Consider the following 52827-nt stretch of genomic DNA (forward strand, 5'->3'; position numbering starts at 1 on the left):
AGGGATGGGTCCTCGCCACCGGAATATCTGGCGCCCCACCCCAGCCAGTGGCAGGAGCTTTGATCGCCGCGGCTGTTGCGGGTGGGCTGGAACAATGGCCTCTAGCTGCCCACTCCGGCACCCTCCTGTGACCGAAACCCAGACCTTCACAATCACCGCCGAGTTTCAAGGCACCCAACACACTTTTTCCTGCCGCAGCGACCAAACCGTGCTGTCTGCAGCCGAGGCCGCTGGGGTCCCCTTGCCCAGTTCATGCTGTTCGGGGGTCTGCACCACTTGCGCGGCTCTGATCAGTGAGGGCAGCGTGCACCAGCCCGATGCCATGGGGGTCAAGGCGGACCTGCAACTAAAGGGCTATGCCCTGCTCTGCGTTTCCTTCCCCCTGGCTGATCTCAAGCTCCAAGCGGGGATGGAGGACGCCCTCTACGAAGCCCAGTTCGGTAAATACCAGAAATGAGTGCTGCGGCGGTGCGCCTGCAGCCCATAACTCTGCAGTTACGCCGTGCTCCAGGGCCGTTGTTGGCCCAGATCGAGGCCGCGTTGGCCCCGCACGGCCAACCGCTGCGCTGGGCGATCACCGCGGTGGAGCCTGGTCTGGCTGGATCGTGCCCATTGCTGACGCTTGAAGCGGTGGTGCTGGCATGACGGCGAGCCGGCCCCTGCCCACCTTGCTGGTGATTCCCACCGGGATTGGATGTGAGCTCGGTGGTTATGCGGGCGATGGCCTGCCCGCCGCCCGCCTGCTGGCGGCCGCTAGTGGCTGCCTGATCACCCATCCCAACGTGATGAACGCGGCCTCCCTCTACTGGAGCGACCGCCGCATCCATTACGTGGAGGGCTGGGCCCTCGATCGCTTCGCAGCCGGCGAGATGGCCCTGGCGCCGCGGGCGTCGCAGCGGGTGGGCGTTTTGCTCGATGCCGGCATCGAGCCGGAGCTGGTCCTACGCCACCGCCAGGTGATCGACGCCTGCCGGGCCAGCCTCGGCCTCCCGATCGGGCCGGTGCTGACCAGTGAGCTGCCCCTAGGGGTGAGTCTGCAGAAGGGGGCCAGCGGCAGCAGCTGGGGCACGATCGCCCGCCCCGATGTCCTGCTGCGCGCCGGCGAGCAGCTGGTGGCGGCCGGCGCCACCGCCATCGCCGTGGTGGCCCGCTTCCCTGAGGATCCCGAAAGCGAAGCCCTAGCGGCCTACCGGGCTGGATCGGGCGTCGATGCCCTGGCGGGCGCCGAAGCGGTGATCAGCCACCTGCTGGTGCGCCATCTGGGGATTCCCTGTGCCCATGCCCCGGCGCTGCTGCCCCTGCCTCTCGATCCCGCGCTAGATCCCCGCGCCGCGGCTGAAGAGCTGGGCCACACCTTTCTGCCTTGCGTGTTGGTGGGATTGAGCCGGGCGCCGGATCTGGTGCCCCTGGTGGACTCAGCAACGCGCGGAACGGCTCCGCTGCTGCACGTCGCGCAGCTGGGTGCGGTGGTGGCCCCCGCCGGTGCCCTGGGCGGAGCGGCGGTGCTGGCCTGTGCCGAGCGGGGCATCCCCCTGATCAGCGTCGCCAATCCCTGCCTGCTGGAGGTGACCGCCGAGGCGCTGGGGCTGGCGGCGATCCCGGCCAGCTCCTACGCCGAAGCCGCCGGGTTGCTGGTGGCCCTGCGCGAGGGGATCGATCCGGCGGCTCTGAACCGCCCGCTGGCTGGGTCAGCCTGAGCCATGCAGGACCCTTGCCCCTGTGGTGGAGATCGCTATGGCAGCTGCTGCGCGCCGCTGCACCGCGGCGAACGCCAGGCGGCCACGGCCGAGCAGCTGATGCGCTCGCGCTACAGCGCCTATGCCCTGGGGGAGGTGGAGTACCTGCTGCAGACCCAGCCCTCCCCGGTGCCCCTGGCGCGCCGGCGTCGGGAGCTGCTGGCCAGCCTTGGTCAGCTCCATTGGCAGCGGCTACAGATCCTCGCCGTGACGGCCGGAGCCCCGCACGACCTCAGCGGCACGGTGACCTTTGAGGCCCACTACTTCGCTGCCGGCCAGCGGGGTGTGATGCGGGAATGCTCGCTGTTCGGCCGCGAGGGCCACAGCCTCGACGGCGGCTGGCTCTACCTGGAGGCGCTGGAACTGGCCTGACCCTGGTTCATCGGCGCAAGCCGGGTCAGTGCGAGCCGGTTCAGTGCAAGCCGTGTCAGCGCAGACAGGCCATCGGGTGGCGGGGCGTCACATCCAGGGCCCGGGCAACGCCGGGATGGCACACCGCCCCATGCACCGTGTTGAGGCCGGAGAGTAGTTCGGGCCGGTCGGTGACGGCTTCGACTAGGCCCCGCCCCGCCATTACGAGGATGTAGGGCAGGGTGACACTCACCAGCGCTTCGGTGGAGGTGAAGGGCACAGCCCCTGGCATGTTGCCGACGGCATAGTGCTGCACGCCGTGGAGCGTGTGCACCGGATCGGTGTGGCTGGTTTCGCGGCTGGTGGCAATGCAGCCCCCCTGGTCGATCGCCACATCCACCACCACGGAGCCGGGTTGCATTTGCTGAACCAGCGCCTCCTCCACCAGGGTGGGGGCCCGGCCACCGGCGGTGAGCACGGCACCAATCAGTAGATCGGCACCCGGCACTAGGCGCTCGATCAGGCTGCTGTTGCTCACCAGGCTCACCAGCCGACCGCGGCGGTGGGCCTCGAGGCTGCGCAGTCGCTCGGGTGAGCGATCCAGCAGGAATACCTCCGCATCCATGGCGGCGGCGATCCGGGCCGCATTCCAGCCCACACTGCCTGCTCCCAGCACCACCACCCGCGCCGGCCGCACCCCGGTGCAGCCCCCCATCAGGATGCCGCGACCGCCGTGGGGGCGCTCCAGCAGATGGGCCCCCACCTGGGCTGCCAGCCGACCGGCGATTTCGCTCATCGGCGCTAGCAGGGGCAGGCTGCCGTCTTCGAGCTGCACGGTTTCGTAGGCCACGGCAGTGGTGCCAGCCTCCAGCAGGGCCCGGCCCACCTCCGGGTAGGCGGCCAGGTGCAGGTAGGTGAACAGCACCAGATCGGAGCGCAGAAAGCCGAATTCCTCGGGCTGGGGCTCCTTGACCTTCACCACCAAATGGGCGCCCCAGGCTTCTGCGGCGCTCACCAGCCGGGCCCCGGCGGCGGCGAAGGCGGCATCGCTGAAGCCAGCCCCTAACCCCGCTCCCGCCTGGATGCGGACCTCCATGCCCTGGTTCACCAGATCGGCCACCCCGTCAGGGGTGAGGGCCACGCGCTGTTCATCGCGCTTGATCTCTGCGGGCACGCCGATGCTTGCCATCGGGGCCGTCAGGCTGGCGCCGCTGGAGCTGGGGGGTGCCATGGATGTGCTGCTGTTTGTGGTTCCAGATTGGCTGCGGCTGGCGATCGGCGCCATGCAGGATTTAGCGGGCGGCGATCGGCATGCGCCAGCCGCTGCCGAAGGCCCGGTCGCCGATCTTGAGCAGGGGCGGTGCCTGGCGCCGCTTGAACTCGGCCCGGCGCAGCAGCTGCATCACCCGTTCGGCCAGCTCCGCTGGGGTGCCGCTGGCGATCAGCTGCTCCGGACTAGCCAACTCCTCGATGTAGGCCTTCAAGATCGGGTCGAGCACGGCGTAGTCGGGCAGGGAATCGCTATCGAGCTGGTCGGGGCGCAGCTCGGCGCTGGGGGGTTTATCGCGGATCGCCCGCCCCACCAGCTCACCGTCGCCTGGCAGCCCCAGCTCACGCCGGCAGGGGCCGGCGGCGGTCGAATCGAGCCAGGCGCAGAGCTCGAACACGCTGGTTTTGTAGAGGTCACCGATCACGGCCAGGCCGCCGTTCATGTCGCCGTAGAGGGTGCAATAACCGACGGCCAGCTCGCTTTTGTTGCCGGTGGAGAGCAGCAGCTGGCCCTGCTGGTTGGCCACAGCCATCAGCAGGGTGCCGCGGATGCGCGACTGCAGGTTTTCGGCGCTCAGACCGCTGGGTGGGCCAGCCAGCACCGGTGTTAGGGCGGTGTCGAAGCTGGCCATCAGCGCCGCGATCTCAGCGGTGCGGCAGCCCAGGCCCAGGCGCCCAGCTAGGGCCTGGGCATCGCGTAGGGAGCCATCCGAGCTCCAGGGGGAGGGCATCATCAGTGCCTGCACCCGCTCACCCCCCAGGGCAGCGGCGGCGATCACGGCCACCAGGGCTGAATCGATACCGCCGCTCAGTCCCAGCAGGGCGCTGCTGAAGCCGCATTTGCGGGCGTAGTCGGCCACGCCTAGCACCAGGACCCGAAACAACTGCTCGTTTTCAGTAGGCAAAGGTGCCACTGGCAAAGATGCCGCTGGCCCTGCGTCGTTGACTTCCCAGCAGCTCACCTGCTCCTTGCAACTGGCCAGCTGGCTCACCACTGCGCTGCTGGCGTCTACTCCGCCGCTGGCATCCACCACGAAGCTGGCACCGTCGAATACCAGCTCGTCGTTGCCGCCCACCTGATTGACGTAGACCACCGGGCAAGCGAGCCGGCTGGCGGCCCGGCGGGCCAGGCTCTGACGCAGGGCCACTTTGGCCTGGCCAAACGGTGATGCCGAGAGGTTGAGCAGCAGGTCGATGCGGCTTGAGAGCAGCTCGGCGACGGGATCGGCACCAGCCAGGCGGTGGCCCTGCAGCTCCTCCTCAACCCAGAGGTCTTCGCAGATCGTTAGCCCTAGGCGCCAGGTCCGGCCGCCCCGCTCAAGCTCCAGCACACTTGGCTCTGTGGCGGCGCAGAAGTAGCGCTGCTCGTCGAAGACGTCGTAGGTGGGTAGCAGCCGCTTACGGGCCACCACGCGCCAGCTGCCGGCCTCCACTAAGGCCACAGCGTTGAACAGGTTGGGCAACGGCGCGGCGCCTGATGGTTCGGCCATGCCCACCAGCACGGCCAGCTGGGGCAGCTCTTGGGCTAGGGACGCGGCCAGCTGGTTGAGCACGGCGCCTTGCTTCGCGATCAGGCTGGGGCGCAGCAGCAGGTCGCGCGGTGGGTAGCCCCAAAGGGACAGCTCGGGGGTGAGCACCAGATCAGCCCCCTGGGCGGCGGCCTGACGGCTGGCCGCCAGAATCAGCTCACCGTTGCCCGCCAGGTCGCCAACTAGCGGATTTAGTTGGGCCAGGGCGAGGCGCATTAGGGGCGTTTGAGGGGCTGGCTGAGGTTCGGTTCGCCCAATCCGTAGAGATTGTGCTTGAGCAGTAGCGGCAACAGGGCCGCAGGTAGCTGGGCGGGGTCGGGGGTTTGGCGCAGCGCCGAGCTGGCGGTGGCGGGAACCTGCAGGGGCAGGATCACCACCCGGCCCCCCAGCTGGGTGAGCTGCTCCAGTTGTTTGGGCTGCAGGGGCCAGCCGGCCCGGGGGGCGATTGCCAGCACGCAGGCCTTCAGCACGGCTTCGGCCTGTTTCCAGCTGGGGATCTGGGCAGCCAGATCACTGCCCACCACAAACACCAGCTCGCTACCAGGCCACTGGGCCGCTGCCTGCTCCAGGGTGGTGATTGCCCAGGGGCTGCTGAGCTCCTGCCGGTGGCTCAGCCTTGGATCGCCGATGGCTGCCACCAGCTCGCCCAGCAGGGTGGATCGTTGTTCCAGGGGGGCGCCGTGGAGTTTTTGGGGGTTGTCGCTTGCCCAAGTGGCGACCTGGGGATAGAGCTGCACCAAGCCCTCCAGCAGGGCCTGGTGGCCGCGGGTCGGCGGGTCGGCGCTGGTGCCAAACAGGGCTACCGGCCCCTCTGCGGCTTTGACGACCCCGTTGCTCATGGCAGCAGGGCCTGCAGGTTGGCGGCCGGCTCGCTTCGCTCGCCCAGCCAGAGGCGCACCTGGGGATCGGTGATAGCCAGGCGCCGCAGCAGGGCGCCGGGTTGGCCGCCCCGCTGGGCGCTCCGCAGTAGTTCGGCGGCGGCGAGCCGGCCGGTGAGCCTGGTGGTGTGCACGGCCAGGGCTGCCTGGGCCAGGGCTACCGGGGCGGCTGGAGCGAGGCTGAGTCCGCCGGTGAGCGGTGCCGCCAGCAGCAGCAGTTGGCGTAGGGCGCCCAGGGCTAGCTGGATGCCGATCTGGGCGCCGCCCAGCAGGGCGTTGTGGCCGGAGAGCCGCCGCAGCAGCTGGCGGGCGCCGGCGCCATGCATCTGCAGGCCGTAGAGCTGGCAGAGCTGCAGCACCAGGGCGGTGTCGCAGGCCAGGCCGCCGGCTAGATCCAGCAGCACCAGGGGGTTGGCGGCCACGCCGGTGGCCTTGAGGGCGGCGAAGCGGCCGATCAGGCTTTGGGCGGCCTGGCGGCTGGTACCCAGGCGCCAGCGTTGCAGGGACTGGTGAAAGCGCTCCGCGCTGCCCAGGGCATTAAGGGCGAGCAACAGGCAGCCGTGCTGCTCCAGCAACAGCTGCAGCGACTGCCGCAGCGGCTCCACCTGCGGAGCTTGAACAACGCTGCGCACCCGGCCATCGGCCAGCAGCTGGGGTTGGCGTGGCGCGGCGGCCACCGGGATCAGCTCCAGGTGCCGGGCCGCTGCCGGCAGCCGCCGCTTGATGCTGGCGATCAGCTCGGCCTGCTCGGCCTCGCTCCAGCAGTCGCAGCGGTTTAGCACCAGCAGTACCGGCTTGCCGCTGGCCAGCAGTGGCGCCAGGGCGTCGTGCTCGACGCTGGTGAGGTCGCCGTCGAGCACCAGCAGCACCAGATCTGAGCCGAGGGCTACTCGGGCCGCCAGTCGGGCCCTGGCGGCGGCGGCGATCTCATCGATGCCAGGGGTGTCCACCAGCTCCACCCGGTTTAGCCCCGCCATGGGTTGCGCCCACGCTTGGGCCTGCTGGTGTCGGGTGCAGCCGTGGGCCACGTCGGTGGCGAAAGCCGCCTCCCCCAGCAAGGCGTTGAGCAGGCTCGACTTGCCCACCCCCACACGGCCGAACACGGCCACCCGCAGACTGCGCTGCTGCAGGCGCCCTAGCTGGCGATCTAGGGCCAGCAGCTGGCCGGCCAGCTGGCTTTGCTCGCGGCCGCTGAGCTGGAGCTGGCGGCGCCACTGGTCGAGCAGGGATTGGCAGCGCTCCGGGATGGCGGGCGCCTGATCGGGGAACGGTTTGGCGCACGGTTCGGGCCTCATGGCCGCATCCCTTCGCCCGCCGGTTGGGGACGGCGCCACCAGCCGGCCAGCACCGCCAGCACCGCTTCAGCGCCAATCACGCCCACGAAGCCGCCGAATTCGTCAACAACGACGCGAACGCCGCTGCTGTTGCGGCGGAAGCCCGTGAGCAACCGGTCGGCCCGGATCATTTCCGGCACGTAATCGACCGGCTCGCTTAGGGAGGCGGCAGTGCGATTGCCTTCGCCTTGGAGCAGGGCTGCCAAAAGTCGCTCCCGGCCGGCCACGCCCAGCACCTCATCCACCTCTTCGCCGAGCACCACCCACCATTCGGCGTTGTTCGCCAGTAGATCTTCGCGCAACTGCTCCAGGCTGGTCGCCCCATCGAGGGTGGGAGCCGCCACCCGTGGTGTCATCAGATCGCGGGCGGTGAGATCGTTTAGCTGGAACACCTTGGCGATCATGGCCGCCTCATCGGCCTCGATTTGGCCCTTCTGGGAGCCCAGCCGAGCCAGCAGACGAATCTCTTCTTCGTCGGTACTGATCTCGTTTTCGGCGGTGATCGCCGGCAGGAGCCGCTCCAGTAGCAGCACTAGGGGCAACATCAGGCCGGCCACGATCGCCAGGGCAGGGGCGCTGGCCAGGGCCACCGGCAGGGCCAGGCGGCTGCCGAGGGCCTTGGGCAGGATTTCCCCCAGCAGGATCACCAGCACGGTGAGCCCTACGGAAAACAGGGGCAGGGCGACCCCCTCGATGCCCTGGCGTTTGAAAACGATGGCGGCGTAGCCGCCCAGCATCAAGCTGCCAAAAATGTTGAAGCCGTTATTGGCGATCACCAGTACCGACAGGGTGCGGCCCAGGCGCTGGCGCAGCTGCTCCAGGCGCCGCGCTCCGCGCACGGGCTTGCTGCGGGAGGCAAGTTCGTGCACCCGCACCGGGTTCACGGTGAGCAGAGCTGCCTCAACTCCAGAGCACAGGGCCGAACCTGCGATCACCAGCACCACCAGCAGCGCCAGGATGAGCAGGTCGTTCATTCCGCCATTTCGCCGCTCACCATCTACCTATTAAATCGGCTCCGCCAGCGTCTGTCCCGCTGCCTGCTCCAAACTGGGCTTCTGCAGGGCCCGCTGGCCGCTTTTTCATGATCGATCCGTCGACCTTCGCCCAGCGGCGTCAGCGTTTCTTCGCTCAGCTCGGGGAAGCTGCTGCCGTGATTCCGGCGGCAACCCTGGTGACCCATCACGCCGACTGCGAGTGGCCCTTCCGCCAAAACAGCGACTTCTGGTATCTCACTGGTTTTGATGAACCCGAGGCGGTGGCCCTGTTCTTGCCCCACCGGCCCGAGGGTGAGCGCTACGTGCTGTTTGTGCAGCCCCGCGAGGCCAGCGCCGAGGTTTGGAATGGTTTCCGTTGGGGTACTGAAGGCGCCGTGGCCGAGTTTGGCGCTGACCTGGCCCACCCGCGCAGCGAGCTAGAGCAGCGCCTGCCCGACTACCTCAGGGGCGCTGAGGGCATCGCCTTTCGCGTTGGCAAGCACCCGAAGGTGGAGCCGCTGGTGCTGGCGGCTTGGGCCGCTCAGCTCGACCGAGCCCCCCGCAGCGGCCGGGCCGCCCTGGGGCTGGTGGCCCCCTGTCCGCTCCTGCATGAGCTGCGGCTGCGCAAGGGCCCCGAGGAGCTGGAGCGCATGCGCGAGGCGGCGCGAATCTCGGCCGAGGCCCATGAGCTGGCCCGCCAGGTGGTGCGGCCTGGCCTCAATGAGCGGCAGGTGCAGGCTGTGATTGAGCAGCACTTCCTGGAGCAGGGTGCCCGTGGCCCGGCCTACGGCACGATCGTTGCCGGCGGCGATAACGCCTGCGTGTTGCACTACATCGCCAACAACGCCCCGCTGAACGACGGCGATCTTCTGTTGATCGATGCCGGTTGCTCCTTGGCCGACTACTACAACGGCGATATCACCCGCAGCTTTCCGATCAACGGTCGCTTCAGTGCTGAGCAGCGCGCCCTCTACGAGCTGGTGCTGGCGGCCCAGGAGGCGGCGGTGGATTCGGTGGCCCCGGGCTTCAGCGCTGAAGGGGTGCACGAGACCGCCCTGCGGGTGCTGGTGGCGGGCCTGCTGGACCTAGGGCTGCTGGCAGGATCCCTTGACGGGGTGATCGAGCAGGGGGCCTACCGCCACCTCTACATGCACCGCACCGGCCACTGGCTTGGCCTTGATGTACACGATGTGGGGGCCTATCGCCTCGGTGAGCACCACGTGGAGCTGGAGCCGGGCATGGTGCTCACCGTGGAGCCGGGCCTCTACGTGAGCGATCGGCTGCCGGTGCCAGATGGCCAGCCGGAGATCGAAGCTCGCTGGAAGGGCATCGGCATTCGCATCGAAGACGATGTGGCGGTAACCGCCCACGGCCATGAAAATCTCACCGCCGCCGCCCTGAAGTCTCCGGCGGCGCTTGAGCGCTGAGGTTTAGGGCAGGGCATCAGCCCAGCTCTGGATGATCCGCAGCCCATCGATCTGCTGGAAATGCTCGTCGAAGCTGAACAGAACCGATCCCATCTCAACTGCACTGGCGGCGATCCAGATGTCATTGGTGGGAATGGGCCGACCCTTGCGGCGCAGGTCTCGGTAAATCAGTGCATAGGTGTCCGCTGTGGCCAAGCCGCAGGGGCAGTGCTGGACCCGTGGTGAGGCCAGAAACTGGCTGAGTTCCTCTCGGTTGCGGGCTTCGCGTGTGCCGCAGGCGAAGCCTGCCAGAAGTTCTCCAATCACGGTGCTGCTGATCAGCAGCCTGTCGGCACGTTGGACCAGCTCCATGCAGGGGAGGAGGCCCCTCTTAAACCCGGCATAGGCATTGGTATCCAGGGCAATGGGCCGCATGGCTCAGGCCCAGAGTTCCTGGTCGATCTGTTCGAGGGGGGCGATGGCCGAGCTGAAGGCATTGCTCTCTTCCTCAGACCACGTGCCAGCCAGGTCGTCCAGGTCGTGATGCTGGTTGTGCGGTGCGGATGACTCTCCTGTTAAGCGACGCAGTACGAGGCGATTCAGGCTGATGCCTTGCTGGCGGGCCTGCTCCTTCAATTGGTCCAGCTGGGACTCATCCAGGCCGCGAACACTGATGGCTGGCATCACTGATATCACTAGCTGATTGCAAGCTAGTGCAGGTCTATGGCATCCAGACCCTTGACGCTGCTCAAAAGTGCCGCCGTGCTGGGAATCACCACATCGGCGCCGGCCTCCCGCAGGCGCGCCTCGTAGGCGGCTCGCGCTTCGGGCTGGCTGTGCAGATGGGGTGGCGCTACCGCAAAGCTCAAGAAGCGCTGCCCGGGGCACTGGGCGCGGGCGCGCTGCACGGTGAGCACATCGGCCACCGTGTCGCCCAGGTAAATCACCGGCGCTGCGCCAGCCCCCAGGCTCTCGCCGGCCAACCGGCTGGCTAGCTGCAGCAGGCCGGTGGGATCGGGCTTATCTGGCGCATCGCCCATGGCAATCAAGGGCGGATTGGCCAGCTCCAGGCGGGTTTCCAGCACGTAGCGGCAGGAGGGGGGCTCGGAGCCACTCACGAAGCCGTAGGCCAGACCTGCAGCCTCCAGAGCGGCAAAAAAAGCTTGCTGCACCTGTAGAGGCTCGTCGCGGATGAAGCCCCGCCAATGGCCCGGATCGCCGGCGGGATCGCCGCCGAAATAGAAGCCTTCGAACACCGCCACCAGCTCCTCAAACGCCGGTAGCGGGTTATGGCCGGTGCGGCGCAGCAGCTCCATCGAGGCCTGCCAATCGTTGTTCCAGCTTCCTTCGCTTTTGAGGCGGTCGATGGCGGCGGGCTCGGGACGCTGGCCATGGAAGTGGTGCACCGTTTCGACGATTGCCCGGCGGTAGCTGGCGCTCACATCGCGGATTACGCCATCGATGTCGAACAGCACTACGGCCCGGGGCGAAGAGGCGAACATGGGCATCAAGATTGGCTTTCAGGAACGGGCATCGCTTTCAAACTGGACGCTGGCTGCAGCGGTGGCCTCACTGCCGAATAGTTCAGCTGCCAGTGCCGGGCTGATCGTGAAGGTGTTCAGCCCTTCAGCGGCCAGGTGGCTGAGTTCGCTGGGCTGGCGCAAGCTGGCCACCAGCAGCCGCACGCTGGAGCCGAGCCCCGCAAGGCATCGCTGCATGGTGACCACTTCAGCTACCCCATTGCGCCCCTGATCCTGGATGCGGCCCAGGTAGGGGGCGATGTATTCGACTCCCAGGGCCGCGGCGATCAGCACCTGGTGGGGCTCGTAGCAGGCGGTGAAGGTGACGGCAACGCCGGCGCCAACCAGCTCCCGGGCAACCGCTGCTCCCTGCTTGGTCACCGGCAGCTTCACGGCGATGCGGCCGGGGGCCAGGGCCGCTAGTTTCTGGCCGCAGCGCAGCATGTCTGCCGTGGTGGCGCCCCATGCCTGCAGGTGGAGTTCGGCGATGCCATGGGCCAGGGCCGTGCGGCTGAGGGCTGCCAGGCTGTCGAGGGTGCAGGGCTGGGCGGCCCGGCGCAGCAGGGTGGGGTTGGTGGTTACGCCGTGAAATAGGCCGCTGGCCAGCCACTGCTGCCAGGCTTTGGGATCTGCAGAATCGAGGAACAGGCGCAGGGCCATAGCCGCAGGCGGGGGCCGAGGGCGGCCAGGCGGCTGGTAGGTTAGTTCTTTGCTCTGTTGCCTTGAGCACTGACCCCATGACAGCCTTCGAGAGCGCTCCTGACGCAGCAGTAACCGAATTGGCCGAAGTGGCCGCGGCTGCCGAAGACACCACCACCCAGGGGCGTCCGGTGATGCGTGGCGGCAGTGCGGCTCTGGCGACCGCCATCATTGATGAGGATGGCGTTCCTTCTGGCTATACCCCCAAGGCTGACGAAGGTCGTTTCCTGCTCAAGATCCTGTGGCTGCCTGACAACGTCGCCCTAGCGGTGGATCAGATTGTTGGCGGTGGTCCGAGCCCTCTTACTTCTTACTTCTTCTGGCCCCGGGAAGATGCCTGGGAAACCCTCAAGACCGAGCTCGAAGGCAAGAGCTGGATCACCGATAACGAGCGCGTTGAGGTGCTCAACAAGGCTACCGAGGTGATCAACTACTGGCAGGAAGAAGGAAAAGGCAAGAGCCTGGACGACGCCAAACTCAAGTTTCCTGATGTCACTTTCTGCGGTACCGCCTGATCGTCGCTGAATTCTGAAGCTTAGTTTTTGCCCGGATAAAAATTTATATCTACCAGCGCTCCGCGAGGAGTGCTTTTTTGTGCATCTTTTTTGCTCATTAACGACATAACCATAAAAATTCCGGAAGTCAACCCTGGGTACGGGTTGACTTCCGGAATCAAAATCTTTGAATACTTAGATTCTTTGAAAATCTAGAATGTTTGGAAATCTAGATGGCTTTGCTTGCTTGGAATCGGGCGCGAGACGCAGCCAGTGCTTGCTGGGCTTTGACCTTGTCTGGGCTAGCTGGCTTGCCCTCGAATGCAGCTGCTGCCGATTGGGCAGCCTCAAAGGCAGCCTCTGCGGATGCAGCATTAATTGAGCTGCCGAGCTCAGCGGCATTCACCAAAACGGTGACCTCGTCGGCCTCCACTTCAGCGAAACCACCCATTAGGGCGATCGTTGACCAAGCGCCGCCGGAGCGCAGACGCATTACGCCTGTATCCAGTGCTGCCAGCATGGTGACGTGGCCAGGAAGGATACCTACCTGCCCAGTAGTGCTTGGCAGGATTACCTCTTCGGCGGTTCCATCAAAAACGCTCTGATCAGGGGCCAGAACGCGGAGGGTGAGACTCATGGGTAGGGGTCCTCAGGGAAAAGCAGGAATCAACCCTTGGCTTCGGCAAGAATCTTGGCGGCCTTGGCCCTCACCTGGTCGATGTTGCCCACTAGGTAGAAGGCAGCTTCAGGTAGGTCGTCAAGCTCGCCGGCCAGAATCATGTTGAAGCCCTTGATCGTGTCGTCCAGCTTGACGTACTCACCCTTTTGACCGGTGAAGATCTCGGCCACGAAGAATGGCTGGGAGAGAAACTTCTCGATCTTGCGGGCCCGGTCAACCGTGCGGCGGTCGTCCTCGGAGAGTTCGTCGAGACCAAGAATCGCAATGATGTCTTGGAGCTCTTTGTAGCGCTGCAGGGTGCTTTGCACGGAGCGTGCAGTGCGGTAGTGCTCATCACCTACCACCGCTGGCTGAAGCATGGTGCTGGTGGAATCCAGAGGATCCACAGCCGGGTAGATGCCCTTGGAAGCCAGGCCGCGGCTCAGCACGGTGGTGGCGTCTAGGTGGGCAAAGGTGGTGGCAGGTGCCGGGTCGGTCAGGTCGTCTGCAGGTACGTAGACGGCCTGGATCGAAGTGATCGAGCCTTCCAGGGTGGAGGTGATGCGCTCTTGCAGCATGCCCACGTCGGTGCCGAGGGTGGGCTGATAGCCCACAGCTGAAGGCATGCGGCCGAGCAGGGCCGATACCTCTGAACCGGCCTGCACGAAACGGAAGATGTTGTCGACGAACAGCAAGACGTCTTGCTTGTTCGTATCGCGGAAGTGCTCAGCCATGGTGAGTGCCGAGAGACCCACGCGCATGCGGGCACCAGGGGGCTCGTTCATCTGGCCATAGCAGAGCGCCACCTTCGACTTGGAAAGGTCGTCGGGGTTGATCACACCCGATTCCTTGAATTCCTCGTAAAGGTCGTTGCCTTCGCGGGTGCGCTCGCCAACGCCAGCGAACACGGAAACGCCGCCGTGCTCCTTGGCGATGTTGTTGATTAGCTCTTGGATCAGCACGGTCTTGCCAACGCCGGCACCGCCGAACAGGCCAACCTTGCCCCCTTGGCGGTAAGGAGCCAGCAGGTCGATCACCTTGATGCCGGTCTCAAAAACCTTGGGCTTGGTCTCCAGCTCAGTGAGGCTGGGGGCGGCGCGGTGGATCGAAGCGGTCACGCTGGTGGTTACTGGACCCTGCTCATCCACGGGCTCGCCGAGCACGTTGAAGATGCGACCGAGGGTGGCTTCGCCCACGGGTACGCAAATTGGGGCGCCAGTATCAACTGCCTCCATGCCACGGACCAAGCCGTCGGTGGTGCTCATGGCCACAGCACGGACTCGGTGATCGCCCAGCAACTGTTGGACTTCAGCAGTTAGGGCGACTAGCTGGCCGGCCGAATTTTTGGCTTCAATCCGAAGCGCGTTGTAAATCTTGGGCAGCTTGCCGGCCGGGAATTCAACGTCTAAAACCGGGCCAATCACCTGCCGGACGGTGCCTTTGGTGCCGGTGGCGGTAGCAGCTGCCATAGGTAAGGAAATCTTGGGGAAGCGCAGGGGGAATCAGCCCGCCTGAAGCGGCGCAACCTTACCACCGCGACAGGCGGTGAACCCTGTTCAGCAACTGTTCGCCCTGGTGGTTCGGTCACCCGCACGGTCTGGGCCTGGGCACTGGAACTTGATTGGGCATAAGTTGGCACTCGTAGAGCTCGAGTGCTAAATCGCCCCTCAGGCCCACTCAAGTTCACTGTTCTGTGGCGTCTCAGGCGTCATGTCATTGCTCCCGCAATCCATCCATGGCTGCTGTTTCTCTCAGCGTCTCCACGGTTAAGCCCCTCGGAGATCGCATTTTTATCAAGGTGTCCGAATCGGAGGAGAAAACCGCCGGCGGCATCCTTCTGCCTGACACCGCTAAGGAAAAGCCCCAGGTGGGCGAGGTGGTGCAGATCGGCCCAGGCAAGCGCAACGACGACGGCAGCCGCCAGGCTCCTGAGGTCAGCGTTGGCGACAAGGTGCTCTACAGCAAGTACGCCGGCACCGACATCAAGCTCGGCAGCGACGAGTTTGTGTTGCTTTCCGAGAAGGACATCCTCGCCATCGTCAACTGACGACTGGCCGATTACTGAATCCGAACTAACCCCATAAGGACATCGCCTTCCATGGCTAAGCGCATTATTTACAACGAGAACGCTCGCAGAGCTCTCGAAAGAGGTATCGACATTCTGGCTGAGGCCGTTGCTGTCACCCTTGGACCCAAGGGCCGCAACGTGGTCCTGGAGAAAAAGTTTGGTGCTCCCCAGATCATCAACGACGGCGTCACCATCGCCAAGGAAATTGAGCTCGAAGACCACATCGAGAACACCGGTGTTGCCCTGATCCGTCAGGCCGCCTCCAAAACCAACGATGCCGCCGGCGACGGCACCACCACCGCCACTGTTTTGGCCCATGCCATGGTCAAGGCAGGCTTGCGCAACGTGGCTGCAGGCGCCAATGCGATCACCCTCAAAAAGGGCATCGATAAGGCTTCCGATTTCCTCGTAGGCAAGATCAAGGAGCACGCCAAGCCCATCTCCGACTCCAGCGCCATCGCCCAAGTGGGCACCATCTCCGCCGGCAACGACGAAGAGGTAGGTCGCATGATCGCCGATGCGATGGACAAGGTCGGTAAGGAAGGTGTGATCTCCCTGGAAGAAGGGAAATCGATGACCACCGAGCTGGAGGTCACCGAAGGCATGCGCTTCGACAAGGGCTACATCTCGCCCTATTTCGCCACCGACACCGAGCGCATGGAAGCGGTGCTCGAAGAGCCCTACATCCTGCTCACCGATAAGAAGATCGGTTTGGTGCAGGACCTGGTGCCCGTGCTTGAGCAGATCGCCCGTACAGGCAAGCCCCTGCTGATCATTGCCGAGGACATCGAGAAGGAAGCCCTAGCCACCCTCGTTGTGAACCGCCTGCGCGGCGTGCTCAACGTGGCGGCAGTCAAGGCCCCTGGTTTCGGTGATCGCCGCAAGGCCATGCTCGAGGACATCGCCGTTCTCACCAACGGTCAGCTGATCACCGAGGACGCCGGTCTCAAGCTTGAGAACGCCAAATTGGAGATGCTGGGCACCGCCCGCCGCATCACCATCAACAAGGACACCACCACCATCGTGGCCGAAGGCAACGAAGTGGCCGTCAAGGCGCGCTGCGAGCAGATCCGCAAGCAGATGGACGAAACCGACTCCTCCTATGACAAGGAGAAGCTGCAGGAGCGTCTTGCCAAGCTGAGCGGCGGTGTGGCCGTGGTCAAGGTGGGTGCCGCCACCGAGACCGAGATGAAGGACAAGAAGCTGCGCCTGGAAGACGCCATCAACGCCACCAAGGCGGCTGTTGAAGAAGGCATCGTTCCTGGTGGTGGCACCACCTTGGCCCACCTGGCCCCCGCCCTCGAGGAGTGGGCTGCGGCCAACCTCTCTGGCGAGGAGCTGATCGGCGCCCACATCGTGGCCTCCGCGCTGACCGCACCCTTGATGCGCATCGCTCAAAACGCTGGCGTCAATGGCGCTGTCGTGGCTGAGAACGTGCGCAACAAGCCCTTCAACGAGGGCTACAACGCCGCCACCGGCGAGTACGTCGACATGCTGGCTGCCGGTATCGTCGACCCCGCCAAGGTGACCCGCTCCGGTCTGCAAAATGCCGCCTCCATCGCCGGCATGGTGCTGACCACCGAGTGCATCGTGGCTGATATGCCAGACAAGAAAGATGCTGCTCCCGCCGGTGGCGGCATGGGCGGCGGCGACTTCGACTATTGACAGCGAGATGGGTGCCTTCGAGGCCCCTCTCCGTCATCGTCAGCGAGGGCAGAAGGGTTTTCCTTCTGCCCTTTTTTTGTTCGTTTCCGTTCAGCCAAGCGGGCCCATCCATCCCGGCTGTATCGGTTGCCACCTTTAAAGGCTCTTTTGGTAGCGGTTGCTACTGGCTGCTGATCCGTTGGTCTTCAGGGTGGCGCCTGGTTTTGGCTCAGCTGTGCCGCTTCTGTTTGCAACCGATCTGGCCCTTCGCAGTGCCAACAATGGTTTTGTGTTGGTGAGTGCCGCCCTGGTGCTGATGATGACGCCAGCTCTGGCCCTCTTTTATGCGGGCTTTGTTCGCAGCCGCAACGTGCTTAACACCATGGTGATGAGCTTCACCGCCATGGCCCTGGTGAGTGTGCTCTGGGTGTTGTTCGGCTACAGCCTGGCCTTCTCTCCCGGCAGCGGTCCCCTAGCTCCTTTCATCGGCGGGTTGCAGTGGGCGGGGCTCAGCAATTGGTCGGCTCCCTATGGGGATGGGCAACTCAGTCACGGTGCCGTTGCCCTGTTCCAGGTCACCTTTGCGATCATCACTCCGGCGCTGATTTCCGGTGCGGTGGTGGAGCGGATGCATTTCCGCGCCTGGATGGTGTTTCTGCTGCTCTGGAGCACCTTCATCTACCTACCCCTGGCCCACATGGTGTGGGGCCCAGGTGGGTTCCTGGGCAGCTCCGGCCTCGGTGCCATCGACTTCGCCGGTGGCCTGGTGGTGGAACTGGCCTCGGGCGTGGCCGCCGCCGTTGCTGCCCTGGTGGTAGGCCGGCGTCGCAGTGGGGGCGTGGGCTATGCCGCCCCACCCCACAACGTGCCCTTCATCCTGTTTGGGGCGGGCCTGCTCTGGTTCGGCTGGTTTGGCTTCAATGGTGGTAGCGGCCTGGTGGCCGGCAATTTGGCCTCCCTTGCCTGCCTCACCACCAATACCGCTGCCGCTGCAGCTGCCCTGGGCTGGATGCTGCTGGAAACATGGCAGCGCGGCAAGCCCACTGCCGTGGGTGTGGCTACCGGCGCCGTGGCCGGCCTAGTGGCGATCACCCCAGCGGCTGGCTATGTGAGCCCTCTGGCGGCCGTTTTGATCGGCTTTGCGGCAGCACTGGTTTGCAGCTATGCCATGCAACTCAAGAACCGCTGGCGGCTCGATGACAGCCTCGATGTGCTGCCGGTGCATGGCGTGGCCGGGTTGCTCGGCACTCTGCTAACTGGCGTGTTCACGTTGAAAAGCCTCAATCCCGCTGGCGCAGATGGACTGCTAGTCGGTCAGCCAGGTCAGCTCTGGATTCAGCTCAAGGCCGCAGGATTCACAATTCTTTTTGTTGGAGTAGGCACGTATGTGATTCTTCTACTGATTCGCCTGGTGATGCCCCTGCGTGTTAACGACATTCAGGAACAGCAGGGCCTCGATATCAATGCTCACGGCGAAGAGGCCTACAACGGCGAATACACCGGTTAACCGGTGATGAAATTGAGGGCTGCGCCGTTGTTGCAGTAGCGCTTGCCACTGGGCTTAGGGCCGTCGTCAAACACGTGGCCCTGATGGCCGCCGCAGCGCCGGCAGTGGTATTCGGTGCGGGGCACGATCAACTTGAAGTCCACCTTGGTGGCGATCCCGTTGGGCAGCGGTTGCCAGAAGCTGGGCCAGCCGGTGCCGCTCTCGTATTTGGCCTTGGAGCTAAAGAGGGGCAGGGCGCAGCCAGCACAAACGAAAGTGCCTGGGCGTTTTTCGCTATTCAAGGGGCTGGAGAAGGGCCTTTCGGTGCCTTCCTGGCGGAGCACGTTATAAGCGGCAGGGTTGAGACGTTTCTTCCAGCTGGCTTCGCTGAGCTGCCAGGCGGGATCTTGGGCCTTGGAAGCTGCTTCGGCGCGGGAGACGCCAGTGAAGAAGGCACCCAGGCTTGATCCCAGGGCTACCAGCAGATTGCGTCGCGGCATTGGCGTCACAGACCTAACCGAGCCAGCCGGCGCTGAGCACAACGGCCAGGCCAAGAAAAATTGCTAGCAAGGTCCAGCTGATGCGGTTGAGGGTGGCTTCGGCGCTACGGGCACTGGTGAACATCGAACCGCCGCTAGCGGCCAGCCCGCCCATGCCATCGCCCTTGGGGCTATGTAGTAGCACGCTGATGATCAGCAGAACGCCACTGCCAATCCACACCCATGACAAAACTGAAGTGATCATGGGCCTCTTTGAATAGAGGCAGATTAAACGCCCAGGGTCTGGGGGATGGGACTGGATGCGGCTGCGGTCCCAGTTGCCAGGATCAGTGATTCACCGCTCATGGTTGCGGGCTTGGGCAGGTGCAAGATCTCGAGCAGGGTCGGGGCGATGTCGGCTAAGCCGCCATGGTCACGCAGCGACACGTTGGTGCCGTGGCCGGGCAGCTTGCGTTTCTCGCCCTCCACCAAAATCACGGGCACGGGGTTTGTGGTGTGAGCCGTCCAGGGGCGACCATCTGGACCCTCCATCACTTCGGCATTGCCGTGGTCTGCGGTGATCAGCAGCGTGCCTCCCATGCGGTTGGTGGCCTCCATCAGCTTTCCTACACAGGTGTCGACAGTGGTGATTGCTTCAGTGGTGGCTTTCATTTTGCCGGTGTGCCCCACCATGTCCGGATTGGCGTAATTGATTACCACCAACGAGTAAATGCCCTTTTTGATTGCGGCAATACAGCTTTCAGTGAGCTCGCCGGCGGACATTTCCGGGGATAGGTCGTAGGTAGCCACCCGGGGGGAGGGGACTAGGTGGCGATCTTCTCCAGGGAAAGCCTGCTCAATGCCCCCATTCATGAAATAGGTGACGTGAGGATATTTTTCGGTTTCAGCTGTGCGGAACTGGCGCAGCCCCGAGTTCGACACCACTTGGCCCAGTAAGCCATCGAGAGATTCGGGCGGAAAAGCCACCGCTACGGGCAAGCCCCTTTCGTATTGGGTGAAGGTGACCACATCCAGTTGGGCTTGGCGCTGCCGCGAGAAGTCGTCAAATTCCGGCAAAACCAGGGCGCGGATCAACTGGCGCACCCGGTCGGGCCGGAAGTTGAAACACACCAGAGCGTCTCCGCTCTTGATCAATCCCTCCGCCAATCGCAACGGCTCGAGGAATTCGTCGCCGATCTCTTGGGCGTAGGAGGCGTGGATGGCGTTGACCGGGCTGAGCTCGGATATCTCGCTTGGTTCGGTTAAGAGTCGATAGGCCTTTTCGGTGCGGTCCCAGCGGTTATCGCGATCCATGGCCCAGTAGCGGCCGCAGAGAGTGGCGATCCGCCCCACGCCGGCCCGACTGATCTGCTCTTGAACCTGGGTGACGAATCGGGGGGCACTGCTCGGGTCCGTGTCCCGGCCATCGGTGATCACGTGGATGCAGACATCCTTGAGACCGCGGCTCGCGGCCCATTGCAACAAACCCCCTAGGTGGGTGATGTGACTGTGAACGCCCCCATCGGAGCACAGGCCGATCAGGTGCAGGCAGCCGCCCTTGAGAAGTAGGCGGTCGGCTAAGGAATTGAGCGCAGGGTTGGCGGCCAAGCTGCCGTCCTTGACAGCTTGGCTGATCCGCACCAGCTCCTGGCGAATGATTCGACCGGAGCCGATTGTGAGATGGCCCACCTCAGAATTGCCCATCTGATGATCTGGCAGGCCGACAGCGGCGCCGCTGGCCTCAATCAGGGTGTGGGGGTAGGCGTGCCAGAGGGCATCCATCACCGGGGTGCTGGCAGCACGTATGGCGTTGTGATCGGCTTCGTGGCTGTAACCCCAGCCATCCAAAATGGCGAGTACGACCGGGGCCACAGAGGATGAAGCCCTAGAGGCCGATGCTGGGCCTGGCACCAGGGTGGATTGCTGCTGGGAGGGAATAGTCGTCACCCGTCTCGCCTAGCGACGTTGAACCAACGCCTTCCAAAACCAACTTACAGTGCAAATGTGCTGCGATCCCAACTGCTTCCCTCGGGGTCAGCCTTTGGTCACACAGCCAACCAGCCCTAGCCGACTTGCCTGATTCCCTAATGCATCGGCTCGAACTGCTCTCGGCCCTAGATTTGGGCCGCACCCTTGACCGGCTTGCCTCCCAGGTGTTGGAAGGAGTCGCCGACAGCCGCTCCTTGGTGCTCCTTGGCATACCCACCCGTGGAGTGGCGTTGGCTGAGGTTTTGGCCTCCCGCTTGGCAGTCTTAGCCGGCCATCCGATCGACCAAGGCAGTGTCGATCCCACCTTTCATCGAGATGACCTGGAGCGAGTCGGCACCCGTTTGGGCCAGCCCACCGATTTGCCCGTGGCTCTGGATGGGCGCCAGGTGGTGTTGGTGGATGACGTGATCTTTACGGGGCGCACTGTGCGGGCGGCACTTGAAGCCTTGCAAGCCTGGGGGCGGCCCAAGCGGGTCAGCTTGCTGGCCATGGTGGATCGCGGTCACCGGGAGCTGCCGATCCAGCCTGATTTCTGTGGAAAGCTAGTGCCCACCAGTCGCCAAGAATCAATCCAGCTGTGCCTGCAGGAGATCGATGGCGAGGAGGGGGTGTTCCTGCTGCGGCCGGAGCTCTAGCGAGAGTCAGGCAAGCGATCAGGCGGGAGCCAGCTCATCTGAGCGGAAATGGGCCCGAAATTTGCCGAAGGCAACCACCACCGGCAAGGTTGGGCTGATCACCCGGCCCTTCCACTCGTTGAGCACGGTGACCACCTCACCCTGTTGCCCTTTGAGATCGAAGGCGATCCCGCGGTGCTGGGGGTGGTGGTAGACGACCACGCTTTGGGAGACCTGAACCTGATCACCTGCCTGCATGGCTCCAGAGCTTCATCGCGGGGCCAATCTTGTCACGCGCCAATCACCGCTTGCTGGATCGGCGCTGACAGGCCGTCTCCGGCCCGGCCTCAACAACCTGTCCACCTAAGGCCCGACAGGCCTCCTGGAACGCAGACCACTCGTCCATACCCTGGGAGATCCGTTGGCGCACCTGGGCATCGAGTTGGGCGGCGGGCACGGTGTGGGGCAGCTGGCCATGGGCGTCGTGTTCGCGCTCCTGCACTGACAAGCCTTCGATGCCCTTCTGCACCTTGGCTTGTAGGCCGCGGCTCTGGGTTTTCCACCAGGGATGGTCGATGCGGGTGAGGGCTTCGAGGGCCTCCCACCAGCGTTTTTGCTCTGTGAGGCCCTTGGCCCGCTCCAGCTGCAGCCGGTTGCGAGTCCAGTTTTCACTGAGTTTGTCGCCCAGGCTGTCGCCGTCGGCCCGGTGGTCATCGCCCATCACAGCCAGGATCTTCAGGGCTGCAGGTAGGTCGCCCTCCTGGAAGCGGGTCATGGCGCGCTGCTGCAGGTTTTGCTGCCACACCAGCAGCCGCTGGCGGTCGGCTTCGCTGCCGGCAAAGGAGTTCACCAGTTGCAATTGCAACTGCAGAGCCTCGCCCCAGCGCTCCTGCTGCCAGAGCTGGGCCGCTTTGCGGCGCCGGCAGCTGCCTTGTTCGGCAGGGGCCTGCCCCCCCAGCCAGCGCAGGGCTTCGAGCTGTTCGCTGTAGCGCAGGCAGGCTTCTAAGTCGCCGCTCCTTGCCGCCTGCTCCAACCGTTGCGGCAGCTGCTGCTCCCACCAGTAGGTCGCCCCAATGCCGCAGGCCACAAGACCCAGGGTGAGACCCAGCCAGAAACGGGGCAGCCTGTGGCGGCGTAGGGCCAAGGCAAATACGGAAATATGAAACTTAGTTTTATGGACGCTGCGGCCGAGATGCCGTCAGCGGAGGGCAGCGCTTGCGGCGTCCACTTGACTTTGCCTCTAACTCTCAGCGCACCGGGCCCAGAAGTTGGGGGGCGCTGAGGCGACCACTGCGTAGGTCCGTGACCTCCAGCACCAGCTGGCCCTGGTCGTTGACAGAAAAAGACAACCGCAGACAGTCCTCGCCAGGCTGTCCCGGCACGTCCAGGGCAAGGTCTGGGGGTTGCTCGCTCCAGGGCATCACTCGGGCTTGCCCCGCTGGTCGCGGACGCAGCACCGGTAGCCCGGCCTCAAACACCACCTCGCTGCGTCTTTCGTTGTCTGGTTCTCCCAGCACCAGCTCCAGGCTTCGCTGGTTGGGGCTGCTGCAGGCGAGCACGATTTCCAGCGGCCGCTCACTCGGCCAGGTTTGTCCCGCCACAAACAGCGGTTGCCAGTGATGGCGGCTGGAGCGCTGATCCCAGCAGCGCAGGCAAATTCCGTAGCGCAAAACATCCCGCACCCGCACCCCGGGGGTGAGGGCCAGGGCCCCCAGGGCTACGGCTTCCACCGGCCGGCTTTCCTGCAGGGGAATGCCGCCGCAGCGCTCCTGCAGCCATTGGTGGATCAGGGGCATGCGGCTGCTGCCACCAACCGGCAGCAGGGCGGTGATCTGGTTTGGGGCCAGGCCATCGCGTCGGGCTCCCGCCAACACGACCTCCAGCAGATCATCGAGTTGGGCCAGCAAGCCCCGCTCCACCAACAAGGCGTTTAGGCCGCTGCGACTCAGCCGCAGAGGTTGGGGAGGCAGGCCTGCAGGACTCCAGAACACCAGGGCCTCTTCGGCGCTGCTGAGCTGGCATTTGAGCGATTCAGCTGCCTCCAGCAGGGCCCCATCAAGGGGGGCTCCGGGACAAAGGTGGGCTGCGATCCAGCGATCTATATCCCGGCCTCCCAGGGCCACCCCTGCCTTGCCTATCACCCGGGCACAGCGCAGGGCCTGGCGACTTGAACTCAGATCCCGGCCGGCGAAGCGCAGCAGCTGGGCCATGGGCGCCGGGCGTCCTTCGCCACCCTCTAGGGCCACCAGGGATAGGTCGATGGTGCCGCCTCCCAGGTCCACCACCAGCACCGTGCTGCCAGCAGGCAACCCCGCACCGATGGCTGCGGCGGTGGGTTCGTCCACCAGGGCCAGCTCAGGCACCTCTAGCTCGCTGCATACCTCCTGCAGCCATTGGCGGTAGCGGGGGTAGCTGTCAATAGGAGCGGTCAGCACCAGCCGCTCGGGCGCAAGCCCTGGCGGCAGGGCGGCCCAGAGCTGCCTCAGCAGCAAGGCTCCGGCCTGTTCTGGCCGCAGTGGCAAGGCTGGGGGTGGTTCGGGCGCCGGGCAGGGGAGCGCGCCGATTTGTCGTTTGAAGTCCCGATGCAACTGGGGGCAATCGCTGTGGGCCAGGCCCGCCTCCAATACCTGGCGACCGATCAGGGGCCGTGGCATTGCTGGATCGCTGAGCCATAGCAGGGTTGGCACCGCAACCGGCTCGCTGGTGCTGTACGGCGGCAGGGCCAGCAGCTTGGCCGCGGTGTCTGGCCCCTGGTAGGCCACCACCGTGGTGCTGCTGCCTAGATCAATCGCCAGCGTGCCCCGCATTACACCCTTCTAAACGGGGAGTTGCCGTTGTTGACCTAGGTTGAGGTGATTGCAAGGTTGCCCATGCAGAGCGGTATTGATGTCAACCACAAGGAACTGGCCCAGCGGGCCGAGAGCCTGATCCGCCACACCAGCAACCGTTACCTCACCACGGTGAAGATTGCTTTTAGGGCTAAGCAGCGTCGTTTCGATGATTTCGATGGCCTGCTTGACGATTCGATGATCAAACCCGTGCAGCGGGCCATCATCGAAATGAGCGATGAGCAGGACCAGCCCGATTTGCTGCCCGGCTGATTCGGCGGATGCGTGTTCAAGAAGGTGAGGGGTGGAGGTGGCTGGAGGATTCAGCCCGCCACCCCTTTTCTTTTTTGATTGGTGGCCAGGGCTGGGCCTCTGAGCTCACAGCGGAGGAGGCCCGGGGGCTGGGTCAGGCTCTGGTGCAGTTGGTGCAAGAGCACCATGATCTGGCCAGTCAGTTGATGGCTGAAGAGTCGATCAGCATTGAACTCGAGCGCGGCCCTTTGTGGATTGCCTTGGAAGGCGACCGCAACGCCTGGTCGCTGCGGTTTGTGCTCACGCCTGGGGCTGATTGCCGTGCCGTTGAGGGCAGCTGGCTACCCGGGCCTAGCGCGGCTTTGGTGGCGGCCCTGGCACAGGGGGCTGGCGGCTAGCTGGGGCATGTGGGCAAGCCAGCACGGTTGCAGCTGAGACCCAGCGGCAGTTGAAGCTGTTTAGCACTGCTGATCATTGCCGTATTCCCGCCCAGCCCCCAGATCACTCTTAGTTTTGCTCAGTTTTTCCCCAGGTCAGTTGTTCAGATGGGGCTTGCCCACTAGGGCCTGGGGAGAAGCTCGCTGCCAGAGCCTTTCCCCTTGACAGCGCTGGCTCCAGCCTCACCGCTTGGCCCAAAGGCGAGGGGGCCATGGCAAATGCTCTGGCAGAGCTGGGTTCTTAGCTTTGGAGGCTGGCCAGGGCAGCTTCGCCAGGCCATTTGACGGCCCCGCCCCGATGTGGAGAACTGGTGCCACACAAGGCCGTTATCTCTCATGGATCTGCAGACTCCCGTCCGAGCTCAAGCTCCCGTGGAGGGGGAAGGCTTAACGGTGAGCTTTCGCGCAGAGGTGCCTGAGGCCTTACTGGCCTCGATGCGTGGCTTTATCGAGCAGCACCCCAATTGGGATCAATACCGGTTGTTTCAAGCTGCCCTGGCTGGTTTCCTGGTGCAGAACGGCCTTGGCGACCGGGAAGTCACCCGCTGCTACCTGGCAAATCTCTTTCCCGCCCAGGCGAGCTTCAGGCAGCAGTGAGCTGGCCCCGGTCCTCCTGGCCGAAGAGTTGCTGGTAGGCGGCCGTGAGGGTGCAGGCCGCCACTGGTAACGCCACCACCAGCCCGATGAGCAGCACCAGGAAGCCGGCCAGCACCATGGCCAGCAGCACCAGGGTTAGGCCAAGGGCTTGGAGCCAGTGGGGATCGGTGGCGGCCCGACCGCTGCGAAAGGCTGCCAGGGGGGTAAGCCCTCCGATTAGGGCTAGCGGCAGGCTCAGAATTTGATCGGCGCTCAAATAAATAACGGCAGCCAAACCCGCCACCAGCGGTAGGGGGGCTAACAGAGGTTGAATCATCGTGAGCAGCCAGGAGCTCGCCTGGGCCAGGCGCACTATCAGTGCCAGCACCACCAGGATCAGCACCACGGTTCCAAAGCAGCGCAACATCGCTCTGCCATCGACCCGGATCAGTGCTCCCAGCCTGGGTCGCCTCTGATTGAGAGCTAGTTGGGCCCCCCGCATCAACCCCACCACCAGCCAAAGCCCGGTAAGGGCATAGATGATCCAGGCCGCCGCCGCCAGGGTTATAGCGACGGGGTCGGGCTTGCCCAGCAGCGACAGCACCAGGCTGCTTTCGTAGCGATAAAGCAGCTGGGCAGCCAAATTGGCGCCGCCGCTCAGCAGGGTGAACCCCATCAGCACCCAGGGGCAGTGGCTGAAGGCAGCCCAGCCCCGCTCGACGGCGCTGCGGATGGCTAGGGGGGGCTTGGGGCTGATCCGGGCCAGTTGGCTCATGGTGACTCAAGCAGCTCCAGCAGTCGCTTGGCACTGCTGGGCTCAACCGGCAGGATCGAAAGACGGTTGCCCCGCTTCACCACCCCCAGCTGCTCTGGGCTGAAGTTTTCCCGTAAGGCATCCAGGCTGAGCAGCTGGTGGAAGTGGCGTAAGTAGCGCAGCCGGCAACAGTCCCAGCGGGGCTTTTGCCGGCTTGCGGCGGGATCGAAATATTTGGAGTTGGGATCAAATTGGCTGGGGTCGACAATCTGGGTTTCAACCACCTCCATCAAGCCCACGATGCCTGGTGGTTTGGTGTTGGAGTGGTAGAAAAAAGCCCGATCGCCAATTTGCATGCTCCGCATAAAGTTGCGGGCCTGGTAGTTGCGAATGCCGTCCCATAGGGTGCTGCCCTCCCGCTGCAGATGGTCAATCCCATAGACATCGGGCTCGCTTTTCATCAACCAATAGGCCATGGCCCGTTGCGGTCGCCTGGTGCGCGAATGTTAGGAGCTAGATAGCTGAACGCCCTTACAGCGACATCACCAGCTCGCGGAAATGATCACCACGGGCCTCAAAATCGTTGTATTGGTCAAAGCTGGCGCAGGCAGGGGAAAGCAGTACCGCTAGGCAGCGATGGCTGCGGGCTAACTGGTCGGCTAGGGGCACGGCTTCAGCCAGATTGTCGCAGCAGTGCACAACTCCGCTAAAGCCTGCCTGGCTAAGTAGTTGATCAAACTCAGCCTGGGCAGCTCCGTAGAGCACCACCGCTGCGGCTTTCTGTTGCAAGGCTGCCAGCCAGCTATTGGGATTTCCCTGCTTTGATTCACCACCGGCTAGCACTACTAGCGGACCGTCCAGGGCATGCAGCGCCACCTCGGCGGCGTCGTAGTTGGTGGCCTTGCTGTCGTTGTAGAAGCTGATGCCTTGCTGCTCGCGGATGAGCTCAAGCCGGTGGGGCACGCCGGTAAAGGAGCGGAAGGCTTGCTCCATCTGGGCGCCGCTCAAGCCGGCTTCGAGCCCGGCCGCAGCGGCCAGCAGCATGTTTTGGCGGTTGTGGGCGCCGGGCATGGCTAGGCAATCCGCAGCCATTAAAAGTTTGCCGGGGCCGGTCTCGCCGGGCTGGGGGGCTTGCCATACCTGGCCAGCTTCGATCCAGAGACTGGGCTGGATCGTGGGTGGGAGGTCCTCCCGGCTGCCGGCGGTGACCCAGATGGCCCGCTGCAAGCCGGCGGCATGGGCGCGAAGGTCGGCGTCATCGGCATTGAGTATGGGCGACGTGGAACGCTCCAACAGGCTGTGTTTGATGGCCCTGTAGGCCTCGATAGTGCCGTGGCGCTCGAGATGGTCGGGGGTCAAGGTGGTCCAAATTCCCACCCGTGGAGCTACTTGAGGGGCCGATTCGATCTGATAGCTGCTGAGCTCCATCACCAGCCAGTTGGGTTGGGGATCGCCGCGCTCCAGTCGCTCCAGCACCAGCTCGGCCCCAGAGAAGCCAACGTTGCCGCCCATGGGGGCATCGAGCCCAGCGTGCTGAAGCAGGTGGCTCACCAGGTGGGTAACGGTGGTTTTGCCATTGGTGCCGGTGATGCCGATCCAGGGCACGTCGCCACTGGCTTGGAAAGCCAGCTCCATTTCGCCTTTGGTGCTTACTCCTGAGTTGCGCAGCTCCACCAGGGTGGGATGGTCCCAGCGGATTCCTGGACTCACCACCACGGTTGCGGTAGTAGGGCCAAGGGCGGCAAAGGCGTCGCCGTGGAGGGGCACGCCAAGCTGCACATCAATGCCTGCCTGGCGCAACTCGCTCGCTTTGGTTTCAAGTGCTGGGCTGGATTGGCTCTCAATCACCAGCACCGCATGGCCGAGATGGTTAAGCAGCCGAGCAGCACCAATCCCTGAACGAGCAAGTCCAACAACAACGGTCAATTCCCTTGTTGCATCTGCCATCTCGAAACTTAGGGCTAATACTGAACTTTTAAAATGGGCGATACTGGATTCGAACCAGTGACTCCTACCGTGTCAAGGTAGTGCTCTACCTCTGAGCTAATCGCCCCAGAAGCTTTGCCAGGTTACAGGTAGGCCTGATTCAGGTAATCACTCAGCAGCGCACCAGCTCGATTCGCCAGCGCTCCCGCTTGGTTGCTGTGACCGTCTCAAGCTGCAGTTCGCCCCGGCCCTCCAGCTGAACCCGGTCTCCCACCGTCAGCGGCCGGCTGGGACTGCTGACTGGCTGCCAGTTGAGTCTCACTCTGCCTTGGCGGATCAGCTCAGCCATGCGGTTGCGAGATAAGCCGAATCCGGCAGAGGCCACCGCATCGAGGCGCAGGGAGGCTTCCACGGTTTGAAAGCGGCGGGGCAGGCGCGGCGCCGGAAGTTGCAACTCATGCAGGGGGCGGGCTTCCAGGGCCACCTCCACCGTGCGCACCACAGCGGTGCGGCCATCAAGGGCAGCAGCTTGAGCAGCCGTGAGAATTGCCTGGGCACCCCGGTCGCCTCGCAGCCAGAGATCGCCCAGCTCTCCCTCCGCAGCGCCGAGGGCTAGCAGGCCCGAGCGGAAGTCTTGTCGCTCAGCCGGGTCAAATAGGAAATTGCCGCCCAGCTCCAGGCCCATCAGGCCGGCGGCAACTTCATCGGCATCAATGGCTGCGTCGTAGCGCTGCAAAAGCAGACGCTGGCGTTCAGCTCCTGGGTAGCCCCCCCGGCTGGCCATCTCCAGCTCGGCCAGCCCTGCCAGGTGCTCTTGGGCCTGCTCAAGCAACGCCCCATCAAGAAAGGGGGTCCATACCGGCTCCCAGGTCCGCAGGGCCAGTTCTGCGGCAGCGATCACGGCTTCAAGGTCCCTAGCCATCGCCCAGTCGCACCACCGCCAGGGGTTTGGCCTGCTGCAGGGAAATCCAGGGCATATCGACGCCGTTAGCTGTTTCGGCCAGCAGCAGCCAGTTGCCTTCTTCCACCCGGTTGCGCAGGCTGCGGATGCGGTCGTCCTCTTCGGAGCGCACGCTCGCGGCGGCTGCAAAGCTGCCCATCCAGCCTGAACCCATGCCGAGCAGGGCGCCGATCAGGTGCTGGCTCCAGGCACCCGCAAAGGCGAAGGTGTCCAGATCGGTGATGTAGGTGAAGGTGAGGCCAGCCAAAAAGCCAAAGGGAATTAGCCAGCGAGCCATGCCCTGCTGGCGGGCCCGCCGTGCCACCGCAGGGTTTAGCCGGGCCACCTCGGCCATGGCCTGCTCTCCCTCGCCGATGGCCTCCAACTGCAGCAGCGGCGGCTGCAGCTCGGCCAGTCGATCCCGAAGCTGATGCAACCTTTTGCGGTCGTTCAGAACTACCACCACACTTGTGCCCACGCTGCGCCCTGCTCAGTGTTGTTGGGGCGATTCTCGCCGCTCACTACACTGCACGGCCGGCTCTCCGCTTCGCACCGCCGGGCATGACAAAGGTTCTCGTTTCGGATCCCATCGACCAGGCGGGGATCGACATCCTGTCCCAGGTGGCTCAGGTTGATGTACGCACTGGCCTGCCCCCCGAGGAGCTCAAGGCGATCATCGGCGACTACGACGCCCTGATGATTCGCTCAGGCACCACGGTGACTGCCGAAATCATCGAAGCGGCCGACAAGCTGCGGATCATTGGCCGAGCCGGCGTCGGCGTCGACAACGTCGATGTGCCGGCGGCCACCAAGCGCGGTGTGCTTGTGGTGAACTCGCCGGAGGGCAACACCATCGCCGCCGCTGAGCAGGCCTTAGCCCTGATGCTGGCCCTGTCGCGCCACGTGCCCCACGCCCATGCCAGCACCATGGCCGGCGGCTGGGATCGCAAGAAATACGTTGGCAACGAGCTCTACAAGAAAAAGCTGGGCGTGGTGGGTCTCGGCAAGATCGGCTCCCACGTGGCCCGGGTGGCCAAGGCGATGGGCATGGACGTGATGGCCTACGACCCCTACGTATCTGCCGAGCGGGCCCAGCAAATGCAGGTCCGACTGCTGCCCCTGCCCGCCCTGTTTGCCGAAGCTGACTTCGTCAGCCTGCACCTGCCCCGCACCCCAGACACCGAGAACCTGGTGAACGCGGAGCTGCTCAAGACAATGAAATCGACGGCGCGGATCGTTAACTGCGCCCGCGGCGGCATCATTGACGAAGCGGCCCTCGCTGAGGCGGTTGAGAACGGCACCATCGGCGGCGCGGCCCTTGATGTTTACGCCAAAGAGCCCCTAGAGGCAGGTTCGCCCTTGCGGCAGGTGAAGGAGCGCCTAATCCTCACGCCCCATTTGGGTGCCTCCACCGAAGAAGCCCAGGAAAACGTTGCGATCGATGTGGCCGAGCAGATCCGCGACGTACTGCTTGGCTTGCCTGCCCGCAGCGCCGTGAATATCCCTGGCCTCAATGCCGAGGTGATGGAGCAGCTCAAGCCCCACCTGCAATTGGCCGAAACCCTGGGTCAGCTGCTGAGCCAGCTGGCTGGTGGCCCGATCAGTGAGCTTGAGGTGAGACTCCAGGGCGACTTCGCCGCCCACCCGGCCCAGCCCCTGGTGGTGGCGGCCCTCAAGGGTCTGCTTTCCACCGCCCTGGGCGACAGCATCAACTACGTGAACGCCAGCTTGGAGGCCAAGGAGCGAGGCATCCACGTGCTTGAAGTCAAGGATGACGCCAGTCGCGATTTCGCCGGTGGTTCGCTGCAGCTCAGCTGCCGCAATTCCCAGGCCAGCCACAGCGTTACCGGAGCGGTGTTCGCCGAAGGCGAGCTGCGCATCACCACCATCGATGAATTTCCGGTGAACGTGGCTCCAAGCCGCCACATGCTGTTCACTCGCCACCGGGACATGCCCGGGATCATCGGCCAGTTGGGCTCCCTGTTGGGCGAGCACAACGTCAACATTGCCTCGATGCAGGTGGGCCGCCGCATCGTGCGTGGTGACGCCGTGATGGTGCTCAGCCTCGATGACCCCATCCCCCCCAGCCTGCTGGTCTCGGTGCACGCCATCAACGGCATTCAGGAAGCCCACCCGGTAACCCTTTGATGGCTGCTGCTCCGGGCTGGTGGCGACTGGAGCTGGCCTCCCTGCCGGAGCTGGAGGAATCCCTGCTCTGGAAGCTCGCTGACCTGGGCATACCTCGGGTTGCGGTTCAGCACCGCCCCGAAACCCCCAGCCAGCGTCAGCTGATTGCCTGGTTGCCGGCGATCGATTGGCCTGAGCCGGAGCGGCAGCAGCTGGCTCTGGCTCTGGCGCCACTGGCCGAGCCCTTCGGCTTGGCCCTGCCCCCGCTGCTGTGGAGTCAGCAGGCCGATGAAGACTGGAGCCTCAGCTGGAAGCAGCACTGGCAGGCCGATCCTGTGGGCAAGGGGCTGCTGATCCTGCCTGCGTGGCTGCCCTGTCCGCCCGAGCATGCCGAGCGGAAGCTAATTGCCATGGATCCGGGCAGTGCCTTCGGCACCGGCAGCCATCCCACCACCAGGCTGTGCCTGGAGGCCTTGGAGCTGCTGGCCGCCATGACGCCAGAGGGGCTGGCTGGCCTGCGGGTGGCCGACCTCGGCTGCGGTAGCGGCGTGCTGGGCCTGGCTGCCCTGCGGCTGGGCGCGGCCTCGGTAGCGGCTGTCGATACCGATTCGCTGGCAGTGCGAGCCACCACCGACAATGCCGCCCTCAACGGGCTCACGCCTCAAGTGCGGGTGCAACTGGGCTCGGTAGAAGCCCTGGCTGAGCTGCTCGAGGGGCAGCCGGCCGACCTTTTGCTCTGCAACATCCTTGCTCCGGTGATTCAGGCCCTTTGTCCAGCCTTCAACACCGTGTTGGCTGCCAATGGCGTGGGTCTGCTCAGTGGCTTGCTCGTTGACCAGGCTCCGGCGTTGCAGCTGGCCCTGCGGGACGAGGGCTGGCAGGCCGAACTCACGGCCGAACAAAGCCAGTGGGGCCTGATGACGATCCGGCGTGTCGCATAAGGCACGCTGATCTGTGCCTTCAATTTGATTGGCCTTCCAGCGTTCTGGCCGCCAAATCGACAGTTAGGGCGTCCGGCGGATGTATGAAGGGCGAGTCCTACAGGCCCGGCTTCCGGGTGCCTGTGAGCCCCATTCTTTTTCATGGCTTCCTACAAGGTCACCCTCATCAGCGAGAGCGAAGGCCTCAACAAGACCATCGAGGTTCCTGATGACCAGTACATCCTCGACGCTGCTGAAGAGCAGGGCGTTGATCTGCCCTACTCCTGCCGCGCCGGCGCTTGCTCCACCTGCGCAGGCAAGCTGACCTCTGGCACCGTCGACCAAAGCGACCAGAGCTTCCTCGATGACGACCAGATCGAAGCTGGTTTTGTGCTCACCTGCGTGGCCTACCCCACCAGCGACTGCACCATCAAGACCCACGCCGAAGAAGAGCTCTATTGAGCCCCAGATCAGCCTGCGCAGGCTCGGCAAATCCCGGACCTGCGCTTGAGCAATCTGAACTTCTCTGCCACCCTTAGGGGTGGCTTTTTGCTGTCATTCCCGAGCCGCAGTTCTGTGTCAGCCCAGGCACCCCCCTCCCGGGGCAACGTCGCAGCCCTGCTGGAGCCAGGGAGCGAGCACACCAGCCCCGGCGGCCACTACAGCTATCGGGTGCTGGGCCCCTGCTGCCGCCTGTTTGATCGCGAGGAGTTGCCCTGGCCCTGCTGTCGGTTGGCCTGGCATAGCAAGGAGCCAAGCTGGCGGCGCATCGGCCGGCGCTTTGTGCCTGATCTGGCCTCCCGCCGCTGCCCGTCCTATGCCGTTGAGCTGCTGCAGCCCGGCGCCCGCCCCACCCGCACGGTTATCACCCTGTTCCCGATGCGGCTTGAATCCCAGTTGCAGGAGTGGTGGTACAGCAAGCAGCCCACCTCCCTAGACCTGGCCAACTGCAAGCCACCGCCTTTTACGGCCAATAAAAAAGCCGGTGCTGTTGCACCGGCTGAACAAGGGGATTGAGGCTAAAAGTTGATCTGGTATTAAAAGTTGATCTGAGGCTAGAAGTAGATCTTGCCGCCGCCCCACTGGATGCCCTGAACCTTGGGGGACACCAGGATGTAGCCAGCCATCAGGCGCAGGTCGTCGTCGTCGAGGTCGCGCATTTTCACGAAGATGTCGCTGCTGCGCATGCTGGGGTGCACGTCAGCAATGCTGTATTCCCCGTCGTAGGAGGTGGGGTCCTTCATGTAGTCCACTAGGGCCTCAACGCTGTCCCGCGACGGCGTCGCCAAGGCCAGAGTCTCAGGGTCGAGGCCCACGTTCTGATTGGTTTTGGTGATGCCACCGGCGTGGCACTCGCCGCAGCTGCTGTTGAACACCTTGCGACCGGCCTTGATCTCCTGCTCGCTGAAGGTCACCAGGGTGCCGTCTGGCGTGGCGGGCACGGTGAGCTGCTCTGTGGTCCAGGCGGCTGCCAGAGCCGGGCTGCCGAAGCCCATGAACAGCAGCAGGGCCAGCATGGTTCGAGCAAGAACGCGAACCGCCTTGCGGAGGGCAGCCGAGGGGAAGGAGGAGGCCATTGGAAAAAGCCGGCGGGTAGGCGGTAAAGACCGCATCGGAGACCTTGTATCACGGGGAAAGGGCCCTCCGCAGCCGATTAACGCGAACTGTTGCAGGGCTAGGCCGTGGCTGGTTCGGATGGGGTGATGTCGATGCTGAGGAAATCCTTGGCCACCAGGGTGTTGGCAAAGATGGATTGGGCTTCCGCTACCAGGTCGTCGGGGGTCATCGGATTGCCTGGCATGTAGCGAGGGCTCAGGTGGGTGAGCACCAGTTGCTTGACGCCGGCCTCCAGGGCGGTTTGGGCCGCCATCGTGCTGGTGGAGTGCTGGCGCTGGTAGGCAAGCTCCGCTTCGGCGTGGGAAAAGGTGGATTCGTGGATCAGTAGGTCAGCGCCGCGGGCCAGCTCCACCGCCGCTTCGCAGAACACGGTGTCGGTGCAATAAACAACGCTGGCCCCCGGGCGATCGGGGCCGCAAAGGCTGGCGCCATTGATGATCCGGCCGTCTTCAAGGCTGATGTCGCGCCCAGCCTTGAGCTCGGCGTAGATCGGCCCTGGCGGGATGCCGAGGGCCTTGGCTCGCTCCACGTCGAAGCGGCCAGCCCGCGGCTTCTGATCGACCCGGTAGGCGTAGGCAGGCACCCGGTGGGTCAGCGGCGTGCAGCGCACCGTGAGGTCGTCGTCATCGAGGAGCAGGGCACCGCTCTCGGCAGCGGATCGCACCCGGTGGGTGCGAAGGGGGTAGCTGATCCGGGTGGAGGAGGTGCGCAGCACCCCTTCGAGGTAGTCGCGCAGGGGATCGGGGCCGTAGAGGTCGATGCCCGTGCAGGTGCCCGCCAGGCCGAGGCTGGCCAGCAGGCCGGGCAGGCCAAATACATGGTCGCCGTGCATGTGGGTGACGAAAATCCGCCGCAGCTGGCTCACCCGCAGGTCGCTGCGCAGAAACTGGTGCTGGGTGCCCTCGCCGCAGTCGAACAACCACAGCTCGCTGCGCTGGGGCAGACGCAGCGCCACGGCCGAGACATTGCGGCCCCGGGTGGGCACACCGGAGCTGGTGCCTAAAAAGGTGACCTGCACGGTCGTGCTGCCTCTGGCGCATGTTGCCACGCCGGGCACAATGGGCCCCCTGAGTCGGGAGAAGCAGCCTCCGTGCCCGTATTGCGCTTTCCCCTGGTGTCTTTGCTGGCAAGCGCCCTGGTGCTGACCGGTGCTGCTCCGGGACAGCTGCGGGCCCAGCAGGCCAACCCGCAGGTGCGGGTGCTGTTGCTCGAAACGGTCAAGCTCACGCTGGCGGCGCCTCAGCAGCCCTTGGTGTTGCGGGCCGGTAGCCAGCGCTGGTCGCTGGCGCCGCTCGAGCCGGTGGTGTTGCAGCTGGCTGCCGGCAGCCTTGTGCTGGAACGCGCCGCCGGCGTGGAGCGACTGCCTGCAGTTAGAGAGCTCTGGCTGGAGCCGGCAGCCCAGTCCGCTGGCCCCCCGTTGGATTTGCAGTTCAGCCCCCAGGAAGGCGCCGATTTTCAGCTACAGCAGCGGGGCTATCGCGGCCGACTGCAGGTGCTTGTGGGTAGCTCATCCCTACAGGCCGTGAACCATTTGCCCCTCGAGGCCTACCTTCCCAGCGTGGTGGCTAGCGAGATGCCGGCGAGCTGGCCCCAGGCGGCCTTGCGCGCTCAGGCGGTGGCCGCCCGCACCTATGCCCTGCGCCAGCGCAAGCCAGCTGCCGCTTTTGACGTGAGCGCCACCGTTTCCAGCCAGGTTTACAAGGGTGTTGAGGCGGAAACCCCTTCAACCCGTCAGGCGGTGGTTAGCACCCGCGGCCAGGTGTTGATGTTTGGTCCCAGCTTGGCCAACGCGGTTTTTCACAGCAGCGCCGGTGGCAGCACCGAAAACAGCGGTGATCTCTGGAGCCAGCAGCTTCCCTACCTGGTGAGCGTGCCCGATTTTGATCAGCACAGCCCGGTGCACGCCTGGCAGTTGCGCCTGGAGCCTGAGCAGCTGCAGAAGGCGTTTGGCGAGATCGGCGGTGCCCAGCGCATCGATGTGCTCGCCACCACCGGCTCCGGTCGGGTGCGCCAGGCGCGGGTGACTGGCCCTGCCGGCACCCTGGTGCTCACCGGCGCCCAGCTGCGCAGCCGCCTGGGGCTCAAGAGCACCATGGTGCGCTTTGAGGTGCTGGCCCCACAGCTGGCGGCCCTGCCGGCCTTGCCGCCGCTGATGCCGCGGGCTGCCGACCAGAGTGGGCTAGCCGAGCCTGCCATCAGCCCGGATCAGGTGCCCGTGCAACTGCCGCCGCCTTCGCTGCTGGCGATCGGCCGGGGCTTCGGCCATGGTGTGGGTATGAGCCAGTGGGGCGCCCACGGCATGGCCAACCGGGGCCAGAGCTACGAGCAGATCCTGCATCACTACTACCGCGGAACGGAGTTGCGCCCCTACGTCAGCCCCTGAAGTTGGAGTTGCGCTCCCTCGTTGATGGGCCGGCCGTGGCTGCTGCGGTGGCGTCCCGCCTGCTGGAAGAGTGCCTGCAGCGGCCCCGGCTTCCCCTGGGACTGGCCACGGGCCGCACCATGGAGCCTGTCTACGCGGCCTTAGCCCAGCAGCTTGAGCAGCTCAGTGGGGCGCAACAGCAGGCGATCCGCCAGGGCTGGCTGAGCTTCAACCTGGATGAATATGTGGGCTTGGCGGCCACCGATACCCGTTCCTTTGCGGCCTTCATGGCTGCCCGGCTGCAGCGCACCTTGGGGTTGCAGCCTGAGCAGGTGCTGCTGCCCGATGGCCTGGCGGCCGATCCCCAGGCTGAGGCCAGGCGCTACGGGTCCGCCCTCGCGGTTGCTGGTGGTGTGGGGCTGCAGCTGCTTGGTTTGGGCTTAAACGGCCATGTGGGCTTCAACGAGCCCCCCTGCGGAGCTCAAGCCCCCTGCCGCTGCCTGACCCTCAGCGCCGCCACCCGGACCCAGAACGCTGGTGCCTTTGGCGGCGATCCCGAGGCGGTGCCGGCCCAGGCGATCACGCTTGGATTGGCGGAGATCCTGGCGGCAGAGCGGATCCTGCTGGTGGTCACCGGGGCCAGCAAGGCGGCCATTTTGAAACGGGCTTTGCAGGAGCCCCCCTGCCCTGAGGTGCCAGCCAGCTGGCTGCAGCACCACCCCCGGCTGGAGGTAGTGGCGGATCGGGCGGCCCTAGGGACGTTCCTGCAGGGCAGGTAGCTGCCATTGCCCTGAAAGGGCCGACGGGCCTGGCCCATAGAGACGGCCCACGAAGAAGAAGGGCCCAGCAGGAGCCGGCAGCCAGTTGGAGACCTTGGCTGGGCCTGGGTTTTCATGCTGGAGATAGATCTCCAGGGAGCCATCTGCCCCCAGCTTCAGGCCCTCGGTGCGATCCCCGATCGAATAGCGGTTGATCGGATTGGCCACCAGCAATCGCTGGGGGAGTGAATACATCGTGATCGACCAGAACTCACTCACCGGCGGTAGCTGGCCGGCGGGGAAGCGCAGCACCCACTGGCGGCGGCCATCGAGCACCTTGCCGTCGGGGCCTTTCTGCTGAGTGGCGTAGAAGGCCTCGGAACTGCTGTTGCCGTAGATCCCCAGCATCGCCCCCATGGCCCGGTAGGTGAGGTAATCGCTCCCGAGTTCCTCGCGGGTGCCGAAGAAGCCCTTGGAACTGCTCTGGGCCAGGGCCTTGCTGCGCAGGTTGGTGGCGGCGGCGGCCACCCCGGCCTCGATGGCGCTGCGGGTGGCGGGAGTCAGTTGTTTGGGGTCAAAGGGCCGCCCCGGGCCGATGCCGATGCGGGCGAAGCGAGTCATCATCCCCTGCTCCGACGGCACGGTGGGCATGAACGGCAGCAGGGCGTTGAGGTAGCCGATGAAGCCGATTCCCTCGGCCTTTGCCGGATCCCAGGCGGGCCAGTTCACCGGCGGAGCGGGCTTGGGCGGCTTGGTCCCTTCGAAGCTCGAAAGGGGGATCAACTGGTATTTCGCCTGCAGCGCCTGAAGCGCTGGGATGTCCCCGGGCCCGTTGAGCTGGGTGCGGGTGAGGCTGCCTACGAAATCTGTCTCGGCGCGGAACACCTTGGTGATCCCCTTGGGCACGCTGCCCTGCCAACGGGGGCCGGCAAACAAATAGGTGCCGGCGCCGCGCCCCGTGGCCCGCACGCCGGTGTAGGCGAAGTTGTGGGTGTAGAGGTCGACCCACTGGTTTACGTAATAGCGGGGTGCCGGCACGGCTGGCAGCTTCAGCACGATCGGTTCAGCCCTTAGATCCAGCCAGGTCCAGGAATAGGGCGTGTCGTTGTTGGGGGTGACGATGTCGGTGTCGGCCGGGGTGGCGGAGCGGCTGTAATGACGGAATCGGTTGAAGCCGCCCACATAGCCCGGAAAGGCCTTGTTCTGAGTCTGGTTCCAGAAGGTCTGGTAGCCCTGCAGGGGGGCATAGGCGTAGAGCCAGGCCTCAGCGGCGATGGCCTTCGCTTCGGCGGGGGTGGGGGCTGGCGCCACAGAGGCGGCTAGGGCTGGTCCCGGCGCGGCGCTGGTCACTGCCATCAGGGCGAGGATCAGCCCCAGGCTTCTGGGCGGACGCTGGTTGCTGGTCTTCATGGCTGGATCGTCGTGATGTCGTTGAGTTGCCAGGTTTTGGCGAAATAGGGCTCGGTGGGGCCGTAGAAGCGGAAGTAGGCAAACCAGCCCTTGCCTGGAGTGGTCTGGATCCAGTTCTTGGCACCGGCAGGCCGGATTGGCCCGAAATCCACATCCACCGAGCCGTCGGCGTTGCTCGCCAGATCGGGCTTGCGGGAGCTGAGGTCGGCGGCGCCCTGGGGGGTGATCAGCGGGCCGCGGCTGAGGTTGTCGTAGAGGGTGATCGACCAGAACTGCTTCACCGGCGCATTGGCCGGCACGCGCATGCGATAGCTGCGGCTGCCGTCGAGCCATTGGCCCTTGGCATCTTTGGAGGCCTCCAGATACACCTGGCCGAAGCCCACCACCCGGCCCTGCATCCCCACCGACATTGCTATGGCCTCGTAGAACCAGGAGCTGCGTTCGTCGAACTGAACCCGCAGCTTGTCGGGGGATTCCTGATTCAGATCAAACAGGACGGCGTACTCCCAGTGCTTGCCGGGGTACACCGTGGCTCCAGGGGTGCGCTTGTCGTAGGCGATGGTGCGGGCCATCAGGTCACCCAGCTGGGCCCCCTCGCTGAGGATTCGTGCCTGCCGGGCATCGGGCTTGAAAGGCTGGCCCGGCGCAATGCCCAGGGGCGACAGCATCCCAAACATCATCCGATCGCGGGGGGCGACGGGCTCATTGGCGTAAAGATCACTGAGCAGCCGCCAGTAGGAGAGATCGGCGGGTTGGGCCGACTGCCAGGGGCGCCCGCCCACCTCGCTGTACCCGGTGGCCGCTGGGTTGGTGCGTTCGTTCCAGCCGTAGAGACGGTGCTGGCGCACGGTGGCCTCGGCCACGGCCTTGTCCGGCGCCAGGCCCCGGGTGCCGAACCACACCTGGTTGCTTGGGGAGCGGAAGATGCGGTAGCCCGGGGCCACCACCTCCGGCCCACCGGGGGGAAGGATCAGGTACTTGCCGCCGGCGCCCTTGTCGGGCCCGGTCTGGCCCAGGTCGGTGATCGGCTGCTGCCAGATGTCGAGCACGCCGCCGGCGGTGAGCCCGGCCGGCACCTCCACCACCAGCGGCCCCTGCTTGGCCAGATCCCAGAAGCTGAAGGCGTAGAGGGTAGTGATGTTGGGGGTGAGCATCCCCGCCTTGTCCTGCAGCGTGCGGTAGAGCAGCACATCGCCGTTGCGCACGCCCATGGTTTTCGCCTGGGCGTCGTAGAGGGCCTTGAAGCCCACCGCGGGCAGGGCCCACAGGTAGCCCTGGGTGGCCCGCTGCAGGTCGAGGGTGTCGTAGAGCTTGCGGGCGGTGGCGGCCGTGGGGTAGCCGTTCTCCAGTTGCAGGCGTCCCAAAGCCGGCGTGTCCACGCTGGTTTTGGCTGAGGCGGTGGGTGCGGCCTGGGCCAGGGACGGGCTGCTCAGGGGGGCCAGCAGGGCCAGGATTCCCAGGGATAGCGCTGCGGGGCGGACAGGGGGCATTAAGCGGGGTGCTAGGGGGGTCGCGTACTAATTATTAGTGAGGAACCTCGCCGCTGTTTGCCGCCGGGTCACACAAAGTCGTGTGGCGGCTGAACGATGCGCTAGTCACGATTGGGTGAGGATTTTTCATCGACCTTGTTTATGACAAACCATCCAGCTCCGCCCGCTTCCGGTGTTCGCAAGATTCCGGTTCGGACTGCTTACGGCACGTTTGAGGTTTGGACACTTCGCAGTGGTGCGAGTCCGAGCATCAAGTTGTTGCTGCTCCATGGCGGGCCTGGCTGCACCCACGAGTATTTCGAGGTGTTCGACAGTTTTCTGCCCCAGGCGGGAGTCGAGCTCTATTTCTACGATCAGTTGGGTTCGCATCACAGCAGCCAGCCTGATCACGCTGATCTCTGGGAGATCGAGCGATTTGTCGATGAGGTGGAGCAGGTGCGCCAAGCCCTGGCTCTCGATGGCAACAATTTTTTCTTGCTCGGTCACTCCTGGGGCGGGATTCTGGCGATTGAGTATGCGCTGCGCCACCAGCAGCATCTGAAGGGATTAATAATCTCTAACATGGTTTGGAGTGTGCCCGAGTATAATCGTTACGCTGAAGAAAATTTTCTACGTCAACTGCCGGCGGGCGTTCTGGCCGAGCTCCAAGCCATCGAAGCTGCCGAGGATTACGACAACCCACGCTACATGGAGTTGTTGATTCCGCACCACTACGAGCACCATGTGTTGCGCCGACCCTATGCGCAATGGCCCGATTCGGTTCTGCGTGCATTTGAGCACCTCAATCCGAAGGTCTACATCCCCATGCAGGGCCCCAGTGAGCTGGGCGCGCGTGGCAAGTTGGCCCAGTGGGATCGCAGGGCTGACCTATCACGGATTCAGGTTCCCACTCTCACCATTGGTGCCGCCCACGACACCATGAATCCCCAGCAGATGGCGGCTATGGCCAAGGCTCTGCCGCGGGGTTCCCATCTCCACTGCCCGAATGGAAGCCATATGGCGATGGTTGATGACCAGGTGGTTTATATCCAGGGTCTGATCGATTTTCTGCGGCGGGTTGATGCCCAAACGATTCGAGAGGATCCTTAAGTGGGTTAGCTACTCCCTAGCGCTGCTGCCTAGCGCCACTCCCTAGCGCAGCTGCTCTCAGCCCATCACCGCCGCCAGCAGCCCCTCGTCGGCCTCCAGGTTGCTGGTAACGCTGCGCCCATCTTCCAGGTCCTCGAGGGCATCAAGCATGCGCAGGCAGGCACGCAGAGTTTCGGCGTCGCTTAGGGGGCAGGCGGTCTGGGGAATCCAGCGGTGTTCCCAACCCACCACTACCCAGTCTTGGTGCCGCAGGCCGTCCTGCAGGGCTTCCAGGTCTGCGAAGTTGCCGAACACCTCCAGCCCCCCTTCCTCAAGAGGGCTGTAGCCGAGGGCGGCGGGTCCGCCCTGCTCCTCCAGGGCCAGCAACCCCTCCAGCAGAGTTTCTTCATCGATGGCTTGGCCATCCCCGGCGGCGAGCTGCACCACCGAGCGCTGCTCAAACAGGTAGCCCACACAGCCGGTCTCGCCCAGGTTGCCGCCATGCTTGCCGAAGGCCAGGCGCACCTCGGCGGCAGTGCGGTTGCGGTTGTCGGTGAAGGCCTCCACCAGCACCGCCACGCCACCGGGGCCGTAGCCCTCGTAGCGCACCGCCTCAAAGGTTTCGCCAGCGCCACCGCCTTGCCCTGAACCTTTGGCGATGGCTCGCTCGATGTTGGCGTTAGGCACACCTGCGGCTTTGGCCTTCTCGATGGCGGTGCGCAGCTGGAAGTTGCCGGCGGGGTCGGCCCCGCTTCGGGCCGCCACCATGATCTCCCTGCCAAGCCGGGTGAACACGGCGCCGCGTTTGGAATCCACCACGGCCTTGCTGCGTTTTATCTGGGCCCACTTGCTGTGGCCGGCCATCGGGGTGCGGGGGGAGAGGAGCGAGGGGCTAGCCGGTTGCGTTGAACACCAGCTTGGGCTGCAAGAGGCCGCCTTCACTGGTGCGAGCCATGCCGGCCAGGTTGCCATCCGGCCCCAGCACCGCCACGGGCTCTCCTTCCTCCAGCGACAGCCCATGGTCAAGGGCGCGGCCGCAGCGCCAGCCTTCAAGTTCCGCATCGAGCAGCTGCCGTTGGGGTAGGTGCCCCAGAGCTGCCAGCGGATTCAGCAGGTCGGGCAATGGCGCCTGATCGAGGGCTTCCAATGGCACGGCCTGTTTGAGGCCAAAGCCAAGAGCCTCGGTGCGGCGCAGCCTCGCCAGGGCACCACCGCAGCCCAGCGCCTCGCCAAGGTCGCGGGCTAGGGAGCGGATGTAGGTGCCGGCTGAGCAGTGCACCAGCAGCTCCAGTCTGGCGGTGGCGGCATCCCAGCCCAGCAGCTCCAGCCGCTGGATTGTGACCGCTCGGGGGGCCAGCTCGACCTGCTCGCCCTGGCGCACCAGGGCATAGGCCCGCTGACCCTCCACGTGCACGGCTGAAACCTGGGGCGGCACCTGGTCGATCGTGCCACGAAAGGCTGCCAGGGCCGCCTCCAGATCCGACGCCACCAAAGCTGGCACGGCAAAGCGGGCCAGCACCTCTCCCTCCAGGTCGTCGCTGACGGTGCTCACTCCCAGTTGGACGACGCCTTGATAGGTCTTGTCGCCCTCGAGGTAGGGCAGTAGCCGGGTGGCGGGCCCTAGGGCGATTGGCAGCACCCCGGTGACTGCTGGATCCAGGGTGCCGCCATGGCCCACCCGCTTGAGCTTGTAGGCGCGCCGCACCCGGGCGACACAGGCGTGGGAGGTGAGTCCCGCCGCCTTGTCGAGCACCAAAAAGCCGCAGGGCTGGTCAGCCATGGATCGGAGCGTCACCCTTGCAGCGTCCCATGTTCAGCTCCAATGACCCTGCAGCAGCGCCGCGACCTGGCGTTTCTGGTGCTGGCTGGGATCTTCCTGGGCACCATGGGCATGCTCAACATCCTTGGCCTCACCCGCTTTCTGCAGTTGGGCACGATTGGCTCCTGGCCGATCGTGGTGGCGGTGGGGGCCCTGCCCTATCCGATCACCTTTCTCTGCACCGACCTGATCAGTGAGCTGTGGGGCGAGCAGAAGGCTTCCCAGCTGGTGTGGGTGGGTCTGCTGCTAAACGGCTGGATTGTGCTGATCCTTTGGCTTGGCGGCATCCTGCCGGGGCTGGCAGGCGCGCCCGATGCCACCTTTTTTGAGGTGCGCCGGCTCGCCTTCGGCGCGGTTGGCGCCTCGATGGTGGCTTACCTGGCGGCCCAGTTCACCGACGTGCGCCTTTTCCATTTCTGGAAGCGCTTCAGTGGGGGCAAGGCCCTATGGCTGCGCAACAACGGCTCCACCCTGGTTAGCCAGCTGGTGGATACCAGCGCCGTGGTGCTGATCAGTCACTACGCCAGCCATGTGCTGCCGGTGCGCCCCGGCGAGCCGGTGGTACCCCAGCTGGCCTCCTTCATCGCCAGTGGTTACCTGTTCAAACTTGTGGCAGCACTGGCGGACACCCTGCCCTTCTATGGCCTGGTGGCCTGGCTGCGGCGCTGGTTAGAAGTGCCGGGAGAAGGGGCTGAACTTGTGGAAGAGGCCCGTATCGGGGCTGGCTCCTAGGTTGACGCTCATCTAAAGGGCATGGCAAGGCATGGGCGCGGCAGGGGAGCTGGAGTTCGGGGTGGAGCGGTTCTTGGCTGATGGCTTCGCCCTGCGCCCCCAGTTGGCCAGCTTCCTCGACATTTCTCCCGAGGAGCTGGAGCGCCGCCTGCCCAGCAGCACCGACGACCTGGCCGCCCTGCACCCCGGTGCCTTTGATCCAGACCAGGCGGGTCGCTTTTATGAAGACACTGTTGGCACCGGCCATCTGCTGGAGTTGGCGGCCTGGCACCTAGGCAGCGCCGACTACATCGCTGACACCCTGCGGCTGCAGCAGCGCTTTGCCCGCGGTCAGGTGCTCGACTTCGGCGGCGGCATCGGCAGCCATGCCCTGGCCGCGGCGGCTCTTCCCGAGGTGGAGCGGGTGTGGTTTGTGGATCTCAATCCCCACAATCGCGCCTTTGTGCAGGCTCGCGCTGCCGAGCTGGGCTTGGGCGCCAAGTTGAGCTGCTATCGGGATATGGATGATCCAGCCCTGCCCGGGCGCTTCGACACGATCGTTTGCCTGGATGTGCTGGAGCATCTGAGCGATCCTGCCGCCCAGCTGGCCCTGTTTGCCGAGCACCTCGCCCCAGCCGGCATCGCCCTACTCAACTGGTATTTCTTCAAGGGATTTCAGGGCGAGTACCCCTTTCACTTCGATGCCCCAGAGCTGGTGGAGGCTTTTTTCCGCACTCTGCAGAGCCGCTTTCTCGAGGTGTTTCACCCCTACCTGATCACGACCCGGGCCTACCGATTGGCCTGAAGGGCAGGTAGCCCGGGGCATAAAAAAGCCGGCGGAGATCCGCCGGCAGTAAGGAATCGCTTTAAGGGCCTGGGGCCGATTCAGGCGATGGCAACATTGATGCGCTTACGGTTGCGCAGGCCGCGCTTGATGCTCTCGAAGTTGACTACGCCATCAACTAGGGCGAACAGGGTGTCGTCGGAGCCGCGGCCAACATTGACCCCGGGCAGCACGGAGGTGCCGCGCTGGCGAATCAGGATGGAGCCGGCGCACACGGTTTCACCGCCGTAGCGCTTGACGCCGAGGCGCTTGGAGTTGGAATCGCGGCCGTTGCGGGTGGAGCCTGTGCCTTTCTTGTGGGCCATGGATCGGGGGTATCAGCTAGTGGAAATGGAAATTGGAGAGGGGCGGTAAAAAAAGCTCAGGCCAGAGCCTTGCCACCTAAGGAAATCGATTCGACCATCACGCGGGTCAACTCCTGACGGTGACCGTTTTTGCGCCTGGTCTTTTTCTTAGGGCGCATTTTGTAAATGATGATCTTGGGGCCGCGGCGATGGGCCATCACCTTGAGCTCAACACTGGCTCCTTTCACGTACGGCTGGCCCAGGGTCGTGGTTTTGCCGTCGTTGACCAGCAACACGTTGTCGATGGTCAAGGTGCCGTCGACATCGATGCCAAGGCGGTCGAGGTCGTAGTAGCGGTTCGGCTGCAGCCAGAATTGTTGGCCTGATGCCTCAACAATGGCGTAGGCGCCACTGGTGGGGGCGTCTTGGGGAGCGGCCGGTTCGGCGCTGCTCTTGGCTGCGGATTCGGTGGTAGGGCTCATGGCGGCAGGAGCGTGGCCAGGCTGACGGAGCACTTTTTGAGCCAAGGTTTTCAATAAACCCTGACCTAAAAATGGCTTGGCGTCATTCGGCCTGGCGCACAATCGAAAAACAAACAATAATCCTCTCGCCCGGCCCTTCCTTTCGTCAACATTCAGGGGCCTTTCCCGCGGGTTGCCCCGCTGCCAACGCGGTCCATGCCCGAACCGGCCCTCACCATCGCTTCTCTGATCCGAGATCCCCGCCTGCAGCAAGCATGCTCTCGCTGGCTGGTCGGGGGGCGTTGCCGCATGGTCTGGGTTGATCCCTCTACCAACCCCCTGGTGGAGCTAGAGCAGCGACGGGAGGAATTCGACGCCGTGCTGCTGGAGCAGGGGGGGCTCAGCCCAGATGACTGCCGCGCCTTTGGGGATCTGGGACTGCTGATGCCGGCGGTGGTGATCGGGGGCGTGGGAGGGAAGATCGAACTCCATGAAGCGGAGGTGCACCTGCCCCCCGATCAGCTTGAACAGCTCAGCTACAGCCTGGATGCGGCTGTCTCCCGCTATTTACGTGAAGGCCTGGCCGGCTCCGAGAGCTCCCCTGCTGGCCAGAGCACCGAACCCCCCGACCGCTGGAAGCTGGCCAACCGGTTGAAGGGCCGCGTCGGCTTTGTTGGGGTTTTCTACAAGCGTGATCCAGCCCGCTTTCTACGTAACCTGAGCGAGCGGGAGCGCGAAGAGCTGATCCATTCTCTAGAGCGCACCTATCGAGACCTGCTACTCAGTTATTTCCGGGATCCGGCGGCGGCAAACCAGGCCTTGGAAAGTTTCGTCAATACGGCTTTTTTCAGTGATTTACCCATTACTAAAACTGTTGAGATTCACATGAATCTCATTGATGGCTTCTCCAAGCAGCTCAAGCTGGAAGGGCACAAGAACGATTTCCTCCAGGATTATCGACTGGCCCTGCTCGATGTGATGGCCCATCTCTGCGAGATGTACCGCCGCTCCATTCCACCCGATGCGCCTTTGACTGGTTTGCCGGTCCAGGCGTCCGGCCAGCCCAAGACGGCTTGAACCAGGAGGTTTCTTAACCATGACTCCACGCAAGACCTACATCCTCAAGCTCTACGTGGCGGGCAATACGCCCAACTCGATGCGTGCCTTGAAAACACTGCGGAATATTCTGGAAACGGAATTCCGGGGCGTATATGCCTTGAAGGTGATTGATGTCTTGAAAAATCCTCAGCTGGCTGAGGAGGACAAGATTCTCGCAACCCCCACCTTGGCCAAGATCTTGCCGCCGCCTGTGCGCCGCATCATCGGCGATCTCTCCGATCGGGAGCGGGTGCTGATCGGGCTTGATTTGCTCTACGAAGAGCTTAGTGAGGAGGTTTTGGAAGAGGAACTATGCGACGCCGACGGCATGGCAAATCCGTCGGTTTCGGTTCCTACAGATCCTCTCCCTTCTCTTGAGCCGCTGCCCTGAGTAGTTTTTCTTCAGAACTCTTCCCTCGATGCAGGAACCAAGCCCCACTAGCAACCCTCTGATGCAGGTACAGAAGCTCCCGACTGGGATCGAGGGCTTCGACGACGTGTGCCATGGCGGTTTGCCCATCGGCCGCTCCACCCTGATCAGCGGCACCTCAGGCACCGGTAAGACGGTGTTTTCTCTTAACTTCCTATACAACGGCATTCGTCAGTACAACGAACCGGGAATCTTCGTAACCTTTGAAGAGTCGCCCCTAGATATTCTGCGTAATGCGGCAAGTTTTGGTTGGGATCTGCAAGAGATGGTGGAGCAAGACAAGCTCTTTATTCTTGACGCCTCGCCGGATCCGGAAGGCCAGGATGTGGCGGGGAGTTTTGATCTGTCCGGTTTGATTGAGCGGATTAATTATGCAATTCGTAAGTACAAAGCCCGTCGGGTGGCTATTGATTCGATTACGGCTGTATTTCAGCAATACGACGCGGTTTCTGTGGTGCGTCGGGAGATATTCCGCCTTATTGCCAGGTTGAAGGAAATTGGTGTCACCACGCTGATGACCACCGAAAGGATCGATGAATACGGTCCGATTGCTCGCTACGGGGTTGAAGAATTTGTTTCCGACAACGTTGTGATTCTCCGCAACGTGCTGGAGGGGGAGCGGCGGCGGCGCACCGCGGAGATTCTCAAGCTGCGCGGCACCACCCACATGAAGGGCGAGTTCCCTTTCACGATGGGTAGCCACGGCATCAGCGTTTTCCCGCTGGGAGCCATGCGCCTCACCCAGCGATCCTCAAATGTGCGGCTCAGCTCCGGCGTTCCCAGGCTCGACGAGATGTGCGGCGGAGGCTTCTTCAAGGATTCGATCATCTTGGCCACCGGTGCCACGGGTACGGGTAAAACCCTGCTGGTATCCAAATTTGTCGAGGATGCTTGTCGCTCTAAGGAGAGAGCAATTCTGTTCGCTTACGAGGAGTCCCGTGCCCAGCTGCTTCGCAATGCCACCAGTTGGGGTATCGATTTTGAGCAGATGGAGCAGGACGGCCTGCTCAAGATCATTTGCGCCTATCCCGAGTCCACGGGTTTGGAAGATCACCTCCAAATCATCAAAACCGAAATAGGCCAGTTCAAGCCATCGCGGATGGCGATCGATTCCCTAAGTGCCCTAGCCAGGGGCGTGAGCCACAACGCCTTTCGGCAGTTTGTGATTGGCGTTACTGGTTATGCCAAGCAGGAGGAGATTGCTGGCTTCTTTACGAACACCTCCGAGGAGTTCATGGGTAGCCATTCGATCACCGACTCCCATATCTCCACAATCACCGACACGATCCTGCTGCTCCAATACGTGGAGATCCGCGGTGAGATGGCCCGTGCCTTGAATGTGTTCAAAATGCGCGGTTCCTGGCACGACAAGGGCATCCGTGAATTCGTGATCACCAGCAATGGCCCTGAGATCAAGGATTCCTTTTCCAACTTCGAGCGCATCATCTCCGGGGTGCCCCACCGGATCACCACCGACGAGCGCAGCGAGCTCTCCCGTATCGCCCGCAGCGTCGCCGCCGACGAGATTTAAATCTCGGCCTGGTCGTAGCGGCGGCGCTCGGCCAGTAACCGCAGTTCGTCCGTGTCGGAATTCTCTAGGGGTAGGTCAAACCAGAAGGTGCTGCCCACCCCTAGGGCGCTGGCCATGCGCACCTGGGTGCCGTGTTTTTCGAGGTTGCCACGCACAATCGATAGGCCTAGGCCCGTCCCAGCTTCGGTGTGCACCGCGTTTTCAACTCGATAGAAGCGATCAAAAATGCACTCCTGGTCTGCATCCGAGATGCCGCAGCCGCTGTCGGCGATTTCGATTCGAATCCGGGGTAGGGGTGAGGTGAGATCGCAGCTGGGGCTGTCCCTGCTGGGTTCGTTGCCCGGAGTTAGCACGCAGAGATCGGGCCAGGGGTAGGCCCGTAATTGCAGCCGCCCACCCTTGGGGGTGAATTTGAGGGCATTGCCCACCAGATTGTCGAACACCTGCAGCAGCAGGTCCCAGTTGCCCAGGATGCGCGGCAGCTGGGGATCGGCTTCAAAGGCCAGGGAGACGCCCTTTTCATCGGCATTGAGGCGGTAGGTGCGCAGGATCTGCTCGATGGCTGGGGCCAGCTCCAGCGGTTCTAGGTTCCACTCCCGCTCCGACTCCAGCCGGGATAGGTCGAGTACGTCGTTGACAAGTCTGGTGAGCCGGTCGGCTTCGGCGTTGGCGATCCCCAGAAATTCGCGCTTTTCCTCTTCGCTGAGCTGGTCGCCTAGGTCGTGGAGGGTTTCCACGTAGCTCTTGATGTTGCACAGCGGAGTGCGCAGCTCGTGGGAGACATTGCTGATGAAGCGGCTCTGGGCGGCATTGAGCTCCACCTCGCGGGTTAGGTCTTGGATGGTCATGGCGATGCCCTTGAGGCTTTCGCCGCTGGCATCACTCACCGACTGCAAAACGATGCGCAGGGTGCGGATCGGTTCGCCAAAACTGCAACGCACATCGGCGCTGTCTCGGTCGCGGCAGGTCACGCTGTCGAGGGCTGGCTGCACCTCCATCGCCAGCCTTTCCGGCAGCTCGGCAATGAGGTCGTTGCCCTCGAGGTTGCGGCCCTCCCAGCGGAACAGCCGACGGGAGGTGGGGTTGGCCAGCACAATTGCGCCCTCGGCATCCAGCAGCACCGCCCCATCGGCCATCTTGGCGATCAGGGACTGCTGCTTCACCTGGGCGGCGGTGAGCTCCTCGATGTTTGCAGCCTTGTAGTCCTCCAGCTGGGAGGCCATGGTGTTGAAGCCGTCGAGCAGCTCCCCTAATTCCCCGCCCACCGGCAGGGCCAGCCGTGTTTCGAAGTTGCCGCCAGCGATCGAGCGCACCCCCTGCAGCAGCTCTTTCACAGGGCGCGTGATGGTGAGGGCATTGAAAACTGCCCCCAAAATCACCAGCACCCAGATTGAGATGAACACAGCCACTGTCACCTCCCGGGTGAGGGCGGCACTGGTGAGCAGGGTTTCGTTTGGATTGATACCCAGGGCCAGCACGCCGAGATAGCGGCCGTCACTCACCATCGGCACAAACACATCGGTCACCTGGCCGCCTGGGCTTAGGTGCTGGCGGATCAGGGGCGTGTCAGGCCGTTTCTGTAGGTCTGCGGGCAATTCGAGTCGGCGGCTGAGCAGCAGCTCGCTGCTGCCAGAGCTGGCACCGATCGGAATGCCTAGGTAGATCACCCCTTCTGGATCGGCGAAAAAGATGTAGCGAAGACTGCGGCTGGAGCGCCAGAAACGATCCGCTACTGCCGCCAGCTCCCGGTCGTTGCCCTCAGCCACCAGGGGCGTGATGTTGGCCGAGAGCAGCAGGCCTAGGTCTCGGGCGTAGCGGGTATCGCTCAGCTGGGCATCTCTCTGGATGCCGTTGAGGGCCAAAAAGGTGATGCCCGTCATCAGCAGGCTCACCACCAGGGTGGCCACAGCCAGCAGCTTGGTCTGCAGGCTGAATTCCGCCCACCAGCGGCCCATGGCCTGGCGCCAGCTCATCGGCTGCGCACCTGATGGCCGATGTCGCGGCGGAAGGCCATGCCCTCAAAGTGCACTTGGGCTAGCCCGGCGTAGGCCCGCTCGAAGGCGGTATCAAAGTCGTCGGCTTGGGCTACCACCGCCAGCACCCGGCCGCCGCTGGTTAGGCAGCGGCCGTGGTCATCACGGCGGGTGCCGGCATGGAACAGCTGCAACTGGTCGGTGGGCTGCAGGGTGCTTGCGATGGGGTCGCCGCGGCGCAGATCACCTGGGTAGCCCTCCGCAGCGGCGATAACGCAGGCACTGCAGCCGGGATAAATGGCGAGGGCTGGGGCTTGGTCGAGGTTGCCGTTGGCGCAGGCCAACAGAATTTGGGCTAGCTCCGGCCCCAGCAAGGGCATCAGGGTTTCGCACTCCGGATCGCCGAAGCGGCAATTGAATTCGATCACGCTCGGTCCGGCTGCGGTGAGCATCAAGCCGGCGTAGATAACGCCGCGGTAGTCGATGCCTCGAGCTCTCAGGGCAGCCACGGTGGGCTCAAGCACCCGCTGGCGCACCTCTTCTAGGCCGGGCGCATCCAATAGGGGAGCCGGGGCGTAGGCGCCCATGCCGCCGGTGTTGGCGCCGGTGTCGCCCTCGCCGATGCGCTTGTGATCCTGGGCAGTGGGCAGCAGCACCATGCGCTGGCCATCGCAGAGGGCGAATACGGACACTTCGGGACCAACGGTGCGCTCCTCCAGCACCAGAGAGACGCTTGTCAATTCGGCGCCGGCATCCTTGGGCCCTGCGCTGAAGCGGCCGGCAAAAATTTCCTCGATGGCGGCGCGTGCTTCCTCAACGCTTTCGGCCACCGTGACGCCTTTGCCGGCGGCCAGGCCATCGGCCTTCACCACCAGGGGGCGCCCCTGGGCTGTCAAAATTTGCAGAGCTTGCTCGCGGCTGTTTGCAGCCCAGTAGCCGGCGGTGGGGATGCCGGCCTCCTGCATCAGCGCCTTAGCCCACTGCTTACTTGCCTCCAGCTGCGCCCCATCGGCCCCCGGGCCGAAGCAGGGGAATCCCGCGGCGCGCAAGCTGTCGGCCAGGCCAGCCGCCAGGGGGGCTTCTGGACCTATCACCACCAGTTCAATTGCTAGGTCGCGGCAGGCGGCCTTTAGCGCGTCGTGGTCGGATTCGGCGATGGCCAGTTGCTGGCAGCCCGGTAGGTCGCAGCTGCCCCCATTGCCAGGGGTAATCCAGACAGCCTCAACCCCTGGCGAGCGGGCCAGGGCCCAGCCCAGCGCGTTCTCGCGGCCACCCGCGCCGATCACCAGGATCCGCGCGGGTGTTGGACAGGAGGCAGGGGGCATGGGCCGGACGCGAGGTGGGGTGTGAGCGAAAGCTCTTCTAGGTTGAAACGTGCTGCGGGGGGCTGCCAAGCCCTGTTTCTAGACATGCCGGCAATACCAGCGCCATTCTCGCCCCGGGCCCGGCTGTTCCTAATTTTTGGGGCTGCGCTGGTGGGCCTTGTGGCCGCCGCGCCTGCCGCAGAAGCACAAGCCAAGACCAGGGCCGCCAGCGCGGATCCAGCCCTGATTGCCCTGCTGCGCGATGGAGATCTCAATGCCCTCGACGCCGCCTGCGTCAGTGCCGTGCGGCGCAGCGATGGGCCGCTGTTGCGCCAGCTGCAACAGCGGCTGCTCACTATCCACCCAGCGCCCCAGCCTCTTGCGGTGGTGCTGGCTAATGCCCACAGCCTGTTGAGCTGCCAGGCCCCTGACGGGGCCCTGCAGGTGCTGGCGCGGGTGGGGCCGGCACCGGGCGCTGAGCGGACCCAGTGGCTGGTGCTGCAGTGGCGCGTTGCCCAGGCGGGACTGCACCACCAGCTGGCGGCCGATGCCCTCGAGCGGCTTGCGGCTGGAAACCTTGGGCAGCTGGCGTTGCTGGAGTTGCCGGTGGGCCAGCGTCAGGACGGCACCCCGATCAATCGCCCAGCCCTGGATCTTTTGGCGGGCCATCTGGAAAGCCTGGGTCAACGGCAACGGGCCGCTGAGGTGTTGGTCAGCAGCGCCCAACCCGGTGCGGCGACGGCGGCCCGGCTGGCTAAGGCGGTGGCGCTTTCCGGAGCACTCCCAGCTCTTGAGCAGGAACGGCTCTTGGAGCTTGCCCTCGAGCAGGCGGCGTCCTCAGGCAGCTGGAGGCTGGTAGCTGAGATCCTCGATCAGCAGCTGGCCCTGGCCGATAGTACGCCGGAGCAGGTCGCCCGGGCAACGGAGCGGCGCCTGCGCCTTAGTTCCCGTATCGACGATGCCTACGGTGAGTGGATGTTGCAGCGGCGGGATCCAGCTGCCCTGTCCCGGCAGGGTGATCTGGAGCGTCAACTTCGCTCCCCCCGCGCCCCTGGTGGCCATGCCGCCGCAGCGCAGTCCCCCGATCCCCAGCCATGACGGCCTACAACCTTGGTTCCCTGCTTTACGAAGGCAAGGCCAAACGGGTATTCGCCACAGATCAGCCCGACTTGGTAGCGGTCGAATACAAAGACGATGCCACCGCGTTCAATGCCCTCAAAAAGGCCCAACTGGCTGGGAAGGGAGAGTTGAACTGCCGAATTTCGGCTTTGCTTTTTGAGCATCTCGCTGCACGAGGCATCCCCACCCACTACCTCGGGGTGGAAGGCAGCCGCTGGATGCTGGCCCGTCCAGTGCGGGTGATCCCGATTGAAGTGGTGATCCGCAACGTGGCTGCGGGCTCGCTTTGCAAGCAGATGCCCATCGCGCCAGGCACACCGCTGGAGCCACCCTTGCTTGATCTCTATTACAAAGACGATGGTTTCGGAGATCCCCTGCTCACCGAAGCCCGCCTTGAGCATTTGGGCTTGGTTACCCCCGAGCAGCGCCGCCAGTTGGAAGAGCTGGCCCGTCAGGTGAACCGGGAATTGCTGGCCCTGTTTGATTCAGTCGGCTTGCAACTGGTCGATTTCAAGATCGAATTGGGACATACGGCCAGTGGTGAATTGGTGGTTGCTGACGAGATCAGCCCTGATACATGCCGTCTTTGGGATAGGGCGGTACTCGATTCTCAAGACCGGATTTTGGACAAGGATCGATTCCGACAGGATTTAGGCGGCG

The 52827-nt window shown here is 64.2% G+C and carries 60 protein-coding genes and 1 tRNA gene (2 of these 61 cut by a window edge); 28 read left to right on the forward strand and 33 right to left on the reverse strand.

The features are described from left to right. The 5 genes in view from KBY74_RS00290 to KBY74_RS00310 are tightly spaced (at most 31 nt apart) and all read left to right on the forward strand, a layout consistent with a single transcriptional unit that may run on beyond the window. A protein-coding gene (locus tag KBY74_RS00290) for a TIGR02466 family protein (RefSeq protein ID WP_254940973.1) crosses the window boundary here: on the forward strand, positions 1-63 show its end. The gene continues 630 nt to the left of window position 1, outside the view; the window shows 63 of its 693 coding nt (coding positions 631-693); its start codon lies off the left edge, out of view; its stop codon occupies positions 61-63. Between the two features lie 31 nt (positions 64-94). Further along, positions 95-457, forward strand: coding sequence for a 2Fe-2S iron-sulfur cluster-binding protein (locus tag KBY74_RS00295; protein WP_261353992.1), 363 nt, complete (start codon positions 95-97; stop codon positions 455-457). After that, the gene (locus tag KBY74_RS00300; RefSeq protein ID WP_254940975.1) at positions 454-645 is read left to right on the forward strand and encodes a hypothetical protein; all 192 of its coding nucleotides are present in this window, start codon (positions 454-456) and stop codon (positions 643-645) included. The genes KBY74_RS00295 and KBY74_RS00300 overlap by 4 nt, the downstream gene beginning before the upstream one ends. Next, positions 642-1697 (forward strand): DUF3326 domain-containing protein, encoded by a 1056-nt coding sequence (locus tag KBY74_RS00305; RefSeq protein ID WP_254940976.1) that lies wholly within the window; start codon positions 642-644, stop codon positions 1695-1697. Before KBY74_RS00300 ends, KBY74_RS00305 begins: the two co-directional genes overlap by 4 nt. Before the next feature lie 3 nt (positions 1698-1700). Beyond that, positions 1701-2108 carry a YchJ family protein gene (locus KBY74_RS00310; RefSeq protein WP_254940977.1) on the forward strand — a complete coding sequence of 136 codons (408 nt, stop codon included), beginning with the start codon at positions 1701-1703 and terminating at the stop codon, positions 2106-2108. 55 nt (positions 2109-2163) lie between these two features. Here KBY74_RS00310 and ald read toward each other — a convergent pair whose 3' ends face one another. The 5 genes from ald to KBY74_RS00335 form a co-directional block, all read right to left on the reverse strand. Continuing rightward, a complete protein-coding gene (gene ald / locus KBY74_RS00315; protein ID WP_254941036.1) occupies positions 2164-3276 on the reverse strand; it encodes an alanine dehydrogenase in 1113 nt (370 codons plus the stop codon). Positions 3277-3379: 103 nt separating this feature from the next. Next, positions 3380-5101, reverse strand: coding sequence for an NAD+ synthase (locus tag KBY74_RS00320; RefSeq protein WP_254940978.1), 1722 nt, complete (start codon positions 5099-5101; stop codon positions 3380-3382). After that, positions 5101-5724 (reverse strand): nicotinate-nucleotide adenylyltransferase, encoded by a 624-nt coding sequence (locus tag KBY74_RS00325; protein ID WP_254940979.1) that lies wholly within the window; start codon positions 5722-5724, stop codon positions 5101-5103. Before KBY74_RS00325 ends, KBY74_RS00320 begins: the two co-directional genes overlap by 1 nt. Beyond that, the gene (locus KBY74_RS00330) at positions 5721-7058 is read right to left on the reverse strand and encodes a DUF697 domain-containing protein (RefSeq protein WP_254940980.1); all 1338 of its coding nucleotides are present in this window, start codon (positions 7056-7058) and stop codon (positions 5721-5723) included. Before KBY74_RS00330 ends, KBY74_RS00325 begins: the two co-directional genes overlap by 4 nt. After that, positions 7055-8071, reverse strand: coding sequence for a CNNM domain-containing protein (locus tag KBY74_RS00335; RefSeq protein ID WP_254940981.1), 1017 nt, complete (start codon positions 8069-8071; stop codon positions 7055-7057). The genes KBY74_RS00330 and KBY74_RS00335 overlap by 4 nt, the downstream gene beginning before the upstream one ends. A 107-nt stretch (positions 8072-8178) precedes the next feature. Between KBY74_RS00335 and KBY74_RS00340 the strand changes: the two genes are divergently transcribed. Beyond that, on the forward strand, positions 8179-9498 hold the full coding sequence (locus KBY74_RS00340) for an aminopeptidase P N-terminal domain-containing protein (RefSeq protein ID WP_254940982.1): 1320 nt from the start codon (positions 8179-8181) through the stop codon (positions 9496-9498). Between the two features lie 3 nt (positions 9499-9501). On the opposite strand, the gene KBY74_RS00345 is transcribed toward KBY74_RS00340, so the two are convergent. Genes KBY74_RS00345 through KBY74_RS00360 form a run of 4 tightly spaced genes read right to left on the reverse strand, consistent with a single transcriptional unit; the run spans position 9502 to position 11657 of the window. Then, on the reverse strand, positions 9502-9912 hold the full coding sequence (locus tag KBY74_RS00345; protein WP_254940983.1) for a type II toxin-antitoxin system VapC family toxin: 411 nt from the start codon (positions 9910-9912) through the stop codon (positions 9502-9504). Between the two features lie 3 nt (positions 9913-9915). Next, positions 9916-10161: a hypothetical protein gene (locus KBY74_RS00350; RefSeq protein WP_254940984.1), complete on the reverse strand. Its 246-nt coding sequence runs from the start codon at positions 10159-10161 to the stop codon at positions 9916-9918. Between the two features lie 26 nt (positions 10162-10187). After that, positions 10188-10979 (reverse strand): TIGR01548 family HAD-type hydrolase, encoded by a 792-nt coding sequence (locus KBY74_RS00355; protein ID WP_254940985.1) that lies wholly within the window; start codon positions 10977-10979, stop codon positions 10188-10190. Positions 10980-10997: 18 nt separating this feature from the next. Next, complete coding sequence (locus KBY74_RS00360) at positions 10998-11657, reverse strand: transaldolase family protein (RefSeq protein WP_254940986.1); 660 nt, start codon at positions 11655-11657, stop codon at positions 10998-11000. A 77-nt stretch (positions 11658-11734) separates the two neighbouring features. Between KBY74_RS00360 and KBY74_RS00365 the strand changes: the two genes are divergently transcribed. After that, positions 11735-12211 carry a 30S ribosomal protein PSRP-3 gene (locus tag KBY74_RS00365; protein ID WP_396094819.1) on the forward strand — a complete coding sequence of 159 codons (477 nt, stop codon included), beginning with the start codon at positions 11735-11737 and terminating at the stop codon, positions 12209-12211. A 208-nt stretch (positions 12212-12419) separates the two neighbouring features. Here the strand turns inward: KBY74_RS00365 and atpC are convergent, their stop codons facing one another. Continuing rightward, a complete protein-coding gene (gene atpC / locus KBY74_RS00370; protein ID WP_254940987.1) occupies positions 12420-12827 on the reverse strand; it encodes an ATP synthase F1 subunit epsilon in 408 nt (135 codons plus the stop codon). A gap of 29 nt (positions 12828-12856) precedes the next feature. Then, positions 12857-14317, reverse strand: coding sequence for a F0F1 ATP synthase subunit beta (gene atpD, locus KBY74_RS00375; protein ID WP_254940988.1), 1461 nt, complete (start codon positions 14315-14317; stop codon positions 12857-12859). Positions 14318-14583: 266 nt separating this feature from the next. Between atpD and groES the strand changes: the two genes are divergently transcribed. The 3 genes from groES to KBY74_RS00390 all read left to right on the forward strand — a co-directional run bounded on the left by groES (position 14584) and on the right by KBY74_RS00390 (position 18067). Then, positions 14584-14895 (forward strand): co-chaperone GroES, encoded by a 312-nt coding sequence (groES, locus tag KBY74_RS00380; RefSeq protein ID WP_094561335.1) that lies wholly within the window; start codon positions 14584-14586, stop codon positions 14893-14895. Between the two features lie 51 nt (positions 14896-14946). Continuing rightward, positions 14947-16581 (forward strand): chaperonin GroEL, encoded by a 1635-nt coding sequence (groL, locus tag KBY74_RS00385; RefSeq protein ID WP_106502318.1) that lies wholly within the window; start codon positions 14947-14949, stop codon positions 16579-16581. Between the two features lie 214 nt (positions 16582-16795). Further along, positions 16796-18067, forward strand: a complete 1272-nt coding sequence (locus KBY74_RS00390) for an ammonium transporter (RefSeq protein ID WP_254940989.1) — start codon at positions 16796-16798, stop codon at positions 18065-18067. Here KBY74_RS00390 and msrB read toward each other — a convergent pair. The 3 genes from msrB to gpmI are packed head-to-tail and all read right to left on the reverse strand — an operon-like array spanning position 18064 to position 20397. After that, positions 18064-18546 carry a peptide-methionine (R)-S-oxide reductase MsrB gene (gene msrB, locus KBY74_RS00395; protein WP_254940990.1) on the reverse strand — a complete coding sequence of 161 codons (483 nt, stop codon included), beginning with the start codon at positions 18544-18546 and terminating at the stop codon, positions 18064-18066. The genes KBY74_RS00390 and msrB overlap by 4 nt on opposite strands. A gap of 13 nt (positions 18547-18559) precedes the next feature. After that, positions 18560-18790: a preprotein translocase subunit SecG gene (gene secG, locus KBY74_RS00400; protein ID WP_254937435.1), complete on the reverse strand. Its 231-nt coding sequence runs from the start codon at positions 18788-18790 to the stop codon at positions 18560-18562. A 23-nt stretch (positions 18791-18813) separates the two neighbouring features. Continuing rightward, the gene (gene gpmI / locus KBY74_RS00405) at positions 18814-20397 is read right to left on the reverse strand and encodes a 2,3-bisphosphoglycerate-independent phosphoglycerate mutase (RefSeq protein ID WP_254940991.1); all 1584 of its coding nucleotides are present in this window, start codon (positions 20395-20397) and stop codon (positions 18814-18816) included. Positions 20398-20612: 215 nt separating this feature from the next. Between gpmI and pyrR the strand changes: the two genes are divergently transcribed. Continuing rightward, entirely contained in the window at positions 20613-21149 is a 537-nt protein-coding gene (gene pyrR, locus KBY74_RS00410) for a bifunctional pyr operon transcriptional regulator/uracil phosphoribosyltransferase PyrR (protein ID WP_254941037.1), read from the forward strand. Between the two features lie 18 nt (positions 21150-21167). Here the strand turns inward: pyrR and KBY74_RS00415 are convergent, their stop codons facing one another. From KBY74_RS00415 to KBY74_RS00425, 3 genes are all read right to left on the reverse strand, one after another. Beyond that, entirely contained in the window at positions 21168-21386 is a 219-nt protein-coding gene (locus KBY74_RS00415) for a ferredoxin-thioredoxin reductase variable chain (RefSeq protein WP_254940992.1), read from the reverse strand. A gap of 43 nt (positions 21387-21429) precedes the next feature. Continuing rightward, entirely contained in the window at positions 21430-22272 is an 843-nt protein-coding gene (locus tag KBY74_RS00420) for a hypothetical protein (RefSeq protein WP_254940993.1), read from the reverse strand. Positions 22273-22375: 103 nt separating this feature from the next. Then, entirely contained in the window at positions 22376-23935 is a 1560-nt protein-coding gene (locus KBY74_RS00425) for an Hsp70 family protein (RefSeq protein ID WP_254940994.1), read from the reverse strand. A 63-nt stretch (positions 23936-23998) separates the two neighbouring features. Here KBY74_RS00425 and KBY74_RS00430 point away from each other — a divergent pair, with 63 nt between their 5' ends. The 3 genes from KBY74_RS00430 (at position 23999) to KBY74_RS00440 (ending at position 25242) form a co-directional block, all read left to right on the forward strand. Continuing rightward, entirely contained in the window at positions 23999-24229 is a 231-nt protein-coding gene (locus KBY74_RS00430) for a DNA-directed RNA polymerase subunit omega (protein ID WP_106502311.1), read from the forward strand. 8 nt (positions 24230-24237) lie between these two features. Then, positions 24238-24606: a DUF1818 family protein gene (locus tag KBY74_RS00435; RefSeq protein WP_106502310.1), complete on the forward strand. Its 369-nt coding sequence runs from the start codon at positions 24238-24240 to the stop codon at positions 24604-24606. 375 nt (positions 24607-24981) lie between these two features. Further along, entirely contained in the window at positions 24982-25242 is a 261-nt protein-coding gene (locus KBY74_RS00440) for a DUF2811 domain-containing protein (protein WP_106502308.1), read from the forward strand. Here the strand turns inward: KBY74_RS00440 and KBY74_RS00445 are convergent. From KBY74_RS00445 to KBY74_RS00470, 6 genes are all read right to left on the reverse strand, one after another. Further along, the gene (locus tag KBY74_RS00445) at positions 25229-25996 is read right to left on the reverse strand and encodes a hypothetical protein (protein ID WP_254940995.1); all 768 of its coding nucleotides are present in this window, start codon (positions 25994-25996) and stop codon (positions 25229-25231) included. The genes KBY74_RS00440 and KBY74_RS00445 overlap by 14 nt on opposite strands. After that, positions 25993-26451: an EVE domain-containing protein gene (locus KBY74_RS00450; protein WP_254940996.1), complete on the reverse strand. Its 459-nt coding sequence runs from the start codon at positions 26449-26451 to the stop codon at positions 25993-25995. Before KBY74_RS00450 ends, KBY74_RS00445 begins: the two co-directional genes overlap by 4 nt. Positions 26452-26506: 55 nt before the next feature. After that, positions 26507-27922 (reverse strand): UDP-N-acetylmuramoyl-L-alanine--D-glutamate ligase, encoded by a 1416-nt coding sequence (gene murD / locus KBY74_RS00455; RefSeq protein WP_254940997.1) that lies wholly within the window; start codon positions 27920-27922, stop codon positions 26507-26509. A gap of 34 nt (positions 27923-27956) precedes the next feature. After that, positions 27957-28028 (reverse strand) — tRNA-Val (locus KBY74_RS00460). A 45-nt stretch (positions 28029-28073) separates the two neighbouring features. Beyond that, complete coding sequence (locus tag KBY74_RS00465) at positions 28074-28823, reverse strand: photosystem II S4 domain protein (RefSeq protein ID WP_254940998.1); 750 nt, start codon at positions 28821-28823, stop codon at positions 28074-28076. Then, positions 28816-29319, reverse strand: a complete 504-nt coding sequence (locus KBY74_RS00470) for a hypothetical protein (RefSeq protein WP_106502303.1) — start codon at positions 29317-29319, stop codon at positions 28816-28818. Before KBY74_RS00470 ends, KBY74_RS00465 begins: the two co-directional genes overlap by 8 nt. A gap of 83 nt (positions 29320-29402) precedes the next feature. On the opposite strand from KBY74_RS00470, the gene serA reads away from it, so the two are divergent. The 4 genes from serA (at position 29403) to KBY74_RS00490 (ending at position 32905) form a co-directional block, all read left to right on the forward strand. Further along, the gene (gene serA / locus KBY74_RS00475) at positions 29403-30989 is read left to right on the forward strand and encodes a phosphoglycerate dehydrogenase (RefSeq protein WP_106502302.1); all 1587 of its coding nucleotides are present in this window, start codon (positions 29403-29405) and stop codon (positions 30987-30989) included. After that, the gene (gene prmA, locus KBY74_RS00480) at positions 30989-31909 is read left to right on the forward strand and encodes a 50S ribosomal protein L11 methyltransferase (RefSeq protein WP_254941000.1); all 921 of its coding nucleotides are present in this window, start codon (positions 30989-30991) and stop codon (positions 31907-31909) included. The genes serA and prmA overlap by 1 nt, the downstream gene beginning before the upstream one ends. 141 nt (positions 31910-32050) lie before the next feature. Then, entirely contained in the window at positions 32051-32350 is a 300-nt protein-coding gene (locus tag KBY74_RS00485) for a ferredoxin (RefSeq protein ID WP_106502300.1), read from the forward strand. A gap of 114 nt (positions 32351-32464) precedes the next feature. Then, positions 32465-32905 (forward strand): hypothetical protein, encoded by a 441-nt coding sequence (locus KBY74_RS00490; RefSeq protein WP_396123048.1) that lies wholly within the window; start codon positions 32465-32467, stop codon positions 32903-32905. A 38-nt stretch (positions 32906-32943) separates the two neighbouring features. On the opposite strand, the gene psbV is transcribed toward KBY74_RS00490, so the two are convergent. Continuing rightward, positions 32944-33465: a photosystem II cytochrome c-550 gene (gene psbV / locus KBY74_RS00495; RefSeq protein WP_254941001.1), complete on the reverse strand. Its 522-nt coding sequence runs from the start codon at positions 33463-33465 to the stop codon at positions 32944-32946. 98 nt (positions 33466-33563) lie between these two features. Continuing rightward, positions 33564-34523, reverse strand: a complete 960-nt coding sequence (gene rnz, locus KBY74_RS00500) for a ribonuclease Z (protein ID WP_254941039.1) — start codon at positions 34521-34523, stop codon at positions 33564-33566. 72 nt (positions 34524-34595) lie between these two features. Between rnz and KBY74_RS00505 the strand changes: the two genes are divergently transcribed. Both KBY74_RS00505 and KBY74_RS00510 read left to right on the forward strand, forming a co-directional pair. Then, a complete protein-coding gene (locus tag KBY74_RS00505) occupies positions 34596-35888 on the forward strand; it encodes a SpoIID/LytB domain-containing protein (RefSeq protein ID WP_254941002.1) in 1293 nt (430 codons plus the stop codon). Positions 35889-35890: 2 nt separating this feature from the next. After that, positions 35891-36646, forward strand: coding sequence for a glucosamine-6-phosphate deaminase (locus KBY74_RS00510; protein ID WP_261360176.1), 756 nt, complete (start codon positions 35891-35893; stop codon positions 36644-36646). On the opposite strand, the gene KBY74_RS00515 is transcribed toward KBY74_RS00510, so the two are convergent. Then, positions 36620-38035, reverse strand: coding sequence for a DUF1254 domain-containing protein (locus KBY74_RS00515; protein WP_254941003.1), 1416 nt, complete (start codon positions 38033-38035; stop codon positions 36620-36622). The two genes, KBY74_RS00510 and KBY74_RS00515, sit on opposite strands and share 27 nt — an antisense overlap. After that, positions 38032-39525 (reverse strand): DUF1254 domain-containing protein, encoded by a 1494-nt coding sequence (locus tag KBY74_RS00520; RefSeq protein WP_254941004.1) that lies wholly within the window; start codon positions 39523-39525, stop codon positions 38032-38034. The genes KBY74_RS00515 and KBY74_RS00520 overlap by 4 nt, the downstream gene beginning before the upstream one ends. 111 nt (positions 39526-39636) lie before the next feature. Between KBY74_RS00520 and KBY74_RS00525 the strand changes: the two genes are divergently transcribed. Beyond that, entirely contained in the window at positions 39637-40614 is a 978-nt protein-coding gene (locus tag KBY74_RS00525) for a proline iminopeptidase-family hydrolase (RefSeq protein WP_254941005.1), read from the forward strand. Positions 40615-40671: 57 nt separating this feature from the next. Here KBY74_RS00525 and KBY74_RS00530 read toward each other — a convergent pair whose 3' ends face one another. After that, positions 40672-41457, reverse strand: a complete 786-nt coding sequence (locus tag KBY74_RS00530) for a YebC/PmpR family DNA-binding transcriptional regulator (protein WP_254941006.1) — start codon at positions 41455-41457, stop codon at positions 40672-40674. A gap of 28 nt (positions 41458-41485) precedes the next feature. Continuing rightward, positions 41486-42373 carry a tRNA pseudouridine(55) synthase TruB gene (truB, locus tag KBY74_RS00535; RefSeq protein ID WP_254941007.1) on the reverse strand — a complete coding sequence of 296 codons (888 nt, stop codon included), beginning with the start codon at positions 42371-42373 and terminating at the stop codon, positions 41486-41488. Between the two features lie 42 nt (positions 42374-42415). On the opposite strand from truB, the gene KBY74_RS00540 reads away from it, so the two are divergent. Next, positions 42416-43144: a queuosine precursor transporter gene (locus tag KBY74_RS00540; RefSeq protein ID WP_254941008.1), complete on the forward strand. Its 729-nt coding sequence runs from the start codon at positions 42416-42418 to the stop codon at positions 43142-43144. Between the two features lie 31 nt (positions 43145-43175). Next, positions 43176-43928 carry a bifunctional 2-polyprenyl-6-hydroxyphenol methylase/3-demethylubiquinol 3-O-methyltransferase UbiG gene (locus KBY74_RS00545; RefSeq protein WP_254941009.1) on the forward strand — a complete coding sequence of 251 codons (753 nt, stop codon included), beginning with the start codon at positions 43176-43178 and terminating at the stop codon, positions 43926-43928. A gap of 80 nt (positions 43929-44008) precedes the next feature. Here the strand turns inward: KBY74_RS00545 and rpmA are convergent, their stop codons facing one another. Both rpmA and rplU read right to left on the reverse strand, forming a co-directional pair. Beyond that, a complete protein-coding gene (gene rpmA, locus KBY74_RS00550) occupies positions 44009-44272 on the reverse strand; it encodes a 50S ribosomal protein L27 (protein WP_106502291.1) in 264 nt (87 codons plus the stop codon). A gap of 56 nt (positions 44273-44328) precedes the next feature. Beyond that, positions 44329-44733 (reverse strand): 50S ribosomal protein L21, encoded by a 405-nt coding sequence (gene rplU / locus KBY74_RS00555; protein ID WP_254941010.1) that lies wholly within the window; start codon positions 44731-44733, stop codon positions 44329-44331. Between the two features lie 195 nt (positions 44734-44928). Between rplU and KBY74_RS00560 the strand changes: the two genes are divergently transcribed. Genes KBY74_RS00560 through kaiC form a run of 3 tightly spaced genes read left to right on the forward strand, consistent with a single transcriptional unit; the run spans position 44929 to position 47771 of the window. Then, positions 44929-45789, forward strand: a complete 861-nt coding sequence (locus tag KBY74_RS00560; protein WP_254941011.1) for a circadian clock protein KaiA — start codon at positions 44929-44931, stop codon at positions 45787-45789. 19 nt (positions 45790-45808) lie between these two features. Further along, complete coding sequence (gene kaiB / locus KBY74_RS00565; protein ID WP_241518179.1) at positions 45809-46201, forward strand: circadian clock protein KaiB; 393 nt, start codon at positions 45809-45811, stop codon at positions 46199-46201. Between the two features lie 28 nt (positions 46202-46229). After that, on the forward strand, positions 46230-47771 hold the full coding sequence (gene kaiC / locus KBY74_RS00570) for a circadian clock protein KaiC (RefSeq protein WP_254941012.1): 1542 nt from the start codon (positions 46230-46232) through the stop codon (positions 47769-47771). Here the strand turns inward: kaiC and nblS are convergent. Together nblS and purD are read right to left on the reverse strand one after the other, a co-directional pair. Then, entirely contained in the window at positions 47768-49744 is a 1977-nt protein-coding gene (gene nblS, locus KBY74_RS00575; RefSeq protein WP_254941013.1) for a two-component system sensor histidine kinase NblS, read from the reverse strand. The genes kaiC and nblS overlap by 4 nt on opposite strands. Then, positions 49741-51069, reverse strand: a complete 1329-nt coding sequence (gene purD, locus KBY74_RS00580) for a phosphoribosylamine--glycine ligase (RefSeq protein ID WP_254941014.1) — start codon at positions 51067-51069, stop codon at positions 49741-49743. The genes nblS and purD overlap by 4 nt, the downstream gene beginning before the upstream one ends. An 84-nt stretch (positions 51070-51153) precedes the next feature. On the opposite strand from purD, the gene KBY74_RS00585 reads away from it, so the two are divergent. Next, on the forward strand, positions 51154-52146 hold the full coding sequence (locus KBY74_RS00585) for a hypothetical protein (RefSeq protein WP_254941015.1): 993 nt from the start codon (positions 51154-51156) through the stop codon (positions 52144-52146). Next, on the forward strand, positions 52143-52827 hold the 5' portion of the coding sequence (gene purC / locus KBY74_RS00590; RefSeq protein ID WP_254941016.1) for a phosphoribosylaminoimidazolesuccinocarboxamide synthase. The gene runs 71 nt beyond the window's last position; 685 of the gene's 756 nt are visible here — the first part of the coding sequence; the start codon lies at positions 52143-52145; the stop codon falls past the right edge of the window. The genes KBY74_RS00585 and purC overlap by 4 nt, the downstream gene beginning before the upstream one ends.

Origin of the sequence: Cyanobium sp. A1C-AMD (assembly GCF_024346495.1) — a bacterium.
Lineage (GTDB): Bacteria > Cyanobacteriota > Cyanobacteriia > PCC-6307 > Cyanobiaceae > Cyanobium_A > Cyanobium_A usitatum.

What these genes read in the sequence shown, in the direction of transcription:
- serA (WP_106502302.1), top strand. Translation starts at nt 29,403, where the DNA reads ATGACAAAGGTTCTCGTTTCGGATCCCATCGACCAGGCGGGGATCGAC.
- groL (WP_106502318.1), top strand. Translation starts at nt 14,947, where the DNA reads ATGGCTAAGCGCATTATTTACAACGAGAACGCTCGCAGAGCTCTCGAA.
- nblS (WP_254941013.1), bottom strand. Translation starts at nt 49,744, where the DNA reads ATGAGCTGGCGCCAGGCCATGGGCCGCTGGTGGGCGGAATTCAGCCTG.
- KBY74_RS00425 (WP_254940994.1), bottom strand. Translation starts at nt 23,935, where the DNA reads ATGCGGGGCACGCTGGCGATTGATCTAGGCAGCAGCACCACGGTGGTG.
- kaiB (WP_241518179.1), top strand. Translation starts at nt 45,809, where the DNA reads ATGACTCCACGCAAGACCTACATCCTCAAGCTCTACGTGGCGGGCAAT.
- KBY74_RS00430 (WP_106502311.1), top strand. Translation starts at nt 23,999, where the DNA reads ATGCAGAGCGGTATTGATGTCAACCACAAGGAACTGGCCCAGCGGGCC.
- KBY74_RS00415 (WP_254940992.1), bottom strand. Translation starts at nt 21,386, where the DNA reads ATGCAGGCAGGTGATCAGGTTCAGGTCTCCCAAAGCGTGGTCGTCTAC.
- KBY74_RS00585 (WP_254941015.1), top strand. Translation starts at nt 51,154, where the DNA reads ATGCCGGCAATACCAGCGCCATTCTCGCCCCGGGCCCGGCTGTTCCTA.
- rpmA (WP_106502291.1), bottom strand. Translation starts at nt 44,272, where the DNA reads ATGGCCCACAAGAAAGGCACAGGCTCCACCCGCAACGGCCGCGATTCC.
- KBY74_RS00345 (WP_254940983.1), bottom strand. Translation starts at nt 9,912, where the DNA reads ATGCGGCCCATTGCCCTGGATACCAATGCCTATGCCGGGTTTAAGAGG.
- msrB (WP_254940990.1), bottom strand. Translation starts at nt 18,546, where the DNA reads ATGCCGCGACGCAATCTGCTGGTAGCCCTGGGATCAAGCCTGGGTGCC.
- KBY74_RS00530 (WP_254941006.1), bottom strand. Translation starts at nt 41,457, where the DNA reads ATGGCCGGCCACAGCAAGTGGGCCCAGATAAAACGCAGCAAGGCCGTG.
- KBY74_RS00545 (WP_254941009.1), top strand. Translation starts at nt 43,176, where the DNA reads ATGGGCGCGGCAGGGGAGCTGGAGTTCGGGGTGGAGCGGTTCTTGGCT.
- kaiC (WP_254941012.1), top strand. Translation starts at nt 46,230, where the DNA reads ATGCAGGAACCAAGCCCCACTAGCAACCCTCTGATGCAGGTACAGAAG.
- KBY74_RS00520 (WP_254941004.1), bottom strand. Translation starts at nt 39,525, where the DNA reads ATGCCCCCTGTCCGCCCCGCAGCGCTATCCCTGGGAATCCTGGCCCTG.
- KBY74_RS00320 (WP_254940978.1), bottom strand. Translation starts at nt 5,101, where the DNA reads ATGCGCCTCGCCCTGGCCCAACTAAATCCGCTAGTTGGCGACCTGGCG.
- KBY74_RS00350 (WP_254940984.1), bottom strand. Translation starts at nt 10,161, where the DNA reads ATGCCAGCCATCAGTGTTCGCGGCCTGGATGAGTCCCAGCTGGACCAA.
- psbV (WP_254941001.1), bottom strand. Translation starts at nt 33,465, where the DNA reads ATGGCCTCCTCCTTCCCCTCGGCTGCCCTCCGCAAGGCGGTTCGCGTT.
- purD (WP_254941014.1), bottom strand. Translation starts at nt 51,069, where the DNA reads ATGCCCCCTGCCTCCTGTCCAACACCCGCGCGGATCCTGGTGATCGGC.
- KBY74_RS00305 (WP_254940976.1), top strand. Translation starts at nt 642, where the DNA reads ATGACGGCGAGCCGGCCCCTGCCCACCTTGCTGGTGATTCCCACCGGG.
- KBY74_RS00325 (WP_254940979.1), bottom strand. Translation starts at nt 5,724, where the DNA reads ATGAGCAACGGGGTCGTCAAAGCCGCAGAGGGGCCGGTAGCCCTGTTT.
- KBY74_RS00540 (WP_254941008.1), top strand. Translation starts at nt 42,416, where the DNA reads ATGACCCTGCAGCAGCGCCGCGACCTGGCGTTTCTGGTGCTGGCTGGG.
- KBY74_RS00450 (WP_254940996.1), bottom strand. Translation starts at nt 26,451, where the DNA reads ATGGCCTATTGGTTGATGAAAAGCGAGCCCGATGTCTATGGGATTGAC.
- KBY74_RS00295 (WP_261353992.1), top strand. Translation starts at nt 95, where the DNA reads ATGGCCTCTAGCTGCCCACTCCGGCACCCTCCTGTGACCGAAACCCAG.
- KBY74_RS00465 (WP_254940998.1), bottom strand. Translation starts at nt 28,823, where the DNA reads ATGGCTAGGGACCTTGAAGCCGTGATCGCTGCCGCAGAACTGGCCCTG.
- KBY74_RS00330 (WP_254940980.1), bottom strand. Translation starts at nt 7,058, where the DNA reads ATGAGGCCCGAACCGTGCGCCAAACCGTTCCCCGATCAGGCGCCCGCC.
- KBY74_RS00300 (WP_254940975.1), top strand. Translation starts at nt 454, where the DNA reads ATGAGTGCTGCGGCGGTGCGCCTGCAGCCCATAACTCTGCAGTTACGC.
- atpD (WP_254940988.1), bottom strand. Translation starts at nt 14,317, where the DNA reads ATGGCAGCTGCTACCGCCACCGGCACCAAAGGCACCGTCCGGCAGGTG.
- KBY74_RS00310 (WP_254940977.1), top strand. Translation starts at nt 1,701, where the DNA reads ATGCAGGACCCTTGCCCCTGTGGTGGAGATCGCTATGGCAGCTGCTGC.
- KBY74_RS00335 (WP_254940981.1), bottom strand. Translation starts at nt 8,071, where the DNA reads ATGAACGACCTGCTCATCCTGGCGCTGCTGGTGGTGCTGGTGATCGCA.
- atpC (WP_254940987.1), bottom strand. Translation starts at nt 12,827, where the DNA reads ATGAGTCTCACCCTCCGCGTTCTGGCCCCTGATCAGAGCGTTTTTGAT.
- groES (WP_094561335.1), top strand. Translation starts at nt 14,584, where the DNA reads ATGGCTGCTGTTTCTCTCAGCGTCTCCACGGTTAAGCCCCTCGGAGAT.
- KBY74_RS00445 (WP_254940995.1), bottom strand. Translation starts at nt 25,996, where the DNA reads ATGAGCCAACTGGCCCGGATCAGCCCCAAGCCCCCCCTAGCCATCCGC.
- pyrR (WP_254941037.1), top strand. Translation starts at nt 20,613, where the DNA reads ATGCATCGGCTCGAACTGCTCTCGGCCCTAGATTTGGGCCGCACCCTT.
- ald (WP_254941036.1), bottom strand. Translation starts at nt 3,276, where the DNA reads ATGGCAAGCATCGGCGTGCCCGCAGAGATCAAGCGCGATGAACAGCGC.
- KBY74_RS00515 (WP_254941003.1), bottom strand. Translation starts at nt 38,035, where the DNA reads ATGAAGACCAGCAACCAGCGTCCGCCCAGAAGCCTGGGGCTGATCCTC.
- KBY74_RS00560 (WP_254941011.1), top strand. Translation starts at nt 44,929, where the DNA reads ATGCCCGAACCGGCCCTCACCATCGCTTCTCTGATCCGAGATCCCCGC.
- KBY74_RS00340 (WP_254940982.1), top strand. Translation starts at nt 8,179, where the DNA reads ATGATCGATCCGTCGACCTTCGCCCAGCGGCGTCAGCGTTTCTTCGCT.
- KBY74_RS00365 (WP_396094819.1), top strand. Translation starts at nt 11,735, where the DNA reads ATGACAGCCTTCGAGAGCGCTCCTGACGCAGCAGTAACCGAATTGGCC.
- truB (WP_254941007.1), bottom strand. Translation starts at nt 42,373, where the DNA reads ATGGCTGACCAGCCCTGCGGCTTTTTGGTGCTCGACAAGGCGGCGGGA.
- KBY74_RS00440 (WP_106502308.1), top strand. Translation starts at nt 24,982, where the DNA reads ATGGATCTGCAGACTCCCGTCCGAGCTCAAGCTCCCGTGGAGGGGGAA.
- KBY74_RS00485 (WP_106502300.1), top strand. Translation starts at nt 32,051, where the DNA reads ATGGCTTCCTACAAGGTCACCCTCATCAGCGAGAGCGAAGGCCTCAAC.
- KBY74_RS00355 (WP_254940985.1), bottom strand. Translation starts at nt 10,979, where the DNA reads ATGTTCGCCTCTTCGCCCCGGGCCGTAGTGCTGTTCGACATCGATGGC.
- prmA (WP_254941000.1), top strand. Translation starts at nt 30,989, where the DNA reads ATGGCTGCTGCTCCGGGCTGGTGGCGACTGGAGCTGGCCTCCCTGCCG.
- murD (WP_254940997.1), bottom strand. Translation starts at nt 27,922, where the DNA reads ATGGCAGATGCAACAAGGGAATTGACCGTTGTTGTTGGACTTGCTCGT.
- KBY74_RS00435 (WP_106502310.1), top strand. Translation starts at nt 24,238, where the DNA reads ATGCGTGTTCAAGAAGGTGAGGGGTGGAGGTGGCTGGAGGATTCAGCC.
- secG (WP_254937435.1), bottom strand. Translation starts at nt 18,790, where the DNA reads ATGATCACTTCAGTTTTGTCATGGGTGTGGATTGGCAGTGGCGTTCTG.
- KBY74_RS00360 (WP_254940986.1), bottom strand. Translation starts at nt 11,657, where the DNA reads ATGGCCCTGCGCCTGTTCCTCGATTCTGCAGATCCCAAAGCCTGGCAG.
- rplU (WP_254941010.1), bottom strand. Translation starts at nt 44,733, where the DNA reads ATGAGCCCTACCACCGAATCCGCAGCCAAGAGCAGCGCCGAACCGGCC.